55 protein-coding genes (2 of these 55 cut by a window edge) are annotated in these 56,348 nt (G+C 64.2%); 20 read left to right on the forward strand and 35 right to left on the reverse strand.

Annotated elements, in window-relative coordinates:
* The 4 genes from mrdA to NCT32_RS00310 form a co-directional block, all read right to left on the reverse strand.
* Nucleotides 1-1,656: the 5' portion of a penicillin-binding protein 2 gene (gene mrdA / locus NCT32_RS00295; protein ID WP_061116732.1), read on the reverse strand. Its footprint begins 627 nt before the window's first position; the window shows 1,656 of its 2,283 coding nt (coding positions 1-1,656); it begins with the start codon at nt 1,654-1,656; its stop codon lies beyond the left edge, outside the window.
* A gap of 82 nt (nt 1,657-1,738) precedes the next feature.
* Nucleotides 1,739-2,251, reverse strand: a complete 513-nt coding sequence (gene mreD / locus NCT32_RS00300) for a rod shape-determining protein MreD (protein ID WP_061116733.1) — start codon at nt 2,249-2,251, stop codon at nt 1,739-1,741.
* Nucleotides 2,248-3,381 carry a rod shape-determining protein MreC gene (mreC, locus tag NCT32_RS00305; RefSeq protein ID WP_061116734.1) on the reverse strand — a complete coding sequence of 378 codons (1,134 nt, stop codon included), beginning with the start codon at nt 3,379-3,381 and terminating at the stop codon, nt 2,248-2,250. Before mreC ends, mreD begins: the two co-directional genes overlap by 4 nt.
* A gap of 200 nt (nt 3,382-3,581) precedes the next feature.
* On the reverse strand, nt 3,582-4,625 hold the full coding sequence (locus NCT32_RS00310) for a rod shape-determining protein (RefSeq protein ID WP_004189550.1): 1,044 nt from the start codon (nt 4,623-4,625) through the stop codon (nt 3,582-3,584).
* 375 nt (nt 4,626-5,000) lie between these two features.
* Here NCT32_RS00310 and gatC point away from each other — a divergent pair, with 375 nt between their 5' ends.
* The 5 genes from gatC to NCT32_RS00335 all read left to right on the forward strand — a co-directional run bounded on the left by gatC (nt 5,001) and on the right by NCT32_RS00335 (nt 10,073).
* Nucleotides 5,001-5,300: an Asp-tRNA(Asn)/Glu-tRNA(Gln) amidotransferase subunit GatC gene (gene gatC, locus NCT32_RS00315; protein WP_061116735.1), complete on the forward strand. Its 300-nt coding sequence runs from the start codon at nt 5,001-5,003 to the stop codon at nt 5,298-5,300.
* 68 nt (nt 5,301-5,368) lie between these two features.
* Nucleotides 5,369-6,862 (forward strand): Asp-tRNA(Asn)/Glu-tRNA(Gln) amidotransferase subunit GatA, encoded by a 1,494-nt coding sequence (gene gatA / locus NCT32_RS00320; RefSeq protein WP_250476140.1) that lies wholly within the window; start codon nt 5,369-5,371, stop codon nt 6,860-6,862.
* 2 nt (nt 6,863-6,864) lie between these two features.
* Entirely contained in the window at nt 6,865-8,334 is a 1,470-nt protein-coding gene (gene gatB, locus NCT32_RS00325) for an Asp-tRNA(Asn)/Glu-tRNA(Gln) amidotransferase subunit GatB (RefSeq protein WP_250489832.1), read from the forward strand.
* A 90-nt stretch (nt 8,335-8,424) separates the two neighbouring features.
* Nucleotides 8,425-9,264: a polyphosphate kinase 2 family protein gene (locus NCT32_RS00330; protein WP_061116738.1), complete on the forward strand. Its 840-nt coding sequence runs from the start codon at nt 8,425-8,427 to the stop codon at nt 9,262-9,264.
* Nucleotides 9,265-9,287: 23 nt separating this feature from the next.
* Nucleotides 9,288-10,073, forward strand: coding sequence for an exodeoxyribonuclease III (locus NCT32_RS00335; RefSeq protein ID WP_250476143.1), 786 nt, complete (start codon nt 9,288-9,290; stop codon nt 10,071-10,073).
* On the opposite strand, the gene NCT32_RS00340 is transcribed toward NCT32_RS00335, so the two are convergent.
* Genes NCT32_RS00340 through NCT32_RS00355 form a run of 4 tightly spaced genes read right to left on the reverse strand, consistent with a single transcriptional unit; the run spans nt 10,074 to nt 14,067 of the window.
* A complete protein-coding gene (locus NCT32_RS00340) occupies nt 10,074-10,988 on the reverse strand; it encodes a M48 family metallopeptidase (protein ID WP_250476144.1) in 915 nt (304 codons plus the stop codon).
* Entirely contained in the window at nt 10,985-12,271 is a 1,287-nt protein-coding gene (locus NCT32_RS00345) for an AmpG family muropeptide MFS transporter (RefSeq protein ID WP_250476145.1), read from the reverse strand. Before NCT32_RS00345 ends, NCT32_RS00340 begins: the two co-directional genes overlap by 4 nt.
* 45 nt (nt 12,272-12,316) lie before the next feature.
* Nucleotides 12,317-12,925: a methionine biosynthesis protein MetW gene (metW, locus tag NCT32_RS00350; RefSeq protein ID WP_061116742.1), complete on the reverse strand. Its 609-nt coding sequence runs from the start codon at nt 12,923-12,925 to the stop codon at nt 12,317-12,319.
* Nucleotides 12,922-14,067: a homoserine O-acetyltransferase gene (locus tag NCT32_RS00355; RefSeq protein WP_061116743.1), complete on the reverse strand. Its 1,146-nt coding sequence runs from the start codon at nt 14,065-14,067 to the stop codon at nt 12,922-12,924. The genes metW and NCT32_RS00355 overlap by 4 nt, the downstream gene beginning before the upstream one ends.
* 292 nt (nt 14,068-14,359) lie before the next feature.
* On the opposite strand from NCT32_RS00355, the gene NCT32_RS00360 reads away from it, so the two are divergent.
* Together NCT32_RS00360 and NCT32_RS00365 are read left to right on the forward strand one after the other, a co-directional pair.
* The gene (locus NCT32_RS00360) at nt 14,360-14,641 is read left to right on the forward strand and encodes a type II toxin-antitoxin system Phd/YefM family antitoxin (RefSeq protein ID WP_061116744.1); all 282 of its coding nucleotides are present in this window, start codon (nt 14,360-14,362) and stop codon (nt 14,639-14,641) included.
* Nucleotides 14,638-14,958, forward strand: coding sequence for a type II toxin-antitoxin system RelE/ParE family toxin (locus tag NCT32_RS00365; RefSeq protein ID WP_250489833.1), 321 nt, complete (start codon nt 14,638-14,640; stop codon nt 14,956-14,958). The genes NCT32_RS00360 and NCT32_RS00365 overlap by 4 nt, the downstream gene beginning before the upstream one ends.
* A gap of 20 nt (nt 14,959-14,978) precedes the next feature.
* Here the strand turns inward: NCT32_RS00365 and NCT32_RS00370 are convergent, their stop codons facing one another.
* Nucleotides 14,979-15,725: a pyrimidine 5'-nucleotidase gene (locus NCT32_RS00370; protein WP_061116930.1), complete on the reverse strand. Its 747-nt coding sequence runs from the start codon at nt 15,723-15,725 to the stop codon at nt 14,979-14,981.
* 63 nt (nt 15,726-15,788) lie between these two features.
* Nucleotides 15,789-16,688, reverse strand: a complete 900-nt coding sequence (gene argB / locus NCT32_RS00375; protein ID WP_061116746.1) for an acetylglutamate kinase — start codon at nt 16,686-16,688, stop codon at nt 15,789-15,791.
* 144 nt (nt 16,689-16,832) lie between these two features.
* On the opposite strand from argB, the gene NCT32_RS00380 reads away from it, so the two are divergent.
* The 5 genes from NCT32_RS00380 (at nt 16,833) to NCT32_RS00400 (ending at nt 22,553) form a co-directional block, all read left to right on the forward strand.
* The gene (locus tag NCT32_RS00380; RefSeq protein WP_250476147.1) at nt 16,833-17,054 is read left to right on the forward strand and encodes a cysteine-rich CWC family protein; all 222 of its coding nucleotides are present in this window, start codon (nt 16,833-16,835) and stop codon (nt 17,052-17,054) included.
* Nucleotides 17,055-17,180: 126 nt separating this feature from the next.
* Nucleotides 17,181-18,479, forward strand: coding sequence for an ATP-binding protein (locus NCT32_RS00385; RefSeq protein ID WP_250476148.1), 1,299 nt, complete (start codon nt 17,181-17,183; stop codon nt 18,477-18,479).
* A gap of 42 nt (nt 18,480-18,521) precedes the next feature.
* A complete protein-coding gene (locus tag NCT32_RS00390; RefSeq protein WP_061116749.1) occupies nt 18,522-19,064 on the forward strand; it encodes a response regulator transcription factor in 543 nt (180 codons plus the stop codon).
* A gap of 466 nt (nt 19,065-19,530) precedes the next feature.
* Nucleotides 19,531-21,090 (forward strand): methyl-accepting chemotaxis protein, encoded by a 1,560-nt coding sequence (locus tag NCT32_RS00395; RefSeq protein WP_250476149.1) that lies wholly within the window; start codon nt 19,531-19,533, stop codon nt 21,088-21,090.
* Between the two features lie 161 nt (nt 21,091-21,251).
* Nucleotides 21,252-22,553 (forward strand): solute carrier family 23 protein, encoded by a 1,302-nt coding sequence (locus NCT32_RS00400; protein ID WP_250476150.1) that lies wholly within the window; start codon nt 21,252-21,254, stop codon nt 22,551-22,553.
* 73 nt (nt 22,554-22,626) lie between these two features.
* Here the strand turns inward: NCT32_RS00400 and NCT32_RS00405 are convergent, their stop codons facing one another.
* On the reverse strand, nt 22,627-24,276 hold the full coding sequence (locus NCT32_RS00405) for a Na+/H+ antiporter (RefSeq protein WP_250489834.1): 1,650 nt from the start codon (nt 24,274-24,276) through the stop codon (nt 22,627-22,629).
* 386 nt (nt 24,277-24,662) lie between these two features.
* Here NCT32_RS00405 and NCT32_RS00410 point away from each other — a divergent pair, with 386 nt between their 5' ends.
* Nucleotides 24,663-25,982 carry an EAL domain-containing protein gene (locus NCT32_RS00410; protein WP_061116932.1) on the forward strand — a complete coding sequence of 440 codons (1,320 nt, stop codon included), beginning with the start codon at nt 24,663-24,665 and terminating at the stop codon, nt 25,980-25,982.
* A 9-nt stretch (nt 25,983-25,991) separates the two neighbouring features.
* On the opposite strand, the gene NCT32_RS00415 is transcribed toward NCT32_RS00410, so the two are convergent.
* A complete protein-coding gene (locus NCT32_RS00415) occupies nt 25,992-29,558 on the reverse strand; it encodes an indolepyruvate ferredoxin oxidoreductase family protein (protein ID WP_250489835.1) in 3,567 nt (1,188 codons plus the stop codon).
* Nucleotides 29,559-29,805: 247 nt separating this feature from the next.
* Here NCT32_RS00415 and NCT32_RS00420 point away from each other — a divergent pair, with 247 nt between their 5' ends.
* The gene (locus NCT32_RS00420; protein WP_061116752.1) at nt 29,806-30,456 is read left to right on the forward strand and encodes a glutathione S-transferase family protein; all 651 of its coding nucleotides are present in this window, start codon (nt 29,806-29,808) and stop codon (nt 30,454-30,456) included.
* On the opposite strand, the gene NCT32_RS00425 is transcribed toward NCT32_RS00420, so the two are convergent.
* The 9 genes from NCT32_RS00425 to NCT32_RS00465 all read right to left on the reverse strand — a co-directional run bounded on the left by NCT32_RS00425 (nt 30,453) and on the right by NCT32_RS00465 (nt 38,217).
* Nucleotides 30,453-30,698: a hypothetical protein gene (locus tag NCT32_RS00425; RefSeq protein ID WP_035497396.1), complete on the reverse strand. Its 246-nt coding sequence runs from the start codon at nt 30,696-30,698 to the stop codon at nt 30,453-30,455. The genes NCT32_RS00420 and NCT32_RS00425 overlap by 4 nt on opposite strands.
* A 66-nt stretch (nt 30,699-30,764) precedes the next feature.
* Nucleotides 30,765-30,986 (reverse strand): hypothetical protein, encoded by a 222-nt coding sequence (locus NCT32_RS00430; protein WP_061116753.1) that lies wholly within the window; start codon nt 30,984-30,986, stop codon nt 30,765-30,767.
* 74 nt (nt 30,987-31,060) lie between these two features.
* A complete protein-coding gene (locus NCT32_RS00435) occupies nt 31,061-31,972 on the reverse strand; it encodes a carbohydrate kinase (RefSeq protein ID WP_061116754.1) in 912 nt (303 codons plus the stop codon).
* Nucleotides 31,973-31,977: 5 nt separating this feature from the next.
* Nucleotides 31,978-33,231, reverse strand: coding sequence for an AGE family epimerase/isomerase (locus tag NCT32_RS00440; protein WP_061116755.1), 1,254 nt, complete (start codon nt 33,229-33,231; stop codon nt 31,978-31,980).
* On the reverse strand, nt 33,228-34,247 hold the full coding sequence (locus tag NCT32_RS00445) for a LacI family DNA-binding transcriptional regulator (protein WP_061116756.1): 1,020 nt from the start codon (nt 34,245-34,247) through the stop codon (nt 33,228-33,230). Before NCT32_RS00445 ends, NCT32_RS00440 begins: the two co-directional genes overlap by 4 nt.
* Before the next feature lie 205 nt (nt 34,248-34,452).
* The gene (locus NCT32_RS00450) at nt 34,453-34,992 is read right to left on the reverse strand and encodes a class I SAM-dependent methyltransferase (protein ID WP_311768190.1); all 540 of its coding nucleotides are present in this window, start codon (nt 34,990-34,992) and stop codon (nt 34,453-34,455) included.
* Nucleotides 34,993-35,060: 68 nt separating this feature from the next.
* Nucleotides 35,061-35,852, reverse strand: coding sequence for a PIG-L deacetylase family protein (locus NCT32_RS00455; RefSeq protein WP_061116758.1), 792 nt, complete (start codon nt 35,850-35,852; stop codon nt 35,061-35,063).
* Nucleotides 35,840-36,874 carry an acyl-CoA dehydrogenase gene (locus NCT32_RS00460; RefSeq protein ID WP_250476154.1) on the reverse strand — a complete coding sequence of 345 codons (1,035 nt, stop codon included), beginning with the start codon at nt 36,872-36,874 and terminating at the stop codon, nt 35,840-35,842. Before NCT32_RS00460 ends, NCT32_RS00455 begins: the two co-directional genes overlap by 13 nt.
* A 323-nt stretch (nt 36,875-37,197) precedes the next feature.
* The gene (locus NCT32_RS00465) at nt 37,198-38,217 is read right to left on the reverse strand and encodes a bile acid:sodium symporter family protein (RefSeq protein ID WP_250476155.1); all 1,020 of its coding nucleotides are present in this window, start codon (nt 38,215-38,217) and stop codon (nt 37,198-37,200) included.
* 69 nt (nt 38,218-38,286) lie between these two features.
* On the opposite strand from NCT32_RS00465, the gene NCT32_RS00470 reads away from it, so the two are divergent.
* From NCT32_RS00470 to NCT32_RS00480, 3 genes are all read left to right on the forward strand, one after another.
* Nucleotides 38,287-38,511: a hypothetical protein gene (locus NCT32_RS00470; protein WP_250476156.1), complete on the forward strand. Its 225-nt coding sequence runs from the start codon at nt 38,287-38,289 to the stop codon at nt 38,509-38,511.
* 220 nt (nt 38,512-38,731) lie between these two features.
* Entirely contained in the window at nt 38,732-39,100 is a 369-nt protein-coding gene (locus tag NCT32_RS00475; protein ID WP_061116761.1) for a hypothetical protein, read from the forward strand.
* Nucleotides 39,101-39,605: 505 nt separating this feature from the next.
* Nucleotides 39,606-40,718, forward strand: a complete 1,113-nt coding sequence (locus NCT32_RS00480) for a porin (protein ID WP_061116762.1) — start codon at nt 39,606-39,608, stop codon at nt 40,716-40,718.
* Nucleotides 40,719-40,790: 72 nt separating this feature from the next.
* Here the strand turns inward: NCT32_RS00480 and NCT32_RS00485 are convergent, their stop codons facing one another.
* Nucleotides 40,791-41,753 (reverse strand): nitronate monooxygenase family protein, encoded by a 963-nt coding sequence (locus tag NCT32_RS00485; protein WP_061116763.1) that lies wholly within the window; start codon nt 41,751-41,753, stop codon nt 40,791-40,793.
* A gap of 245 nt (nt 41,754-41,998) precedes the next feature.
* Between NCT32_RS00485 and NCT32_RS00490 the strand changes: the two genes are divergently transcribed.
* The gene (locus NCT32_RS00490; RefSeq protein WP_250476157.1) at nt 41,999-42,889 is read left to right on the forward strand and encodes an alpha/beta fold hydrolase; all 891 of its coding nucleotides are present in this window, start codon (nt 41,999-42,001) and stop codon (nt 42,887-42,889) included.
* A 177-nt stretch (nt 42,890-43,066) separates the two neighbouring features.
* On the opposite strand, the gene NCT32_RS00495 is transcribed toward NCT32_RS00490, so the two are convergent.
* From NCT32_RS00495 to NCT32_RS00555, 13 genes are all read right to left on the reverse strand, one after another.
* On the reverse strand, nt 43,067-43,978 hold the full coding sequence (locus NCT32_RS00495; protein WP_250476158.1) for an MBL fold metallo-hydrolase: 912 nt from the start codon (nt 43,976-43,978) through the stop codon (nt 43,067-43,069).
* On the reverse strand, nt 43,975-44,532 hold the full coding sequence (locus tag NCT32_RS00500) for a DUF1289 domain-containing protein (protein ID WP_250476186.1): 558 nt from the start codon (nt 44,530-44,532) through the stop codon (nt 43,975-43,977). Before NCT32_RS00500 ends, NCT32_RS00495 begins: the two co-directional genes overlap by 4 nt.
* 35 nt (nt 44,533-44,567) lie before the next feature.
* On the reverse strand, nt 44,568-45,065 hold the full coding sequence (locus tag NCT32_RS00505) for a YbaK/EbsC family protein (protein WP_086960813.1): 498 nt from the start codon (nt 45,063-45,065) through the stop codon (nt 44,568-44,570).
* 16 nt (nt 45,066-45,081) lie between these two features.
* Nucleotides 45,082-46,005, reverse strand: coding sequence for a hydroxymethylglutaryl-CoA lyase (locus NCT32_RS00510; protein ID WP_250489837.1), 924 nt, complete (start codon nt 46,003-46,005; stop codon nt 45,082-45,084).
* 27 nt (nt 46,006-46,032) lie between these two features.
* Nucleotides 46,033-46,974: a glyoxylate/hydroxypyruvate reductase A gene (locus tag NCT32_RS00515; protein ID WP_250476159.1), complete on the reverse strand. Its 942-nt coding sequence runs from the start codon at nt 46,972-46,974 to the stop codon at nt 46,033-46,035.
* A complete protein-coding gene (bioB, locus tag NCT32_RS00520) occupies nt 46,971-48,011 on the reverse strand; it encodes a biotin synthase BioB (RefSeq protein ID WP_250476160.1) in 1,041 nt (346 codons plus the stop codon). Before bioB ends, NCT32_RS00515 begins: the two co-directional genes overlap by 4 nt.
* Before the next feature lie 4 nt (nt 48,012-48,015).
* Nucleotides 48,016-48,717 carry a dethiobiotin synthase gene (gene bioD / locus NCT32_RS00525; protein ID WP_250476161.1) on the reverse strand — a complete coding sequence of 234 codons (702 nt, stop codon included), beginning with the start codon at nt 48,715-48,717 and terminating at the stop codon, nt 48,016-48,018.
* On the reverse strand, nt 48,714-49,904 hold the full coding sequence (gene bioF / locus NCT32_RS00530; protein ID WP_250476162.1) for an 8-amino-7-oxononanoate synthase: 1,191 nt from the start codon (nt 49,902-49,904) through the stop codon (nt 48,714-48,716). Before bioF ends, bioD begins: the two co-directional genes overlap by 4 nt.
* Complete coding sequence (locus NCT32_RS00535; RefSeq protein ID WP_250476163.1) at nt 49,901-51,208, reverse strand: adenosylmethionine--8-amino-7-oxononanoate transaminase; 1,308 nt, start codon at nt 51,206-51,208, stop codon at nt 49,901-49,903. The genes bioF and NCT32_RS00535 overlap by 4 nt, the downstream gene beginning before the upstream one ends.
* 298 nt (nt 51,209-51,506) lie before the next feature.
* The gene (locus NCT32_RS00540) at nt 51,507-52,763 is read right to left on the reverse strand and encodes a dienelactone hydrolase family protein (RefSeq protein WP_250489838.1); all 1,257 of its coding nucleotides are present in this window, start codon (nt 52,761-52,763) and stop codon (nt 51,507-51,509) included.
* Nucleotides 52,764-53,088: 325 nt separating this feature from the next.
* Nucleotides 53,089-53,508 (reverse strand): YchJ family protein, encoded by a 420-nt coding sequence (locus NCT32_RS00545; RefSeq protein ID WP_250476165.1) that lies wholly within the window; start codon nt 53,506-53,508, stop codon nt 53,089-53,091.
* Complete coding sequence (locus NCT32_RS37445) at nt 53,505-54,113, reverse strand: glutathione S-transferase family protein (RefSeq protein WP_250476166.1); 609 nt, start codon at nt 54,111-54,113, stop codon at nt 53,505-53,507. The genes NCT32_RS00545 and NCT32_RS37445 overlap by 4 nt, the downstream gene beginning before the upstream one ends.
* Before the next feature lie 13 nt (nt 54,114-54,126).
* Nucleotides 54,127-54,804, reverse strand: a complete 678-nt coding sequence (locus NCT32_RS00555) for an SDR family oxidoreductase (RefSeq protein ID WP_061116775.1) — start codon at nt 54,802-54,804, stop codon at nt 54,127-54,129.
* A gap of 18 nt (nt 54,805-54,822) precedes the next feature.
* Between NCT32_RS00555 and ubiM the strand changes: the two genes are divergently transcribed.
* A complete protein-coding gene (ubiM, locus tag NCT32_RS00560; protein WP_250489839.1) occupies nt 54,823-56,124 on the forward strand; it encodes a 5-demethoxyubiquinol-8 5-hydroxylase UbiM in 1,302 nt (433 codons plus the stop codon).
* 102 nt (nt 56,125-56,226) lie between these two features.
* Nucleotides 56,227-56,348, forward strand: partial view of a hypothetical protein gene (locus tag NCT32_RS00565; protein WP_250476168.1) — the 5' portion only. Its footprint extends 121 nt past the window's final position; 122 of the gene's 243 nt are visible here — the first part of the coding sequence; its start codon is at nt 56,227-56,229; its stop codon lies off the right edge, out of view.

The raw sequence follows: 56,348 nt of genomic DNA on the forward strand, positions 1-56,348 counted from the left end.
GTACGGCGCGCCCGCGAACACCTTCGCCGCCGTGCCGCTGGTGACGACGCCTTCCATCGCCCGCTTGATGAAATCCACGTCCTTCTGCTGCACGGCGATCTTGTCGCTCGGATCGCGTACGACGGCGCGCGTCGCCTTCGAGATCGGATTTTCGATATCGCGCACGAGGTGCGGCTTCATCACGACGCCGTTGTTCGCGAGCGTCGCGGTAGCGTGCGCGAGTTGCAGGATCGTGAACGAGTTATAGCCCTGGCCGATGCCCAGGCTGATCGTTTCGCCTTCGTACCAGCGCTGCTGCTCGGGCTTGCGGTACGCCTTGCGCTTCCATTCCGTCGACGGCAGGATGCCGCGCGCCTCGCCCGCGATATCGATGCCGGTGATCTGCCCGAAACCCCACGGCTTCATGAAGCCGGCCATCGCGTTCACGCCGAGATCGCGCGCGAGCATGTAGAAGTACGTGTCGTTCGATACGACGATCGCGCGGTTCATGTCCACCCAGCCCTGGCCCGAGCGCACGTCGTTGCGGAACGTGTGGCCGCCGAACGTGAAGTAGCCCGGATCCTGGAAGCCCCAGCCCGGCGTGCGCTTGTGCAGCGTCAGCGCGGCGAGCGCCATGAACGGCTTGTAGGTCGAGCCGGGCGGATACGTGCCGTGCAGCGGACGATTCAGCAGCGGGTGGTCCGACGAATTGTTGAGCGCGTCCCACGTCTGCTGATCGATGCCGTCGACGAACGAATTCGGATCGAAGCTCGGCGCGGACACGAACGCGAGCACGTCGCCGGTGGAAGGCTCGATCGCGACGAGCGCGCCGCGCTTGCCCGCGAACGCCTGCTCGGCGACCTGCTGCAAGCCGATATCCAGCGAGAGTTGAAGGTTGTTGCCCGGCGTCGCCTGCGTGCGCGACATGGTGCGCACCGGGCGCCCGCCCGCCGTGACTTCCACTTCCTCGAAACCCGTCAGTCCGTGCAACTCGGTTTCGTAACTCTGCTCGACCCCGATCTTGCCGACGTAATCGGTGCCCTTGTAGTTGTTGGCGTCGACGCGCGGATCGTAATGATCCGAGCTTTGGTCGTTGGCGTCGCTCGCGTCGTCGATGCGCTCCTGATCGCGCTGCGAAATCCGTCCGATATACCCGATCACGTGCGCGGCAGTCGTGCCCAGCGGATATTGGCGGAACAGTCGCGCGCGCACCTCGACGCCCGGGAAGCGATAGCGCTGCGCGGTGAACTTCGCGACTTCCTCGTCGGTGAGACGCGTGCGGATCGGCAGGCTTTCGAAATTCTTCGAGTCTTCGAGCAGCTTCTTGAAACGGCGACGGTCGCGTGCGTCGATCGGAATGACTTGCGAGAGCTCGTCGATGGTTTCGTCGAGCGTGCCGTTGATCTTCGAACGCGTGATTTCCAGCGTGTACGCGGAGTAGTTCTTCGCCAGCACGACGCCGTTGCGGTCGGTGATGATGCCGCGGTTCGGCACGATCGGCGCAACGGAAATGCGGTTCTCGTTCGCCTGCAACGAGTATTTGCTGAAATGCCAGACCTGCAGATAGAGAAAGCGCAGCCCGATCAGACCGAAGCAGACGAACACGAACAGTCCCGCCGCCGCGACGCGCAGGCGGAACTTCGACAACTGTTGCTCGGTGTTCTTTATTTCGGTCATGCAGCTTTCGCGGTGTACTCGCGATTCAAGTGTAGTTCGCGCGCGGCGGTTTATTCGATGACCCGGCGCCGCGCGGCAAGACTCAGATTGGACGCGTGTCGTCCGGGTCGGCGGCGCGGCGCTGCGGCATCAGCAAGAGAAAGCTCGCGATCGGCCAGAGCAGCGCCTCGACGAATCCGTTGACCGGATAACTCCAGCCGGGGAACGCCGCGCCCGTCATCAGGCGGATGATGAAGGGCACGAGATGCGCGCCGACGAGGAGCGGCGCGACGACGAACATCTGCACGGGCAGCGTCATCCACAACACGCGGCGGTGAATGGTGATCGCGCCGTACGAAAGAAGCGTGTAAGCCAGCGCGTGTTCGCCGAGCAGATTCGCGTTGTGCACATCCATCAGAATGCCGAGCATGAACGCGATGCCCATGCCGACCTTGCGCGGCTGATGCACATTCCAGAACAGCAGTACGAGCGCCACGAAATCCGGCACGCCGATGAGCCGTCCCCACGGCATCAGGTTCAGCAGAAACGCAGCAGCCAGACTGAACGTGATGAAGTACGGATTGACTGGCTGGAGGATGTATTGCGGGCGGTTCATCGCGCGGCTCCCGAGGATGCGGGTTTCGGCGCATGCGCCTTCTTCGACGGCTTCGCCGCCGCGCCCGATGCCGCCTTGGGCGAGGCCGCTTTCGCCGGCGCAGCCTCAGCGGGCTTTGCGGGTGCAGCCGCCGCAGCCGCGGAGCCCGGCGCCGGAGCGGACGCGCCTGCCGCGGCCGAAGCGCCGCTCGCGCCCGCTGCCGCCGCAGCCTTCGGCGCGGCCTTCTTCTTGCCCTTGTTTTCCTTCGCTTCCTTCGCAGCCGCAGCCGCTTCGACTTCGATCGGATTCGGCGGCACGTTGACGTTGTAATGCAGCACGAGTAACTGACGCGCGCCACGCACTGCCGCGATCGGCACGCACACGACGCGCGCGAACGCCGTGTCGGCCTGCTTGTCGACGCGTAGCACCTTCGCGACCGGCAGTCCCGGCGGATAGATGCCGTCGAGACCGCTCGTGACGAGTTCATCGCCGGCTTGCACGTCGGCGCTGATCGGCACGAAGCGCAGATCGAGCGTGTCGCCCTTGGGCGTCCCGTAGATCACGCTGCGCAAGCCGGTGCGCGCGATCTGAACGGGCACGGCCTGATCCTTGTCGGTGAGCAGCGTGACTTCCGATTGCAGCGGAAACACGCGCGTCACCTGGCCGATCACACCGTCTTCGGTGACGACCGGCGCGCCGTCCTGGATATTTTGCTGCGAACCTTTGCCGATCACGACTTTCTGCGTAAACGGATCGCGCGTGTCGTACTGAATTTCGGCGGGCGTTTCGTCGGTGGTGGCGCGCGATTGGAGATTGAGCAGCGCGCGCAGATGCGCGTTTTCGATGGCGAGCTGCGCCGCATCGCCGGCCTTCACGGACAATTCCAGATTCTTGTTGGCGAGCTTCGCGTTTTCGCTGCGCAGCGTCGCGCTCGTCACGGCGAGATCGGCCGCGCCCATGAAGATGTCGCGCGGCACCAGCGCTGCGCGCTGCAACGGATAGAGCCCCGCGCCGAGCATTCCGCGAACGATTTCCAGCGTGCTGTAGCGAGCATCCGAAATGAGCAGGGCGATCGCGAGCACCACGAAGAAAATCAGGCGCGCGAGCGCGGAGGGGCCTTGCTTGAAAAGGGGCGGCGGACTGTATTCCATGGTCGGCGCCGAGGGCGTGAACGGATGGATCGATGCTGCAGGTTTTTTCGCCGATGGCGAAGCCTGCCCTACGCAGTTTCGACAACGGCCCGGACAGATGCCGGGCCGTGCGCCCGCCGCGTTATGCGGGTGCGTTTAGCTGTCGCGTCGAAGACCATTCAGCCTCAAGGGAAGAAGAGCGATAGCCTTCAGCAGGGAGATCACTCGTACGAGAAGATGCTGCCGAGCTTGTCCATGCGCTCGAGCGCCATGCCCGAGCCACGCACCACGCAAGTCAGCGGATCTTCGGCGACGAGCACCGGGAGGCCGGTTTCTTCGGCGAGCAGGCGGTCGAGGTCGCGCAGGAGCGCGCCACCGCCCGTCAGCATCATGCCGCGCTCGGCGATGTCCGCGCCGAGTTCCGGCGGCGTCTGTTCCAGCGCGATCTTCACCGACGACACGATCTGATTCAGCGGGTCCGTCAGTGCTTCAAGAATTTCGTTGCTCGAAATGGTGAAGCTGCGCGGAATGCCTTCGGACAGATTGCGGCCCTTGACTTCCATTTCCTTCACTTCGGAGCCCGGGAACGCTGAACCGATTTCCTTCTTGATGGCCTCGGCGGTTTGCTCGCCGATCAGCATGCCGTAATTGCGGCGGATGTAGTTGACGATGGCCTCGTCGAACTTGTCGCCGCCCACACGTACCGAGCCCTTGTACACGATGCCGCCCAGCGAGATGACGCCGACTTCCGTCGTGCCGCCGCCGATGTCGACGACCATCGAGCCCGTCGCTTCCGAGACCGGCAGGCCGGCGCCGATTGCAGCGGCCATGGGCTCTTCGATCAGATAGACCTGCGACGCGCCCGCGCCGTGTGCGGCTTCCTTGATCGCGCGGCGCTCGACCTGCGTGGAGCCGCACGGGACGCAAATGATGATGCGCGGCGACGGCGAGAACATGCGGGATTCGTGAGCGGTCTTGATGAACTGCTTGATCATCTGCTCGGTGACGGTGAAGTCGGCGATCACGCCGTCCTTCATCGGGCGGATGGCCTCGATGTTGCCCGGCACTTTGCCGAGCATCTGCTTGGCTTCCTTGCCGACCGCCTGAATGGTCTTCTTGCCGTTGGGGCCGCCTTCCTGGCGAATCGAAACGACCGAAGGCTCGTCGAGGACGATGCCTTTGCCGCGCATGTAGATCAGCGTGTTGGCGGTGCCGAGGTCAATCGCCAGGTCGTTGGAGAAATAGCTGCGCAAAAAACCGAACATTCAAAAATCCTGTCTCGCTGGGTGGCCGTTCGTCGCGAGGAGCGCCGGGGACGGCAGCGGAAAAAATAACGGTTTGCCCGGACGGCGAACGCTCGCCGCGAAGTGCAAATCCGGGAAGAAATCTACCGCAGAATGGAACGCCGTACGCAAACGTTTCTCACAATTCAATGATTCAGGGAGAAAGCCGCTGACAAGCCGATCCAGGGGTGAGTCGAACGTGTAATGATACCTTATAATTTGCGGGTATCTATAGGAAAAGGATGGCACTTTTTGCCATCGCCAGGCCTGCTTCCGAGGGCTCCTTTCAATATCGTAACTGGCTGTCGCAGCGCAGGTTTTCGAATTGAGGCTGCCCACGCTTTCTCCGGTGATTCCATGTCTTTGACCCTGACCGACGTAAAACGCATCGCGCACCTCGCGCGGCTCGAATTGCCCGACCACGAAGCCGAACCCACGCTCGCGCGTCTCAACGATTTTTTCGGCCTTGTCGAGCAGATGCAGGCCGTCGATACGACCGGCATCGAACCGCTCGCGCATCCGATCGAGCAGATCGAGGAAGTCGCGCTGCGTCTGCGTGACGACGCTGTCTCAGAGCGCGTCGAGCGCGAAGAGTTCCAGCGTTGCGCGCCTGCCGTGCAGGACGGGCTCTATCTCGTGCCGAAGGTGATCGAATAAGGCGCTTCGTGCGCCCACCAAGTGACATTGCGCGCGGATCGAATGCCCGCGCTCATCAGGGAACTGCAATGCATCAAAAAAGCTTGACCGAACTGCGCGCGGCGCTCGACTCGAAGGAAGTCTCCGCGGTCGAACTGGCGCAGTCGTATCTGCAACGCATCGAGGGCGCGAAGGCGCTGAACGCGTTCATCGGCGTCGATCCCGAGCTCACGCTCGAGCAGGCGAAAGCCGCCGACGCGCTCATCGCCCAAGGCAATGCCGGCGCGCTCACGGGCCTGCCGATCGCGCACAAGGACGCGTTCGTCACGCGCGGCTGGGCCTCGACGGCCGGCTCGCACATGCTCGAAAACTACGCGAGCCCGTTCGATGCGACCGTCGTCGATCGCCTGAAGCACGCCGGCATGGTGTGCCTCGGCAAGACCAACATGGACGAGTTCGCGATGGGCTCGTCCAACGAGAATTCGTACTTCGGCGCGGTGAAGAATCCGTGGGATCCGAAGGCGGTGCCGGGCGGCTCGTCGGGTGGCTCGGCCGCGGCCGTGGCCGCGCGTCTCGCGCCCGCCGCGACCGGCACCGACACCGGCGGCTCGATCCGCCAGCCCGCGTCGTTCACCGGCATCACGGGCATCAAGCCGACCTACGGCCGCGTGTCGCGTTACGGGATGATCGCGTTCGCATCGTCGCTGGATCAGGGCGGCCCGATGGCGCAAACCGCGCACGACTGCGCGCTGCTGCTCAACGCGATGGGCGGCTTCGACGAGCGCGACTCGACCAGCCTGCAGCGTGAGAACGAAGACTACACGCGCTATCTCGGCAAGACGTGGAACGGCGGGGACGCGGCCAAGCCGCTCGCCGGCCTGCGCATCGGCATGCCGAAGGAGTACTTCGGCGCCGGGCTAGCCGAGGACGTCCGCGCCGCCATCGACGCGGCATTGAAGCAATACGAAGCGCTCGGCGCGACGCTCGTCGAAGTGTCGCTGCCGCAGACCGAGCTCTCGATTCCCGTGTACTACATCATCGCGCCGGCGGAGGCTTCGTCGAACCTGTCGCGTTTCGACGGCGTGCGCTACGGACATCGTGCGGCGCAGTACAAGGATCTGCTCGACATGTACAAGAAGTCGCGCGCGGAAGGCTTCGGGCCGGAAGTGAAGCGCCGGATTCTCGTCGGGACGTATGTGCTGTCGCACGGGTATTACGACGCGTACTACCTGCAGGCGCAGAAGATCCGCCGCATCATCGCGCGGGACTTTCAGGAAGCGTTCAAACAGTGCGACGTCATCATGGGGCCGGTCGCGCCGTCCGTCGCGTGGAATCTGGGCGAGAAGGCCGACGATCCCGTGCAGATGTATCTCGCGGATATCTACACGCTTTCCGTGAGCCTCGCGGGTCTGCCCGGCATGAGCGTGCCGTGCGGCTTCGGCGCGGGCGCGAACGCGGATCGCCCGGTCGGTCTGCAGATCATCGGCAACTATTTCAACGAAGCCCGGATGCTCCAGGTCGCCGACGCGTTCCAGCGTGCGACCGACTGGCACCGCAAGGCACCATCGGCATCGGGAGTGTGAACATGCAGTGGGAAGTCGTCATCGGTCTGGAAACGCACGCGCAGCTTTCCACCGTCTCCAAGATTTTCTCGGGCGCGCCGACGCAATTCGGCGCGAGCCCGAACTCGCAGGCGAGTCCTGTCGATCTCGCGCTGCCCGGCGTGCTGCCCGTGATGAACAAGGGCGCCGTGGAGCGCGCGATCCGCTTCGGCCTGTCGATCGGCGCGCACATCGCACCGCGCAGCATCTTCGCGCGCAAGAACTACTTCTATCCGGATCTTCCGAAGGGCTATCAGATCAGCCAGTACGAGATTCCGGTCGTGCAGGGCGGTCAGATCACGATCCAGGTTCCGGCCAACGAGAAGGCGGGCAAGGAAGCGTATTCGAAGACCATCAACCTGACGCGCGCGCACCTCGAAGAGGACGCGGGCAAGTCGCTGCACGAAGACTTCGCGGGCATGACGGGCATCGACCTGAACCGCGCGGGCACGCCGCTGCTCGAGATCGTCACGGAGCCGGAAATGCGCAGCGCGGCGGAAGCCGTTGCGTATGCGAAGGCGCTGCATGGCCTCGTCGTGTGGCTCGGCATTTGTGACGGCAACATGCAGGAAGGCTCGTTCCGTTGCGACGCGAACGTTTCGGTGCGGCCGGTCGGCCAGAAGGAATTCGGCACGCGCGCGGAGATCAAGAACCTGAACTCGTTCCGTTTTCTCGAAGAAGCGATCCAGTACGAAGTGCGCCGTCAGATCGAGCTGATCGAAGACGGCGGCACGGTGGTCCAGGAAACGCGTCTCTACGATCCGGACAAACGCGAAACGCGTTCGATGCGCAGCAAGGAAGACGCGCACGATTACCGCTATTTCCCGGATCCGGACCTGATGCCGCTCGTGATCGAATCGTCGTGGATCGAGCGCGTGAAGGGCGAAATGCCGGAGCTTCCGGCGGACATGCACAAGCGTTTCGTCGATACCTACGGCCTCACGCCGTATGACGCGGGCGTGCTGACGTCGTCGAAAGCGATGGCGTCGTACTTCGAGGCGCTCGTGCAGAAAGCGGGTTCGGCACAAGCGAAGATCGCCGCGAACTGGATGATGGGCGACGTCTCCGCGCAACTGAACCGCGAATCGCTCGACATCAGCGAATCGCCGGTTTCGAGCGCGCAACTCGCGCTGATTCTTCAACGCATCGCCGACGGCACCATCTCCAACAAGATCGCGAAGGAGATCTTCCAGACGATCTGGGACGAGAAGGCGACGGACGACGCGGCAGCGGATCGCATCATCGAGGCGAAGGGCCTGAAGCAGATTTCCGACACCGGCGCGCTCGAAGCAATCATCGACGAAGTGCTCGCGGCGAACCAGAAATCGGTCGAAGAATTCCGCGCGGGCAAGGAGAAGGCGTTCAACGCGCTGATCGGCCAGGCGATGAAGGCGACCAAAGGCAAGGCGAATCCGCAGCAGGTCAACGAACTGCTGAAGAAAAAGTTATCCTGATCGCTCCGTCCCGCACGGGATGAATGGGCTGCTGCCGGTCGAGCCCGGCAGCAGCCCGTTTTTCATTGGCGAACCAAGAACCAAAGAGACATGGCAAAGAAACCCGGACTCGACGACTTTCGCGTGCCTTTCTTCGACGCTGGCAAAAAGCTGAAGGCGTTCGACCTGAGCGCGATCGATCCGTCCGCGAAGCCGTTTTCCAGCGGCTCGAAAGATGAAGATCGCGAACGCCTCACGGCGATCGGCGTGCAACTCGACGACCTTCAGGAGAAACTCCACGCGCAGCGCCGCCAGCGCGTGCTGCTGGTGCTGCAAGGCATGGACACGAGCGGCAAGGACGGCACCGTGCGCGCGGTGTTTCACGATGTCGATCCGCTCGGCCTGCGCATCGTGCCTTTTCGCGCGCCGTCGGAGCGCGAGGCCGCGCACGACTTCCTTTGGCGCGTGCACGCGCAGGCGCCGCAGGCCGGCGAGTTCGCGATCTTCAATCGCAGCCACTATGAAGACGTGCTCGTGCCGCGCGTGCTGAAGCAGATCGACGCCGACGAATGCGAGCGGCGCTTTCGCCATATTCGCAACTTCGAGTCGCTGCTCGCGGATAGCGGCACGACCATCGTCAAATGTTTCCTGCATATCTCGAAGGATGAGCAGCGCGAGCGCCTGCAGGCGCGCATCGACGATCCGACGAAACACTGGAAGTTCGACGTCTCCGATCTCGACGCGCGCAAGGAGTGGGACGACTATCAGGCGGCGTATGCGGACCTGCTCGGCGCGACGTCGACCGACTATGCGCCGTGGTACATCATTCCGGGCAATTCGAAGACGCATCGCAACGTGATGGTCGCCGAACTGCTGTTGCGCACGCTGCAGGACATGAAACTCGAATTTCCGCCGGCGAAGGAATCGCTCAAGGGCGTGAAGGTCGAATAAAAACGAACTCAAAAAGGAAGCGTATGTTTCGCGTGATTACCGCCAATCTGAACGGCATCCGTTCGGCCGCCAAGAAAGGATTCTTCGACTGGTTCGGCGAGCAGAAATCCGACGTCGTGTGCGTGCAGGAAATCAAGTGCTCGCAAGACGACCTGACGCCGGAATTCCTCGCGCCGCACGGTTTTCAGGGCTATTTCCAGCATGCCGTGAAGAAGGGCTACAGCGGCGCGGGCCTCTATACGCGTCACGAGCCGGATGACGTGATCATCGGTTTCGGCTCGGAAGAGTTCGATCCGGAAGGGCGCTACGTGGAAGCGCGTTTCGGCAAGCTCTCGGTGGTATCGGTGTACGTGCCGTCCGGGTCGAGCGGCGACGAGCGCCAGCAGGCCAAATACCGCTTCATGGACGAGTTCATGCCGCATCTCGACGCGCTGTCGAAAGAGCGCGAAGTGATTCTGTGCGGCGATGTGAACATCGTGCACAAGGAAATCGACATCAAGAACTGGAAGAGCAACCAGAAGAACTCCGGCTGTCTGCCGGAAGAGCGCGCGTGGCTCACGAAGCTCTTCGACGACGTGGGTTATGTCGATGTATTCCGCACGCTGGATCAGCGCCCCGAGCAGTACACGTGGTGGAGCAATCGCGGCCAGGCGTATGCGAAGAACGTGGGGTGGCGTATCGACTATCAGATCGCGACGAAGGAAGTCGCCGCGACCGCGAAGAAGACGTCGATTTTCAGGGACATCAAGTTCAGCGACCATGCGCCGCTGACGATCGACTACGACTGGAAGCTCGGCAAGAAGAATTGACTAGCGCCCGCTCTTCTTGAACCGCCCCATGCCCGCGTAATTCGGCAACTGGTCGATGGTCTTGCCGAGCGCCTTTGCATAGAGCGGCATCATGTCCGGCATGCGCTTGAGCAGGTCCTGCCTGCGATCCGGGCCATACGGATGCATCCAGATGAAGCCGACATCCGCGCGCCGTGTTCCCGAATCGATCTTGTTCCACAACGTGACCGCCGCGCGCGGATCGTAGCCCGCGCGCGAGGCGATCTCGCTGCCGATCACATCGGCTTCGGTTTCATCGGCGGGGGAATAGCGCATGGTCAGTAATTCATCGCCGAAATCGGGCTGTTGCGGCGGATAGTTCGAGAAGCCGAACAACTGGGGCGGCGCGCCGGCGGAGAGTTGCGCCGCCTGCTGCCGGCCGAGCCGCTCGCGCGCATGCTCGCGCAACGCGTGCGCGATCTCATGGCCGATCATCATGCCGATCTCGTTATCGTTCAGACGCAGCTTCTCGATGAGACCGCTATACACGACGATTTTCCCGCCCGGCAGGCACACCATGCGCTCTTCGGGCGACTTGATGACGTTGATCTCCCACTTCCAGTTCTTCGCGCGATCGTTCCACTTGAGCGCGAACGGAATCTCGTGATTCGCGATCTCGCGCACGCGCTTCACGAGCGGGTTGCTATCGGGAAGCAATGTCTTTGCGCGACCCGCATCGAGTATGACTTGCGCGTATTCCTCGGCGGACTGCGCTTCGAGCGTTGCGGGCGGGATCAGGTTGCGAAAGAGCGCCGTATCGCCGAAGCGGATCTGGTTGTTCGGTGCGGTGTAGGGCGGCGGCGTCTTCTGTTCGTCCTGAGCGTGCGCGGACAAGGGCGCGAGCGACGCCGATGCCAATGCGCAAACCAAGGCGCGAAGCTTGAAAGAAACCGTCATCGTCGAGTTCTCCAGGGCGCGATCTTGGGCAACAGTAACATGCCCGGAATGGACAACGCGACGCAGATCATGAAGTACGGAAACCATCCGGTTTCATTCACGATGAAGCCGCTGCCCGCCGCGGCGAACGTGCGCGGCACCGCCGCGAGGCTCGTGAAGAGCGCGAACTGCGTCGCGGTGTAACGCGGGTCCGTCGTGCTCGCGATGTACGCGGTGAAGGTGGCGAGCGTGAGACCCGTCGCGAAGGTTTCAAAGCCGTAGAGCACGGCGAGCGCCGCGGGCGACGGCCCGATCTTCGCGAGCCAGGCGAAGCCTAACGTCGCGACGATCTGCAGCGCGCCGAAAATCCACAGCCCGCGCGCGATGCCGATCTTCACCAGCGCGATCCCGCCGAGCAATCCGCCCGCGATGCTCGCCCAGAATGCGACCGCTTTCGCGATCACGCCGATCTGCGCGAGTGAGAAACCCACGTCGATGAAGAACTTTGTGGCGAGTGCCGTCGCCATCGTGTCGCCGAGCTTGTAGAGGAAGATGAAGCTCAGCACGAGCAGCGCCGCGCGCCAGCCGTCGCGCGTGACGAACTCGTGAAACGGCTCGACGATCGCCTCGCGCAGATTCTTCGGCGGCGCGCCGTGAATCTCCGGCTCCCTGACGACGAGCGTCGTGATGAGACCCGGCAGCATGAACGCGGCGGTGATCAGAAACACGGTCTTCCACGGGAAGACCGTGGCGAGAATCAGCGACAGCGAGCCCGGCACGAGCCCCGCGACCTTGTACGCATTGACGTGAACCGCATTGCCGAGTCCTTGCTCGGTGTCGGCGAGCAATTCGCGGCGGTATGCATCGATGACGATATCCTGACTCGCGCTGAAGAACGCGACGAGCGCGGCAACCGACGCGACGGCCCATAGACTTCGTTCAGGTGAGAAGAATCCGAACGAGCCGATCGCCACCATCACGAGCACTTGCGTGACGAACATCCAGCCGCGCCGTCTGCCGGGACTCCAGCCCGGAAAGCGCGGGATGTAACGGTCCATCAGCGGCGACCAGACGAACTTCCACGTGTATGGCAGTCCGATCAGCGCGAACAGGCCGATCTCCTTGACGTTGATGTGCGCGGTCGTCAGCCACGCCTGCAGCAGGCTGTAGAGCGTGAAGAGCGGCAATCCGGACGTGAAGCCGAGAAAGACGCAAATGAGGATGCGCTTGTTGAGAAACGTGCGCCATCCGGGATGTTCTTCGTGAGCAGTTAGAGCGGGCGCCTCGTGTGGCGTATCGGGCATGTCGTATAGCGGGCAGTTGTCGATGCGCGACGGCGCCGGTCATCGTTACCGGCGCTTCACGCGATAGACCGCAAGACTACCACGCCAGTTCGCGCCCCAACGGACCGGCTGGCCGTCGTGCAGCACCACGCGGTCGAGAATTTCGATGCCCACCTCCGGCGCGAGCGCCTCGAAGTCCTTGATCGTGAGCACACGCACGTTCGGCGTGTTGTGCCACTGATAGGGCAGCGACTTCGACACGGGCATGCGCCCCTGAATCACCGACAGCCGATGTTGCCAGTATCCGAAATTCGGAAACGACACGATGCACTGGCGCCCGACGCGCACCGTCTCGCGCAGGATCGCGGCGGTCTGATGAATCGTCTGCAGCGTCTGCGAAAGGACCGCGAAATCGAAGCTGTCGTCCTCGAAGAGACGCAAACCGTCTTCGAGATTCTGCTGAATCACGTTCACGCCTTTTTGCGCGCACGCGAGCACGCCGGCATCGTTGATCTCGATGCCGTAGCCCTTCACTTCGAGTTCTTCGCCGAGCAGCGATAGCAGCGACCCGTCGCCGCAGCCGAGATCGAGCACCGTCGAGCGCGGTTCGACCCAGCGGGCGATCGCCCGAAAATCGGAGCGCAGCGCGAGCGAATCGAGGGTGTGCTGGTTCATGCGCCGATCTCCGTGGCAATGCGTTCGTAATAGGCGCGCATCAGGTTGTGATAACGCGCGTCGTCGAGCAGGAAGGCGTCGTGGCCGTGCGGCGCATCGATTTCCGCGTAGCTCACGGTGCGCTTGTTGTCGAGCAGCGCTTTCACGATTTCGCGTGAGCGCGCGGGCGCGAAACGCCAGTCCGTCGTGAAGCTGGTAATGAGATATTTCGCGCTGGTATTGCCGAGCGCTTTCGTGAGATCGCCGTCGAAGGCTTTGGCGGGATCGAAATAATCGAGCGCGCGCGTGATCAGCAGATACGTGTTCGCGTCGAAGTATTCGGCGAACTTGTCGGCCTGATAGCGCAGATACGACTCGACTTCGAATTCGACATCGAAGTTGAAGTTGTACGCATCGAGCGCGCCCTCGGCACGGCGCAGCGCGCGGCCGAATTTCACGGCCATGTCGTCGTCCGACAGATACGTGATGTGGCCGATCATGCGCGCGACGCGCAAGCCGCGACGCGGCTTCACGCCGTGCGCGTAATAGTCGCCGCCGTGGAAATCGGGATCGGAGAGAATCGCGGAACGCGCGGTTTCATTGAACGCGATGTTCTGCGCGGAAAGCTTCGGCGTCGATGCCACGACGATGCAATGCGCGAGCCGCTCCGGATACATCATGCTCCACGCGAGCGCCTGCATGCCGCCGAGGCTGCCGCCCATCACGGCCGCGAAGCGCTCGATGCCGAAGCGGTCCGCGAGACGCGCCTGCGCGTTCACCCAGTCTTCCACCGTGACGACGGGAAAGCTCGCGCCGTACGGCTTTGCCGTCGTGCGATCGATGCTCATCGGTCCAGTGGAACCGAAGCACGAGCCGAGATTGTTCACGCCGATCACGAAGAAGCGGTTCGTGTCGAGCGGCTTGCCGGGACCGACCATGTTGTCCCACCAGCCGACGTCCTTCGGATTATCCGCGTGGATGCCCGCGACATGATGCGACGCGTTCAACGCGTGGCACACGAGCACGGCATTCGAGCGCGCGGCGTTGAGCTCGCCGTACGTTTCGACGACGAGTTCGTAGTCGCCCAGCATCGAGCCGTTCTGCATCTTGAGCGGCTCGGTGAAGCGCAGTGTTTGGGGCGTGACGATGCCGATCGATTCCATTCATTCCGCCTTTGAACAAGCGGCTAAACGGTGTCGGCGAAGCGCGGAAAAAAGTGATGGCGCGGCTGACGACCTCTTTAGCCGCATTTATAGTGAACGCCCGTGAATCATCACTGAGGTTCGCGCGCCCGCAATCGAGTCAGCAAATCGGCGCGTCGTTGATGTTCGAGAAAATCTCGTTAGCGATGGAGTATAGCGGAAATCGTCATTAAGCCGCCATTTGCTCCGTCTTGGATGGGGCCCGCGTTTCCGTCTATATTGTCTAATCGTCTCGTCTTGCCAGGAAACGGAAATGAAACCGAGCCGGGTCAGACCGCTGAGTCACCTGAAGAGCCGCGCGGCCGAGTTGATCCGCAATATCGTCGAGAGCCGCGAGCCGATGCTCATCACGCAGAACGGCGAGGGCAGGGTGGTCGTGCAGGACGTGCAGTCATACGAGGATCTGCATCAGACGCTTGCCTTGCTGAAGATTCTGGCGATGGGGCAGAAGACCATTGAAGCCGGCCAGTGCATGAGCGCGGGCGATGTGTTCGCCGAGATCGAGCGCCTCGACCGCGAAGAAGGCGTCAAGTGAAGACCGTCTTCCTCGATCCCGTGCGCCAGGATTTGCAGGACTTCCGGCGCTACGTCATCAACAAGTTCGGCGGCACCGCGTGGTCCGCAACGCGCAACAAGATCGCCGATACCATCGTCGAAATCGAAGCCGCGCCGCGCAACGGCTCGACGCCGCCGGAGCTCGTCGACTTTCGCATGTCGGGGTACTACGAAGTCGCGAGCGGCACGAACCGCATCATCTACAAGGTCGATGGCGACACCATCTACGTGCATCTCGTCGTCGACGCGCGCTCGGACGTCGAAGACATTCTCGCGCGGCGGCTGTTTCGGATGTAGCTGCAATGGACGCGATCGGATCAGAGCGCGCGGCCGCGCATGCCGAGGGTGAGCGCGCGCAACGACCGCACCGTGCGATCCACATAATGCGGCCTGCCCGCGCCCGGCAGGCGTACTGACATTCCGCCGCTCGACGTCTTCGCAACCGGCAGATGCCCGACGATCCACACCGTGCGAATGCCCAGCCGCCGATAGCGCTTCAGATGCCCGCGCGTATCCTCGACGAGAATCGCGTCTTCGAGACGCACGTGCGCGCGGCGCATCGCACGGCGCAGCATCGGCGCGTCAGGCTTCGCGCGCCAGTGCTGACCTTCGCGCATGTCCTCGATCGCGATCACGCGCTCGAACAGCTTCGCGATGCCGAGTTCCGCCAGCACGGTGCGCGCGTAGAGCGTCGGTGCGTTGGTAAGCACGATCTTGCGTCCGGGCAGCGCACGCAGTATCCGCGTGAGGCCGCGCTCGGCGCGCAGCATCGACGGCAGATCGGGGAAGGTGTGAACCTCGCGCAGGAAATCGGCCGGATCGACGTCGTGATGCCTGACGAGCCCGAGCAGCGTCGCGCCGTAACGCACCGTATAACCGACGCGCAGGCGGTTCGCCTCGTCGACGTCGACGTTCAGGCGATCCATGATGTATTGCGTCATCCCACGATTGATCGCCGGGAAAATTTCATGCGATGCGTGATGCAGCGTGTTGTCGAGATCGAAGAGCCAGACGGGACCACGCGTTTTCACGCGGCGTCGGCGGGACGGGCGATGCGGACTCATATCAGCGTTGCACCAAAAGAAACGCCCGCGCATTGGCGGGCGTGGAAAGCGAAATGACGATGCTCAATGCGAGCGGATCATCGTGCCGAATGGCTGCTCGGTCAGAATTTCGAGCAGCACCGAATGCTCGATGCGGCCATCGATGATGTGCACCGAGCGCACGCCGCTCTTCGCCGCATCCAGCGCGGAAGAAATTTTCGGCAACATGCCGCCGGAGATGGTGCCGTCCGCGAAGAGGGCGTCGATCTCGCGCGCGGACAGGTCGGTCAGCAGATTGCCTTCCTTGTCCATCACGCCGGGAATGTTCGTCATCATGACGAGCTTTTCCGCATTCAGCACGACGGCGAGCTTGCCCGCGACGAGATCCGCGTTGATGTTGTACGAGAGGCCGTCCTCGCCGAAGCCGATGGGCGAAATGACCGGAATGAACGCGTCGTCCTGCAGCGCCTTCACGACCGCCGGGTTGATCGCCTCGACTTCGCCGACCTGGCCGATGTCGATGAACTGGCCCGGATTATCGCGGTCCGGCATCAGCAGCTTGCGCGCGTGGATCAGGCCGCCGTCCTTGCCCGTCAGACCGACCGCCTGTCCGCCGAAGTGGTTGATCAGCGTGACGATGTCCTGTTGCACCTCGCCGCCGAGCACCCATTCGACGACTTCCATGGTTTCTTCGTCGGTGACGCGCATGCCCTGGATGAAGGTGCCTTGCTTGCCGATCTTTTTCAGCGCCTGGTCGATCTGCGGGCCGCCGCCGTGCACGATCACCGGATTGATGCCGACGAGCTTCAGCAAAATGACGTCGCGCGCGAAGCCTTGCTTCAGGCGCTCTTCGGTCATGGCATTGCCGCCGTATTTGATCACGACCGTCTTGCCGTGATACTGACGGATATAGGGCAGCGCCTCGGCCAGAATTTCAGCCTTCAGGGTAGGCGCGATTTGCGTGAGGTCGGGTTGCTCGGACATGGCGGCAGATGAGGCGAGGAGCGTTTAAACACGCCGAATTGTACAGGACCGACGCATTGCGGCAGGACGAATTGCCGCGCCGGCGCGACGTTTTCCGGCGGACGGGCCGACGTGCGATCATCGTTCGAACGGATTGATGACAAGATGATGAACGAATCCCCTGAAACGAACGGGCGGCCAGCGCCGGGCGCGCTGGTTTGCGCCCGCTGCGGCGCGTCGTTTCGCTGCGGCATGCGCGCGGGCGATCCGGCCTGCTGGTGCGCGTCGCTCGCCGCGTTGCCGCTCGACTGTCTGCGGCCGGGCATGAGCTGCCTGTGTCCGGCGTGTCTCGCGGCGCAAGTCGATCGTGCCGCACCGCTGGACTAGCAGATCGAGCGCCGTGGCTGCCTCCCGCGGCAAGGTGCGACAAATCGCGCCAGATGCGGCTGCGGGCCCGACGCAAGCGGGATAATGTCGCGGGAAGCGTAACCACGTTGTCAAGCACTCAAGCAGATGCATCGCATAACCAATACCGGCCGCGTCAATCTCGGACACCTCTTCTGGCTTCGCTCGCTCGCGATCATCGGCCAGCTGACGACCATCGCCGTCGTGCAGATCTTCTTCGGCGCGAAGCTCCCGCTGCCCGCGATGCTGCTCGTCGTCGCGCTGGAGATGATCTTCAACGGCCTCACGTGGCTGCGCGTCGCGCGGGCGCGGCCGGAGACGAATCTCGAACTGTTCGGCCAGATGCTGGTTGACCTCGGCGCGCTCTCGGCGCTCCTGTTTCTCTCCGGCGGCGCGACCAATCCGTTCGTCACGCTTTATCTGCCATCGCTCGCGATAGCCGCCGCCGTGCTGCCGTGGACAATGATGGCTTGCCTCGCGCTCTTCGCCGTCGCCTGTTACGCGCTGCTCAGCTACAACTACGTGCCGCTCAACATCGAGAATCCGGCCAATCTCTTCGATTATTTCCGCACCGGCCTGTGGGTCAACTTCATGGTGAGCGTCGGGCTGATCGGCTGGTTCGTCGCGCGCATGTCGCGGGCGCTGCGCGTGCGCGACGCCGCGCTCGCCGAAGCCCAGCAACGTCATCTTCGCGATGAGCGCGCGGTCGCGCTCGGCGTGCAGGCCGCGACCGTGGCGCACGAAATGGGCACGCCGCTTTCGACCATCGCGATGCTGGCCGAGGAACTGCGCGACTCCGCCGCGCACGACAGGAACCTCGCACCCTACGCGGCGGATTTCGAACTGCTCGAGCAGCAGATGGCGCTCTGCACGTCCGCGCTCGCACGCCTGCGCAGCCGCGCGACGGGGCCGTCGAGCCGCCAGGGGCTGGACGAATGGCTATCGAGCTTCATCGAGCAATGGCGTTTGCGGCATCCGCAGGTGAAATTCGCGCAGATCGGCCGGACCCCCGTGGATGCGTCTATCGACGACGCGGTAGCCGTCGGCCAGATCCTCACGATCCTGCTCGATAACGCCGCGCGCGCGAGCAGCGAATCGGTGACGCTGCAGACGTCGGTCGAAACGGTAGACGACATGGACTACGTGCGCTTCGACGTGTGCGATCGCGGCCCGGGCATTCCGCCCGCGCTGCGCGGCACGCTCGGCGCGGGCCCGGTCGACAGTACCCAGGGCGGGCACGGCGTCGGGCTTTATCTGGCGTTCGCGGCGGCGGCGCGGCTCTCTGGATCGATCGAACTGATCGACGGCAAGCCGCGCGGCACGTGCGCGGTGTTGCGCCTGCCCAATCGCGGCGCGGTCGCGGCGCCGGCGCAGGCGGCAGGAACTGAACGAAGCGGCGCGGCCTGAACTCGAACCCAGGCGCGCCCGAGGGGCATTACGGAGAAAAATATGAGCGATACCAACTTTCTGATCATCGACGACGACGAAGTCTTTTCCGGCATTCTCGCCCGCGGCCTCACGCGGCGTGGTTTCACGCCGCATCAGGCCCACGACGCCGACGAAGCGCTGAAGCTCGCCAACCAGCACAAGTTCGGGCAGATCACGGTCGATCTCCATCTGGGCAGCGATTCCGGGCTGCGGCTCGTCGCGCCGCTGCGCGATCTGCAGCCGGATGCGCGCATTCTCGTGCTGACCGGCTACGCGAGCATCGCGACGGCCGTGCAGGCGGTGAAGGACGGCGCGGACAACTATCTCGCCAAGCCGGCGAACGTCGAGTCAATTCTTTCCGCGCTCCACGAGCAGGCGAGCGAGCAGACGGCCGAGGAAGCGATCGAGAACCCGACGCTGCTTTCCGTCGCGCGGCTCGAATGGGAGCATATCCAGCGCGCCCTCGCCGAGAACAACGGCAATATTTCGGCGACGGCACGCGCGCTCAACATGCATCGACGCACGCTGCAACGCAAGCTGGCGAAGAAGCCGGTGCGGCAATAAGCGAGACGACGCCCGGGCAAAACTCGGGCGGCAATTGAATATCGGCCGGAAATGGCGATGCGCGATGCGTTCAGACACGCATCGCGATAAAAGCGACCGCGCAAAAAAAAGAACCGCCCAAGCCGGGTGCCAAGGGCGGTAATCGGAGAGTTGCAACGACATGCATGTACATGGAACACGCATGCAGAAAGTGTACGTTGCGGCGCTGTACCCTTGAATAAGATAACTCCGAATTAAGAATTCGCTTAATTTGTCTGCTTTTACGCAGCAAATAGCGAATTTCTTTCAATCACCCTTCTTCGGGGTCTTCGTCGATGTTTCCGGCGCTCATTCTCAGGCCGTTATCCCCTTCATACGCGCTCAAGAAAATCGAAACGAGCGCCGTAAAGCCACTCTGTGCGCAAACCGGGATTTGCGCCGCGCCGTCCGCGGGCGTCGTCCGCGGGGCGTGACAGAGGAGACATCGATGAAATGGTTTGACCGCCTGTCCGTGCTCAGCAAGCTCTTGCTGTCTTTCGCGGTCGTGATCCTGTTCTGCGCATGCGTGGGCGTCACCGGCGTGGTTTCGCTCGCAAAGATGAACGGCCTGATCGAGGAAATCGGCGAGCGTCACATGGACGGCCTCTATTGGGTCGAGGAAGTCAACAAGCACAAGCTCAACACGGATCTCGCCGCCGCCAACCTCACGTTCGCCGACGATGCCGGCAAGGCAAAGCTGAAGGAAGGCATGTCGGCTTCGCTCGACAGCATGCACCGCGCGTTCGAACTCATGCGCCCGACGATGCACTCCGCCGACGGCATCGCGCTCTACGACGCGGCGAGCAAGTCCGTCGCCGCGTGGGAAGACATCGTCCTGATGCAGATGGGCAAAAAGCCGATGCCGATCGACGTCGACCAGATGGGCCTCATCGCGCGCGCGATCGCGGCGAGCGAGAAGGCGCGCGCTTCGCTGGAGCGTCTCGCCGACTTCAAGCGCAAGCGCGCGACCGACGCGCGCCGCGACGCGGCATCGGAATACGCAACGATGCGCGTCGTCATGCTCGCGCTCGTGTTCGGCGCGATGGTCGCGGGGGCGCTGCTCGCGGTGCTGATCGGACGGCGTCTTTCCGCGCAGCTCGGCGGCGAGCCGGCATACGCGGCGGATATCGCCGACCGCATCGCGCGCGGCGACCTGACCACGCGCGTCGCCACGCGCCCCGGCGACGACACCAGCATGCTCGCGAGCCTCGGCAACATGAGCACGAAGCTCGCGGATATCGTGGGCGAGATTCGCCATTCGAGCGATTCGATCCTGTACGCATCGCGCGAGATCGCGCAGGGCAACACCGATCTGTCGCAGCGCACCGAGGAGCAGGCGGCTTCGCTGGAGGAAACCGCGTCGAGCATGGAACAGCTCACGCAGACCGTGCGCCAGAACGCGAGCAACGCGGACGCGGCGAGCGGCATCGCGCGCGGCGCGTCGGACGTGTCCGCGCGGGGCAGCGAGCTCGTCGGCGAGGTCGTCGATAACATGCGCGAACTGGCGTCGGGCTCCAAGCGGATGACGGACATCATCGCGGTGATCGAGGGCATCGCCTTCCAGACGAATATCCTCGCGCTGAACGCCGCGGTGGAAGCGGCGCGCGCCGGCGAGGAAGGGCGCGGCTTCGCGGTGGTCGCGGGCGAAGTGCGCTCGCTCGCGCAGCGCAGCGCGACGTCGGCGAAGGAAATCAAGGAGCTGATCGAGGCGTCGACGGCGCGCGTGGACAGCGGCGCGGCGCTGGCCGAGCGCGCCGGCGCGACGATGGCCGAAGTCACGCAGGCCGTGCAGCGCGTGACGGACATCATGGCGCAGATTTCGTCGGCCTCGCACGAGCAGAGCGCGGGCATCGAGCAGGTGAACCGCGCCGTCGCGCAGATGGATGAGGTGACGCAGCAAAACGCGGCGCTCGTCGAGCAGGCCGCCGCCGCCGCGGGCGCGATGGCCGATCAGGCGGAGCAACTGAAGAGCGCGGTCGCGGTTTTCGAACTGGAGCGCGGCGCCTGACCCGCGAAACGAGCGCGGCACGTCGCGGGCAAGCGACGGCCAAACGGTCGTAATATCGGCTCGCTTGCCACCCGAGAGCCCGCTCCGTACACTCGCGCCTGTTTTTCAAGACCAAGCGCGCCGCACGGACGGCGCCTCACCGCCGAGAAGGAGCCCCGCCGATGTCCGATTCCTATTTCCCGCGCTGGCCGCTCCAGCCGGATGCTCAGGAGGGGCGCATCGTCGCGCCCGACGAGCGCCTCGCCTGGCCGCAGATGATCGCGATGGGCATTCAGCACGTCGTCGCGATGTTCGGCTCGACCGTGCTCGCGCCGCTCCTGATGGGCTTCGATCCCAATCTGTGCATCTTCATGTCGGGCATCGGCACGCTGCTGTTCTTCGTGCTGGTCGGCGGTCGCGTGCCGAGTTATCTAGGTTCGAGCTTCGCGTTCATCGGGCTGGTGATCGCGGTGACGGGCTACGGCGGTCACGGCCCGAACATGAACATTCCGGTCGCGCTCGGCGGGATCATCGCGTGCGGCGTGGCTTACACGATCATCGGTCTGATTGTCGCGGCGATCGGCACGAAGTGGATCGAAACGCTGATGCCGCCGGTCGTCACGGGCGCGATCGTCTGCGTGATCGGGCTGAATCTCGCGCCGATCGCCGTGAAAGGCGTGATGGGCAGCAGCTTCGAATCGTGGATGGCGCTCGTCACCGTGCTGTGCGTGGGCGGCGTCGCGGTGTTCGCGCGCGGCATGGCGCAGCGCCTGCTGATCCTGATCGGCCTGGCGATCGCATACCTCATCTATGCCGTGCTGACCAACGGCATGAGCATGGGCAAGCCGATCGACTTTTCGATCGTCGCGAACGCCGCGTGGTTCGGCATGCCGCACTTCACGGCGCCCGTGTTCGAAGCCCCGGCGATGACGCTGATCGCGCCGGTTGCGATCATCCTCGTCGCGGAGAACCTCGGGCACATCAAGGCTGTCGGCGCGATGACGGGCAAGAGCCTCGACAAGTACATCGGTCGCGCGTTCATCGGCGACGGGCTGGCGACGATCGCCTCCGGTTTCGCCGGCGGCACCGGCGTGACGACTTACGCGGAGAATATCGGCGTGATGGCCGTCACGAAGATTTATTCGACGCTCGTGTTCGTGATTGCGGCGCTGTTCGCCATCGTGCTCGGGTTCTCGCCGAAGTTCGGCGCGCTGATTGCGACGATTCCGGGACCGGTTCTGGGCGGCGTGTCCATTGTCGTGTTCGGGTTGATCGCGGTGACCGGCGCGCGCATCTGGGTCGTCAACAAGGTCAATTTCTCGGATAACCGCAATCTGATCGTCGCGGCTGTCACGCTCGTGCTCGGCACGGGGGACTTCACGCTGAAGCTCGGCGGGTTCGCGCTTGGCGGCATCGGGACGGCGACCTTCGGTGCGATTATTTTCTATGCGCTGTTGCGGCGGCGCGGCTCGGGCGTGGTTTGATTTCTTTTTCCCTGGGTTAATCGGGTGGAGCTGCTCGCTTAAGGCTAAAGCACAAGCGAACCGCCCATCCACCTCACCCCGCAGTCCCCCGCTTGCGGTTGACGATCGCCGTCTCCGACAAATCGACCTCGCGCATCAGCTTGTTCAGCGTTTCATCGTTGATGTGCTGCAGCGACCGCAGCCGCAACAACTCCGCCCGCTCGGCCCTCAGCGCCGCCATCTTCAGCCGCGTCTCCACCTGCTCGCTCTTCCTCGCCGCCACGCGCGGCGCTTCTTCATCGCCGAGCGATTCCAGCCGCCTGCGATACATGCTCATGACGCGGGCGGTCGAATCGGCGCAGCGCGCGGACGCGGTTTCGTCCATCTGCTCGATGAGCTCGTCGTGCGTGTCGTCGATCGCGCGGATCGCCGCCTGCGCCGCGCGGCGGCGCGCCATGCGTTCCTCCACCGCGTGCGGATTCTTCTCGCGCTCGATGCCGCGCAGCATCAGCGGCAAGCCCACGACAGCGATGAGCAGCGACACCAGAATCACCGCCGATGCGATGAAGATCGCCAGATCGCGCCCCTCGAGCGTGACCGGCAGCGACAGCACGCCCGCGAGCGTCACGGCGCCGCGCACGCCGCCGATCGTCGTTAGCGCGAGCGTGCGAAAACCGGGCGCGGCGCTGTCGATGCCACGCTTCGCCGTCTTGCGCGCCGCGACCCAACGCAGCGAATACACCCAGACGAAGCGCAGCGAGTAAAGCGCGACCAGCGTCGCGAGCACATAGCCGATCAGCAGGCCCACTTGCGCGTCGCTATCGTGATGCGCCTCGATCAGCGCCTGCCCGAGAATGTGCGGAAACTGCAGCCCGAGCAGGATGAACACCATGCCGTTGAACACGAATTCGATCATCGTCCAGGTGCTCGTCATGCGCACGCGCACCGCGCTCGGAATGCCTTCGCGCAGGCTCTGGATGTTCATGACCATGCCGGCCGACACCGCCGCCAGAATGCCCGAGCAGCCCACATGCTCGGCCATGACGTACGACGCGAATGGAATCAGGATCGTAAGGATCACGCCCGCGGCCGGGTCGTCGTCCTCGGAGAATTTCAGCAGACGCGACGGAATCTCGGTGAGCGCCCAGCTGATCGCCGCGCCGATCGCGATCCCGCCCGCCGCGATGATGAAAAAGCTGATCGTCGCGTCACGCAGCGAAAACACGCCCGTCAGCGCGGCCGCGATCGCGAACTTCAGCGCGACGAGGCCCGACGCGTCGTTCATCAGCGCCTCGCCTTCGAGGATATGCATGAGGTTCGCCGGAATGCGGTTGCGTCCGGCGATGCCCGTCAGCGCGACGGCATCGGTCGGCGAGAGCACGGCGGCAAGCGCGAACGCGACGGGCAGCGGCATCGTCGGAATCATCGCGTGCAGGAAGTAGCCGAGCGCGCCCACGGTGATGAACACGAGTCCGAGCGCGAGCATCAGGATCGCGCGCCGCTGCATGTAGAGCTCGCGCTTCGGAATGCGCCAGCCGTCCGCGAACAGCAGCGGCGGAATGAAGAGCAGCATGAAGAGCTCGGGATCGAACGTGACGTGCAGCGCGAAGCCCGGCCACGCAAGGCACGCGCCGATCGCGATCTGGATGAGCGGCAACGGCAGCTTGACCGGAAGCAGGCTCAGGCCGAACCCCGATAGGGCCACGACCAGCAGAAGAATGAGGACGGTAAAAACGATTTCCATGTGTGCGCTACTGCACGACGCGTGCGAGCGGCCGGCGCACGCGGCGTCTAGCATTGACTTGATGAGCCGAAAGTTTAGCCCTTGCACGCGCTGCGGGCAGCGGCGGCGGCTTTTCGGTTTTCGCACCGTGAAGGTGCGCGTGCACGTCGAACCGCCTGCTGGCGGTGCACGAAGCTGGCAAACGATCGACGAATCGCGCCGCGCCGTGCGCATGGAGCTTGCTTTAACGAAAGCCACGGGACACACAGACTCCCGACGAGATCATCGAGGGCGGTTCTTATGAAAACGGTATGGGACGGATCCGGCGCGGGTCCGCTGGCACGGATGACGCAAGGCAGGCGCAGGTCGATCGCGCATCGCCGGAACATGGAGGCGAGGGTATCGGCATGGTGATCGCAAACCCCGAGAAAGCGACGGTTTCCGCACGCAGCTTCGAGCTCGGCGTGACTTCGGGCTTCGACCGCTATTCGGTCGAGCACGGCGAGTTGACGTTATCGAGCGTCTTTCAGCCGGTGTTCAGCCTGTCGCACATGCGCGCGGTCGGGTACGAGGGCTTGTTGCGCGCGCACGATGCGCTCGACCGGCCGGTGTCGCCGCTCGACGTGTTCGGGCAGGCATCGCGCGTCGGCGAAGCATTGCTCATCGACCGGCTCGCGCAGGCGCTGCATCTCGAGAACTTCAAAATGCTCGGCGCACAGACCGAATGGCTCTTTCTCAACGTGCATCCCGGCGCGCTGACCGAGCCGTATCACGCGGCGGCGCTGCTCGCGAATCTCAAGCGCCTCAATATCGAACCGCGCCGCGTCGTGCTCGAAGTGCTCGAGCACAGTGCGGAGGATATCGAGCGGCTCGCGCTCGCGGTGCAGCAGTTCCGCGATCACGGCTTTCTCATCGCGCTCGACGACTTCGGCGCGGGGCACACCAACATCGAGCGAATCTGGCAGCTCGATCCGGACATCGTCAAGCTCGATCGCGTGATGCTCTCGCACGCCGGCCACAACGTGCATGCGCCGCTATCGGCGCGCTCGCTCAAGCAGCGGCGGAACATGGAGGCGGTTTTGTCGGGCATCGTGTCGCTGCTGCATGAAGCCGGCAAGCTCGTGCTGATCGAAGGCGTCGAGACCGAGCACGAAGCGCAACTCGCGCTCGCGAGCGGCGCGGACTTCGTGCAGGGGTTCTTCTTCGCGCGGCCGCATCCCGGGCTCGCGGACAGCGCGCATGCGCAGACGGTCATCGGTGAGCTGACCGAGCGCTACCGCTTGCAGACCGAAGCGCGCGAGCGGCGCGTCGCGACGCGGCTTCAGCCGTATATCCGCGCGTTCGAGCGCGCCGCCGAGCGGCTCGCGGCGGGCGAGCCGCTCGAAGAAGTGTGCTGGAACTTCCTCGCGCTCGACAACGCCGCGCGCTGCTTCCTGCTCGACCAGAACGGCAGGCAGGCGGGCCGCAACGTCGTGCTGCGCGCGGACCGCGCCGCGCACGAGGCGCGCTTCCTGCCGCTCAGCGACGCGCAGGGCGCGAACTGGTTGCGCCGCCCGTACTTCCGGGCGGCGCTCGGCGATCCCGAGCGCGTGCATGTGACCAAGCCGTATCTGTCGATCAACGAGGCGATGCCGTGCGTCACGCTGTCGGTGGAGACGCGCTCGCAAGGCAAGCGCTGCGTGTTGTGCGGCGACATCGACTGGTTGCCCGACGACGACGTCGAATGATCCTTCGTCTTACTTTGCGACCACGACCGGAATGCCTTTGAGCGATGCCACGCCTTTCATCGTGTCGATGGCGGCGCGCACGGCATCGCCCGTCGCCGCTTCGATGCCGAGGCGCCCCGCGATGCCACGTTCGCCGCGCTTGACCGTCGCGACGTTCGCGAGCTTCACGTGACCGTAGCCGCGCACGCGCTCGAAAAGGGCGGCGAGCGCTTCGATGTCGCCCGCGCTGGCGGCGTCGAGTTTGTCAAGGGCGCGCGTCATCGTGATTTCGAAGTCGTCGGCGAGCTGGCGTTCCATGCGGCGTTCGAGCGTCCTGCCGAAGACATCGAATGCCGTGCCGCGCAGCGCGCGCATTTTCGCGAGTCCGCCGAACACGGGCCACATCCATTGGCCGAACACTTTCTTCTTCGGCGCACCATGCGTTAGCGCCGGCGGCGCGAGATTGAACTTCACGGTATAGCTCTCACCCGCCGTGCCTTCGAATTGCGCGCCGAGCGCGGCGCGGAACGCCGGGTCCGCATGCAGGCGCGCGACCTCGTATTCGTCCTTCACCGCGAGCAGCTTGTAGAACGAGATCGCGATGGCGCGCGCGATGGCTTCATTGCCCGCCGCCTTGTTCACCAGGTTGCGATAACGCTCGACATACTTCGAACCGCCGTAAGCCAGCAGACGTTCCTCGCGATCGCGGATCAGCTCGGGCAACGACATTTGATCCATCACGACGCGCCTGGCCAGCACTTGCGCGGTCAGCGCTTCGAGCGCGGCCATGTCCGCCGCCGCGAGACGGCCGATCGAGAACGCCAGCTTGTTCGCCGCGACCGCGACATTGTTCAGCTCGATCGCGCGCATCAGCGCCACGAGCGACAGCGGCACGAGCCCGAGCTGCCACGCGAAGCCGAGCATCAGAATGTTCGCGCCGATCGTATCGCCGAGAAAACGTTGCGCGAGCGCCTGCGCATCGCAGCTGCGCATCGCGTCGTGCGCGCCGGGACCCGCGGCGTGACGCATCTTGTCGAGCAGCGCATCCGCGTGAAGATTCGCTTCGGGGTTCTGCACGAAGGTCGCGTTCGGAATCGCGTGCGTGTTCACGACGATTTTCGTGCGATCGTGCCGCACCGTCTGCAATGCTTCCGGGCTCGCGCCGACGACCATGTCGCAGGCGAGCAGCAAGTCCGCCTGTTGCGTGTCGATGCGAACCTGGTTCAGCAGCGCGTCCGTCGCGGCGAAGCGCACGAACGAGAGCACCGAGCCGCCTTTTTGCGCGAAGCCCATGAAATCGAGCACCGACGCGCTCTTGCCTTCCAGATGCGCCGCCATGCTGATGAGCGCGCCGACCGTCACCACGCCCGTGCCGCCTACGCCCGTCACGAGAATGTCGTAGGGCGCGTGGTCGAGATGGGCGGGCGGTTGCGGCAGCGCATCGACGCGGCGCGCGAGTTCGGCCGGGTCGAACGCGTGGCCTTCGGCCTTCTTCAACTTCGCGCCCTCGACGGTGACGAAGCTCGGGCAGAAGCCGTTCACGCACGAATAGTCCTTGTTGCACGACGACTGATCGATGCGGCGCTTGCGTCCCAGTTCAGTTTCGACCGGCTCGACGGACAGGCAATTCGACTGCACGCCGCAATCGCCGCAGCCTTCGCACACGGCTTCGTTGATGAAGAGGCGCTTGTCCGGATCGGGAAACTCGCCCTTCTTGCGGCGGCGGCGCTTTTCGGCGGCGCAGGTTTGATCGTAGATGAGCACGGTGACGCCCGGCGTGTCGCGCAGGCGGCGCTGCACGTCGTCCAGTTCGCCACGGTGATGGAACGTCGTGCCGCGCGGAAACTGATCTTCGTGACCTTGGTATTTCTCCGGCTCGTCGCTCACGACGACCAGCAGCGCGATGCCTTCCGCTTCCACTTGCCGCGCGATCTGCGGCACCGAAATGCTGCCGTCGACCGGCTGGCCGCCCGTCATCGCGACGGCGTCGTTATAAAGAATCTTGTACGTGATGTTCGTCTTCGCGGCCACGGCCTGGCGAATCGCGAGGATGCCCGAATGGAAATAGGTGCCGTCGCCGAGGTTCTGGAAGACGTGCGGCGTTTTCGTGAACATCGAATGCGACGCCCAGTCGACGCCTTCGCCGCCCATCTGGATCAGACCGGTGGTGTCGCGCTCCATCCACGAGGCCATGAAGTGACAGCCGATGCCCGCCTGCGCGACCGATCCTTCCGGCACCTTCGTCGACGTGTTGTGCGGGCAGCCCGAGCAGAAGTACGGCGTGCGCTTGACGGAATCGGCGACGTTCGAAAGGATCTGCGGCGCGACGAGATCGACGACCTTGTCGCGGCGATCGAGCGCGGGCTTGTGACGCGCGAGCCATTCGGCAAACACCGGCAGGACGCGCGACGGGCGCAATTCGCCGAGCGCGGAAAGAAGCTGCGCGCCGTCGCGCGCGTTCTTGCCGATCACGATCGGCCGGGCGCCTTCGGCACGGTTGTACAGATGATCCTTGATCTGCTGCTCGATGACCGGCCCTTTCTCCTCGATCACGAGCACTTCGCTCAAACCTTCGACGAACGTCTCCAGCCGCGTCGTTTCGAGCGGGTACGACAGCCCGACCTTGTAGATGCGCACGCCGGCGGCGTCGAGATCGTCGATGGTCAGGTCGAGGCGGCGCAGCGCTTCCATCAGATCGAGATGCGCCTTGCCGCATGTCACGATGCCGACGTTTGCGCGCGGGCTCGGCGCGATCCACTTGTCGATGCTGTTCGCTCGCGCGAAGTGGCGCACGGCGTCGATTTTGGCGGACAAGCGCGCTTCGATCGTCAGGCTCGGCAGATCGGGCCAGCGGTTGTGCAGGCCGCCCGGCGGCGGCGTGAAATCGTCGGGCGTTTTCCAGTCGGTGCGGATCGCGTCGAGATCGACGGTCGAGCCGGATTCGACCGTCTCCGAAATTGCCTTGAAGCCGATCCACGCGCCCGAGAACCGCGACAACGCCCAGCCGTAGAGGCCGAATTCCAGCATGTCCGCGACGTTCGACGGATTCACCACCGGCATGTGCCACGAGATCATCGTCTGGTCGCTCTGATGCGGCATCGACGACGACACGCAGCCGTGGTCATCGCCCGCCACGACCAGCACGCCACCGTGCGGCGACGAGCCGTACGCGTTGCCGTGCTTGAGCGCGTCGCCCGCGCGATCGACGCCCGGGCCTTTGCCGTACCACATCGCGAACACGCCATCCACCGTGCGTTCCGCGTCCGATTCCACGCGCTGCGTGCCGAGCACGGCGGTGCCGCCGAGTTCCTCATTGATCGCGGGGAGAAAGCGCACGTCGTGCGACGCGAGCAGTTTCTTCGCCTTCCACAACTGCTGATCGACCATGCCGAGCGGCGAGCCGCGATAGCCGCTGACGAAACCGGCGGTGTTCAGATTCGCGGCGCGATCGAGTTCGCGCTGCATCAGGACGAGGCGCACGAGCGCCTGCGTGCCGGTGAGGAAAATTCGGCCCTTGGTGGCGCTCAGGTTGTCGCTGAGTTGATAGTCCGACAGTGCGGGAGGAACAAATGCATCGGCTGGGACACGCGCGTTCATGAAATCTCCGGAGGCTTTTTTTGAGATGCGGGGCAATGCGACATTCTTTGCCGACAAATGCGAAATGTTTTTGCGCACTCGCCCCGATTCCGCACGCATGGAGAGACATCGACCTTATTTTTGAGATGAGCGGGAGGAATTTTCCCGATCCGGCGCGCGTAGGCGTAAACCCGATGCCGTCGGGCGCGCGATTCGCGTGGATTTGGGACTACCCTGAACGCATCGACAGACGACGAAAAAGACGCCGATGAAGCTCTTCTACTGGCCGAAAACGCGCGCCTTCCGCGCGCTGTGGATGCTCGAAGAAATGCGCGTGCCGTATCAGCTCGAGTTCGTGAACATCCGCGCGGGTGCGCAGCACGACCCGAACTTCTGCCGCGTCAATCCGATGTCGAAGCTGCCCGCGCTGGAAGACGGCAGCGTGCGCGTGGCCGAATCGGGCGCGGTGCTGCTTTATCTTGCGGATCGGTATCCCGAAACCGCGCTCGGCGTGCCGTTGCACGATCCTTCGCGCGGCCGTTTTCTGCAATGGATGTTCTTCACCGGCTCGTGTCTCGAACCCGCGATGGCCGAGCGCGTAACCGGCGCGCAGAGCAACAGTGTGAGTTTCGGCTGGGGCGATCTTGGGCGCGTCGAGCACGCGATCGAGAACGCGCTGGAAGAAGGGCCGTGGCTCCTGGGCGACCAGTTCACCGCCGCCGATATCCTTGCGGCGAGCACGCTGCAGATCGGATTCATCGCGAAGCTGATCGAGCCGCAAGGTGTGCTTTTCGATTACGTCGAGCGTTCGCTCGCGCGCGAAGGCTACGAACGCGCATCAGCGATCGACCGGCGCGAGGCCGGGCGGCTCGCGCTGAATGCGCACGTGGGTCTCGCGCAGCCGCCGGACGAGAATTAGGGAAATGCGCGTGGCTTCGGAATGCCCGCGCCGGCTTCGATATCGGACACCGCGCGCTGATGCGCAAGTTCGACGGCTTCGGCCTTGTCGGCTAGACCGTCATCGCCGCCGACGGTCGTCCACGGCTGAACGGCCTTGTCGTGATGACGGATCTCGTATTCCGCGTCCCAGCGCGAGCCCTGCAGCTCGACCGCCCTGACGTGAATGGCGTAGACGCCGTATAGGAAGATCTGCTCCGGCATATGTCCTCCGATGCAGCCCGGGAGGCGCCGCGAAGCCGAGCGCCCCGCGCCGCCCTGGCCGCCTGGCTACAGCTCGATTTCCCCAAGGATGCGGTGCGCGAGCGCGCGCGCTTCGTCGAGCGCTTCTTCTTCGTTACCCGATACGGCTTCCACTTCGTAGAGCGTCGCATCGTTATCCTCGCCGTCGTCGCGGGCGAGCGAGACGAGGCCCTGGAACTTGCCGCCGTCGATGGCGCGCACGCCGATCGTCGCGGTATAGATGCCTTTCGTGTAGGTGGTGTCTTCCATGATGGATTCGCCTCCAGGCAAGGACGAACCCATGCTAGCACGCTGATATGTAACGCGTGCGACGCGCTTTCAGATCATTTCAACAGGTCTTCGACCTCTTCCAGCGAAGGCGAATGCGCGCCCGAATGACGGCACGCCGCCGCGCCCGCTGCGAGCGCGAACTTCAGATGATCGGGCCAGTCGCCGTGGCGCGCCATGAGGCTGTAGAGCAATCCGCCGATGGACGCATCGCCCGCGCCGACCGTGTCCGCCACTTCGACGCTCGGCGGACGCGCGCTGTATTGCTGATCGCCGGCATAGAGCGTCGCTTGGCCCGAGCCGCGCGTGACGAGCACGGTGGCTTGCGGATTCATCGAGCGGATTTTCGCGAGCGCGTCCGCTTCGGGCATGCCTTTGAAGAGCATGTGCAAATCCTCGTCCGACACCTTGATGAGATCGGCGAGGCTTGCCATGTTGCGCAGGATCGGCTCGTAGCCGTGCTCCATCAGATTGCGATAGTTCGGGTCGAAGCTGATCTTCACGCCGTGGTCGCGCAATTGCCGCGCGAGCGCGGCGAGCGTCGCGCCGAGCGGCTGGCGCACGAGGCTGATGCAGCCGAAATGCGCCCACTTCACGCGCTCCATCCATCCTTGCGGCAGCCGCGACGGGTCGAACGCCAGATCCGCGCCGTTCTCGCCCATGAAGTAGTAGGTCGGCGGCTGCGTCTTGTGGACGATCGCGAGCAGCGGCGGACGCTCGACGCGCTGCATGAAGCGCATGTCGAGCCCCGATGAGACGCTCGCTTCCCACAGGTCGTCGGAGAAATTGTCGGTGCCGAGCGAGCCCGCGCAGGCCGTCGGCAGCCCGAGCCGCGCAACCGCACGCGCGACGTTCCAGCCCGCGCCGCCGGGACGCGAAAGCCAGCTCGACACGTCGGTGCGGATCATGTCGGTGAGGATGTCGCCCGCCGAGACGAATTGGGGGAAGGTGGTTTGCTCGCTAGCCATGCTTGTCACCGTTGAGTCGAGGTCGGGCCGAGCGCGTTCAGCACTTCGTAACACGCGCCCATGGTGTGATAGTCGGTCTTGCCGGCGGGACTTTTCTCGTCGCCGTACTTGCGGTTGTCGCACGTGAGAATGCGATACCACGCGCCGTATTCGTGATCGACGAAATGCGTCCAGCTGTAGCGCCACAGTTCGTCGTAGCAGTCCCAGAAACGCTCGCGGCCCGTGCGCGCGCCGAGCAGCGCCGCCGCCGCGAAGCTTTCCGCCTGCACCCAGAAGTACTTGTCGTGGTCGCAGATGGTGTCGTCCGGGCCGAAGCCGTAGTAGAGGCCGCCGTGACGGCTGTCCCACGCGCGGTTGAATCCGCCATCGAACAGCTCGATGGCGCGCGGTGCGAGCCACGGCAGCGCGCGATGCCGCTCGAGAATCAGCAACAGCTTGGCCCACTCGGTCTGATGACCCGGCTGGAAGCCCCACGGACGGAAGATGTTCGAACTGTCCGATTCGTTGTAGTGCCAATCCACGGACCAGTCGCGGTGAAAGTGCTCCCACACGAGCCCATGCGACAGTCGCGCCTGCCGCAGCGTGATATTTCCCGCGATCTTTTCCGCGCGATCCAGATAGATGACGTGGCCCGTTGCCTCGTATGCCGCGAGCAGCGCCTCGGTTGCGTGCATGTTCGCGTTCTGCCCGCGATAGTCCGAAAGCTGCCAGTCAGGCGTGGCTTCGTCGGCGTAGAGGCCGGCGTCGGCGTCCCAGAAACGCTGCTCCATGAGCGCGAAGGTTTCGTCGATCATCGGCTTTGCTTCGTCGATGCCCGCCATCGCGGCGTGCGCGCAGGCGAGCAGCACGAACGCCATGCCGTAGCAATGACGCGTGCCGTCGAGCGTGCGTTTGTGCCCGTCGCGCCACTCGATTTCCCAGTCGTAGCCTTCGTTGACGGCGTCCCAGTGGGCGTCGCGCAGGAATGTGAAAGCGTGACGCGCGTCGTCTTGAAAACGCGCGTCGCCGAAATGGCGGTACGCCATCGCGTAGTTGAAGACGAAGCGCGTGCTGCTGACGAGATGGCGCGTCGTGCGATCGTAGACGCTGCCGTCGTCCTTGAAGAAATGAAAGAAGCCGCCGGACGGGTCGCGTGCGTTCGGCGCATAGAACGCGAGCGTGTCGCGCACGTGGGAGAGCAGGAAGTCGCGGCTGCGGAAGTCGATCGCGCGTTCGGCTGGCGCGCTTTCCGCGATGGCAGGTGAGGCGGTCATGTTCATGGCGTGCTGATGTCCTGTTTCATGCCCGAACTCGCGCGAGGAACGAAATTGACGGCGACGAGCGTGTCGGCCTGGCTCGGCGGGCTCGATTGATCTTCCAGCAGCAACTCGACGCCGCGGCGCCCGAGCGCTTCCTTGTCGACGGTCACGGTCGAGAGCGGCGGCGTGCTTTGCGCGGCGGCCGGAATGTCGTCGAAACCGACAAACGCGACGTCATCCGGCACGCGCAACCCGTGCGCGAGGCAGACGCGCATCGCGGCGAGGGCCGCTGCATCGTTATAGGCGAAAACCGCGTCGGGGAGGGGACTGGATTGCGCGCGGGCGTCGGCGATCAGGCGCTCCATCGCGTCGGCGGCGGCGAGGTCGGCGGGCAGGCCCGGCTGGGTCACGATTTCGAGCGTCGGATCGAAAAGCTGGCCGGCGTCGAAATATGCCTTGCGATAGCCGAGCGCGCGCTGCGCGATGCTGTAATGCGCAAGCGATCCGCCGATGAACACGATGCGCCGCCGACCTTGCGCGAACAGATGCTGCATCGCGAGCGATGCGCCTTTCACGTTGTCGATGTTGACGGAACGAAAGCCCGGCGCGCGCAGGTCGATGAGCACGGTAGGCCGCGCGAGCGAATGCAGATGCGCGAGCAGTTCCGGCTCGACGAAGCCCGCCACCGCGATGGCGTCGGGCGCATGCAGGCGCATCTGCTGCGCCAGGTCATGCGTCGGACCGGCGGTCAGCACGGACGGCACGAGCCGCCGCTCGCGACACGCTTCCTCGAAGCCGTTCAGGACGTGCGAGAAAAAAGGGCTGACGGCGAAATTGTTGTGCTGCCGATGCAGCAGGAACGTCACGCGACGAATGCGCGTGCGCAACTGTGCCGAGTCATAGCCGAGTTGCTGCGCTACTTCGACGACGCGCACGCGCGTCGCTTCGGATAAACCCGGTTGATTCTTGAGCGCGCGCGACACTGTCCCGATCGAGACGCTTGCCGCACGCGCGACATCGCGAATGGTGGTGGCCATCGTGGTGTTCTCTGTCTCCGCCTGTTTGCGGCTGGTGTTCGGTCGGCGCTATGTTTACCGCTTCTGGCCGATGCGCGTGTTTCACGGCGATTGTATAGTAAAAAAGCCGGGAAAATCGCGCAAACGAGATAGGAGAAAACCAGTAGACCCTTGTTGTATATGACTTTCCTCGCGGTTTTTTTTGTTTAGTAAAAACCAGAAAACACTACGCCGACGCTTCCCGGTCGTGAACTGAGCGCTTGTCAGGCGTCCAGACGTCGAGAACCAGATCGTCGTCCCAATAGTGGCTCAGCAGCGGAAGACTCATACGGCCGCGCAACTTCGCGTGCACTTCATCGCCGTTCTGCGCCCAGCCTTCGATCGGCCGGCGCCAGTGACATGCGACCACGGCGCCATCTCGCGACAGCGTCTGGTGTATGTGCTCGACGATATGCCATAGCTGCGGCTCGTCAAGGTAATAACCGATCTCGCTGATCACGACGAGATCGAGCGGGCCGCTCGGCCAGGCATCGGGCAAAAGCATCTGCTGGACTGTTACGTTGTGACACTGCGCGACGCGTTCCCGCGTGAGCGCGACGGCATCCTCGGCGATGTCCGTTGCGATCAGCTCGTCGCAGCGCGGCGCGAGCAGTGCGGTCAGCTCGCCGTTGCCGCAGCCGGGCTCGAATGCGCGGGCGTACCGCTCATGGGGAAGCGAGGCGAGCATGAGTGCCCGCTTACGCCGCTCATACCAGCGATGCCTGATCTACCAGGGATCGTCATTCTGTCGATACAGGTTATCGAAGTACTGCTTAGTATTGTCGTTGATGTTGTTCATATGAGTACGACTTCGAAAGGCCGGGTGAGCCGGGCCAGCACATGCTCGGGCAGCACTGGCGCCTGACCGGTTGTGGCATCGGGATCGAGCTGGCTCCGAAAAGCCTGCACGGCCCGAAGCTTCCGGGCATGCGTGGCGCCGTCCAGAACGATGCGGCGAGCACGGCTCCATGGCACGCGCGTATCGTCCGGCGACGCCCAGTGCCAGGTCCAGAGCGGCACTTCCACGCAGGGCAGGTCGAGCGCTTGTGCCGCGGAATGAACGGCGCGCCCGGCTGCCTCGTGGTCGGGGTGACCATCATAGCGCCAAGTGGTGAAAACGATATCGCCGGGTTGAAGAAGTTCGGATAGGGCTCCTGACAAACTGGCTTCTATGCGGGCAGGCGCGCCGTCCTGAAGCCCGAGCCTGACCACCTGAACCTGACGCAGATGCAGCCGCTGGAGCGCGGCTCTCGTTTCCTGCGGACGTACACGCGCAAGGCGTTCCGGCGGCCATTCGGTGGAATCCGGGTGACTTGCGGTGCCGTCCGTGACGGCGACGATGAGTATCTGCCGGCTTATTTCCGAGAGACGAGCGAGCAGTCCGCCGGTGCCGAGCACTTCGTCGTCGGGGTGTGGCGCAACTACGACAGCCCGGCCGCCGAACGGCACCAGTTCGGCGGGCTGGACTTCGGGCAGCGCATTCAGACGCGTCCATCCCTGCCATGTTGCCTCAGGCGTGCCTTCGCCGGATATCGCTCGGTCGGCGGGATTTTCGTCTGTCGGCGCTCGCGGGGTCACAGTTGCCATGAAGTCCGTTCCTCTTCTATGACACGCTCGGCGAGCGATGCTTCGTCGCGCTCGGCGTGGCTTTGTCGAATGAATACCGGTAGATCGGCCATGAGTTGCGCGAAGTGCGCGTCGCGGCACAGCGGGGCGGCGCCCAACGCACGGCCGGCGCGTGCCGCGACGCGCGCCGCCGCGGATTCAGCGGCGATGCGTGCCCGCATCGCAGGCGCCATCGCGTCGGCGTGCGGGGCGCGGTCGATGAGCGCGGCCGTCTCGCGCAGCAGCGCGGCGGTGGCGCACAGCGTCGTATCGATGACGCCGAGATGCGCGAGCTTGTGTGGCCCCGCGCGATGCTGCGCGTCGCGCGCCACGAATGAGGCGATGCCGGCCGCCGCGCCGAACCAGCACGCGGCGATTCCTGCGCCGCCGTGCCAGAAGCCGGGACGCTCGACATACGCACGCGGGGAGCCGACGCGAAGCGCGGGCACCCGCTCGAAGCACACGTCAACACTCGCGCTCGCCTGCATGCCTACCGCTTGCCAGCCGGCTCCGGTGATCCGCACGCCGTCGTGTCGCAGGTCGACCGTGGCGAGCACGGGTTCGTCTCTTTCATTCCAGGCCGTCACGAGCGCATGGGTGACCGCCGCCGCCCCGGAACACCAGGACTTCGTGCCCTGCAGGAGCACGGTCTGCGCATCCGGGTCGCCCAGCGCCGATAGCCGCGCGCTCGGCGGCTCGGCCGCCCATACCGCCCACGCGCTGGCCGCGTCCGGTTGCGCCGCCCCCAGTTCAGCGAGGATCGCGAGCGCGTCGGTATGGCCTTCGTACAGCTTGACCAGCGACAGGTCGAACGCGGCGACCGCGCCGAGCGCGCGCCAGCGTTCGAGCGTATTGCCGTGGCCCGGCAAAGGCAGGCGATCCAGACCGGCCCCGATCAACGCACGCAGTGCACGGCCTGCGTCTTCCGCGCTGCCGCGCTGAAATGGCATTTCGTCGAGAAAGGCGCGCAAGGCGGACGCCGTGTGATGTTCGACGTGGTTCATCGTTCCTTCCGCGGTGGATGCATGATGCGTGGTGTGCACATGCTTGTCTCGTATCCGTTTCTGCACGGTGTTAAGCAAGAGTGTGGCAAGGCACATGCCCGGGCGCCATTCAGCCGAAAGGCATAGGCCGAATCGTCGGACACCGGGCAACGCAGATTCGCAACTCGATGCGGAAGGTCAGTCTTTTCGGCCTATGCCATCCGGCCGAATCGACTTCGGCGCGCGGGCGGGCTCAAATGACGCAAAGGCCGCACGAGGCGGCCTATGTGAAAGAAGGAGGAACGATGGTGAGGGGAACGACGCCGCCTGTGGTCGGGCGTGAATCAGCGACGCGCTGGCGCGGCGACGGCCTTGTTCTCGCGCACCGGCTCGGGCGCCGTCTTGCGCGCTCCCCAGCGCTGCGCGAGCACCGCGCACACCATGAGCTGGATCTGATGGAAGAGCATGAGCGGCAGCACCACCGCGCCAACCGCGTGCGACGCGAAAATCACCTTCGCCATCGGAATGCCGGAGGCGAGGCTTTTCTTCGAGCCGCAGAAGATGATCGTGATCTGATCGGCGCGGGAAAAGCCGAGGCGCTTCGCCGTGAACGCCGTGAGGAGGAGCGCGGCCGCCAGCAGCAGGATGTTGACGGCGAGCAGGCCCGCGAGCGTCGACAGCGAGATCGAATGCCAGATGCCTTCGTTCACGGCCTCGCTGAACGCCACGTAGACGACGAGCAGGATCGAGCCTTGGTCCACGAACTTGAGCATCGCGCGGTGCCTGTCGATCCATTTGCCGATGGCCGGCCGCAGCAATTGCCCGGCGACGAACGGCACGAGCAGCTGCAGCGTGATGTTGCCGACGGTATGCCACGGCGACCCGGTCGTCGCGCCGTGATTGCTCACGACGAGTCCGACGAGCGCCGGCGTGATGAAAATGCCGAGCAGGCTCGACGCGGATGCACTGCACACAGCCGCCGGCACGTTGCCCTTCGCCATCGAAGTGAAGGCAATCGACGATTGCACCGTGGACGGCAGCGTACAAAGAAAGAGGATGCCCGTGTAGAGCGCGGGCGTGACGAGCGGTGTGAGCACCGGCTTGAGCACGAGGCCGAGCAGCGGAAAGAGCGCGAAGGTGCTGAGCAGCACGACGAGATGCAGCCGCCAGTGCGTCGCGCCCGCAATGATCGCCTCGCGAGAAAGTTTTGCACCGTGCAGGAAGAACAACAAGCCGATGGCGATATCGGTGATCCAGTTGAACGCGACCGCAGCGCTGCCCCGACAAGGCAGGAAGCTGGCGATGATGACAGTGCCGACGAGCGCCAGCGTGAAATTGTCCGGAAGAAGTTTGGGCCGTGCCATCAGAGATTCTCGTACCTGGGAACGCCGGGCGCGCTGCCGCGCGTAGCCATCGTCAAGTCAGGAAAAACCATGATTTTCGCTCGCGCGCGATTAAATTGGCAAATTCATTTACTGGATCGATTGATTACCGATGCGCATGAAAACGGTAAAAATTGTGCGCGGGCCGAAAGTGTTCTACAGCAACATTCGGGCCGCGCGTGCGTCAATTTCACGGCTTTTCAATCGTTTGGTCAGCATGATTTTCGTCACATCTTTGGGCATCCGAAACGGTCGGCCAACGCGAAAAAACTCTGACGTAACATGGTGTTACAACCATCGAGCAGGCCTAACACTTTTTGGCTCGACTGCCGCGACCGGTCCAAATAAATTGTTGGATACACCGGTTGGCGGGTTTTTGCATCGTCTCGATGCAGGCGCCTGAAACCTCCGACTACAGCCGGTTGTCCGCCTGATCGAAATCTCGTGTTTTCGACCCACGGACAGGAATATCGGTCGGACGCAAGGCAGTTTCGACATGACGCTCACTGGCTTTCGCAAGACTACCCGGCTTTTCGCATCCGCTGCGCTCGGCGCGCTGGCGGTGGCGGGTTCGCTCGCGCTCGCGGGGCCGCGCGTCGAGTGGCTGTCCTCGGCGGTGTTCAGCGATTCCGCCCCGAGCAGGCAATCGCTGCACTTCACGCCGGTCGCCGCCAAAGACGGTTTGACGCCCGTGAGCGCCGAAGTGCGCCCCGGTCCGCGCGCCGATCAGGCGGTGCCCATCCGCGGCGCGGGTTCCATTCGCGCCGACATCACGCGCTACAACGAAGAGCGCAGCCTGCCGCGCCCGCCCGGGCGTCCGGCGGACGATGGCCGCGCGCCGGCCAACGCGAATTACCGCAACTGATTCTCCCTTCCCGTCGGCAATAGCTGTCGTTCCGTGCGTTTACCGTGCAGAACGAAAAACTATTGGCACGTCTAGTTCCGCTGCCGCGATGACGTAATCTCGCCACAGTTACGCAGCGATTTTCTTTAAGACGTTCCGCTCTTTTTTCCGCGCACGGACAATGCGCCCTGCGCGGAGAAATGTCGTATTTCCAATATTTCGAATGGCTTTCGGCGCTTCGACAGGCGCGCCGCTGCTCGCTTCGCAAAGCATTGAGCCACATGGAATCCTGCGCGCGCGTTCGACTCGATTCGCTTCGCGGGATGCGCAGTCGATCGGCATTATCCGAACCGCTATACCCGCAATAACCAAAAACATTTTTGACCGGAAAAATGGTCCGTAAAGATGGTGCCGCTCCACACGCGATGCCACTCTCGCCCACATGAACCGTCAACCGGTCAAACGAGGCGAGGCAACGCTCCTCGCCCGCCAAGCTTTTAATTTTCGACAAAAGACAGGAGAGTTCATGAAGTCAACCGTCAACCGTGCGCCGAAGACTACGGTGAAAGCAACGGTCAAGGCCACCGCGGTCGCCGCAGCGATGCTCGGCCTCTTTGCCGCGGGCGCGGCACACGCGCAATCGAGCGTTTCGCTGTACGGGCAGGTCGACGAATGGGTCGGCGCTACAAAATTCCCGGGCGGCGATCGCGCGTGGAACGTCAGCGGCGGCGGCATGTCGACGTCGTACTGGGGCTTGAAGGGCGCCGAGGATCTGGGCGGCGGCTACAAGGCCATCTTCACGTTGGAAAGCTTCTTCCGCGCACAGAATGGCCAGTACGGGCGCTTCCAGGGCGACACCTTCTTCGCGCGCAACTCGTACGTCGGCATACAAGGTCCGATCGGCACGTTCACCGCAGGCCGCCTGACGACGCAACTCTTCGTCTCGACGATTCTCTTCAACCCGTTCGTCGATTCGTACGTCTTCTCGCCGATGGTCTATCACGTGTTCCTCGGCGCAGGCACGTTCCCGACGTATCGGACGGATCAGGGCGTGGTCGGCGATTCGGGCTGGAACAACTCGGTGCAGTACACGTCGCCTGACTTCAACGGTCTGTCCGGCAGCGTGATGTACAGCTTCGGCAACACCGCCGGCGACGGCCGCTCGAAGAAGTACAGCGCGCAGTTCCTGTACTTCCACGGCCCGTTCGCGGCCACGGGCGTCTATCAGTACGTGAACTTCAACAACGTACCCGGCGACCTGACGACGATCGACGGCTTCGCGACGCCCGGCTACAAGAGCCAGAGCGTCGGGCAACTGGGTGCGTCGTTCGACATGAAGTACGTGAAATTCTTCGCGCAGTACATGTACACGAAGAACGACTTCGACGGCCCCGGCACGTTCCACGTCAACACCGGACAGGGCGGCGTGACCGTGCCGGTCGGCCCGGGCACGGTGATGGCGTCGTACGCGTACTCGCGCAGCAACGGCGGCCTCGACCAGACGCACAAGAGCTGGGCGGTCGGCTACGACTACCCGCTGTCGAAGCGCACCGACGTCTACGCGGCGTACCTGAACGACAAGTACACGAGCATGTCGTCGGGCGATACGTTCGGCGTCGGCATCCGCGCGAAGTTCTAAACAGCGCACACGCCCAAACGAAAACACCGCGCTTCATGCGCGGTGTTTTTTTTTGCGGCTATCGGAAAAGGATCAGCCGATCGCGAGGCGCGTCTTCGCGTCGTCGTACTCGCGCTTCAGGCGCTGGACCAACTCGGCCACGCTCGGCACGTCCTCCATCAGCCCGACGCCTTGCCCCGCGCCCCAGATCTCCTTCCATGCCTTCGCCTTGCTCGTGCCTTCGGCGAAGTTCATCGCTTCCTTGTTGGACTCCGGCAAAGCGTCTGGGTCGAGCCCCGCTTTGACGATGCTCTCGCGGATGTAGTTGCCGTGCACGCCGGTGAAGAGGTTCGTGTAGATGATGTCGGCGGCTTTCGCATCGACGATTGCGCGCTTGTAGGCCTCCAGCGCGTGCGCTTCTTTCGTCGCGATGAAGCGCGTGCCCATGTAGGCGAGGTCCGCGCCCATCGCCTGCGCGGCGAGAATCGAGCCGCCGTTGGCGATTGCGCCCGACAGCACGATCGGACCGTCGAAGATGCGCCGCACTTCGCCGACGAGCGCGAACGGTGACGTCGTGCCCGCATGGCCGCCCGCGCCCGCCGCGACGAGAATGAGGCCATCGACGCCCGCTTCGAGCGCTTTCTGCGCGTGTCTCAGATTGATGACATCGTGCAGCACGATGCCGCCATACGAGTGAACGGCGTCGATCATTTCCCTGACCGGCGCACGCAGGCTCGTGATGAAGATCGGCACCTTGTGCTCGACGCACACGCGCACATCCTGCTCGAGCCGCGCATTCGACTGATGAACGATCTGGTTCACCGCGATCGGTCCGATGACCGCTTCCGGATTCGCCGCCCTGTGCTCCGCGAGCGCGGCCTGAATCTGGGTGAGCCATTCGTCGAGCAATTCGGCGGGGCGAGCGTTCAGCGCCGGAAACGAGCCGACGATCCCCGCCTTGCATTGCGCAAGCACGAGTTCCGGATAACTGACGATGAACATCGGCGAGCCGACGACGGGCAATGTGAGGTGCTGCAAGATGGCGGGCAGGGCCATGGCACGAATCTCCTGAATGTGTCCGGGCAGCATTGAAGCCATTCTACGAACTGGCGCTCGTTTTCGGGAAAGCGCGCGCGCCCGGATAGCGAACGATCGTTCGATTATAAGCACGGCATCGTCGGCGAAACATCCGCCATTTCCCGAAGAAGTCTTCGGTTTCCGCGTTCGCACGCCCTCCGGCGCGTGAGCAATGGCGCCCCCGCGCCTACAATGACCCGCAATGCCACGAACAAGAAAACACCATGTCTTTCGGAGACTACGAGCCGTTTCGCGTCGATGCGGGGGACGTCGAAATCGTCGGGATGAAAGGCGGTGACGGACCGCCGCTGCTCCTCATGCACGGTCATCCGCAAACGCACGAAATCTGGCACAAGTGCGCCGGCGAGCTTGCCAAACACTTCAGCGTGATCGCCACGGATCTGCGCGGCTACGGCGCGTCGGGGAAGCCGAAAAGCGACGCGCGTCACACGCCGTATTCGAAGCGCGCGATGGCCGCCGATCAGGTCGCGGTGATGCGTCACTTCGGCTTCGAACGCTTTCTCGTCTGCGCGCATGATCGCGGCGCGCGTGTCGCGCATCGCATGGCGATGGACTTTCCGGATGCCGTCGATCGTCTGATGCTGCTCGATATCGCGCCGACGCTCGCGATGTACGAGGCGACCGACCGCGCCTTCGCGACCGCATACTTCCACTGGTTCCTGCTGATTCAACCGTCGCCGTTGCCCGAGTTGCTGATCGGCGGCAATCCGAACGCCTATATCGATCGCGTGATGGGCAATCGGCACGCGGGACTCGCGCCGTTCGCGCCGCACGCGTTGCAGGCGTATCGCGACGCGCTCGCATCGCCCGGCGCGATCTTCGCGATGTGCGAGGACTACCGCGCATCGGCGAGCATCGATCTGGACCACGATCGCGCCGATCTCGAACGCGGCCTGAAGGTCGCGTGTCCGCTGCGCGTGCTGTGGGGAGAAGAAGGCGTGATCGAGCGATGCTTCGATGCGCTCGATGAATGGCGGCGCGTCGCACGCGACGTGAGCGGCCGCGCGCTGCCGTGCGGGCACTACATTCCCGAGGAACAGCCCGACATGCTGCTCGCGGAAATGCTCGCCTTCTTCGAGGCCGATGCCCCCTGAAACCCGCGCCGGCATTGGGTCTTACGCCGATTCAGGTGATCGTTAAAGTTTTGTAGGGAAAGCACCGATGCACGTGAAACAGCGTCGCGCTACGATACGCTGGACGTTGATCACGTCCCTATGATTCTGCCGCTTGCCGTAGCTGACAAGCGGCTTTCTTTTGGGCGTCCGGTTTGATCAGGCCGCCGACAGCATCGCGCCGCTCACGTTCACCGAGCCGCCGCGCGCCAATTCCCCGACAATCGTCTCGATGAGCCTCCGACGCTCGCCCGGCCGCGCGAGCGCATCGGCGGCGGCGCGCATCGCGCGGGCTTGCCCGGTCATTGCGAGCAAGGCGTCGAAGGACATCGCGCGCACTTCCATCAGCTTGAACACGATCAGCACCTTGAGCGCGTTCTTCGCGTTGCGTGTGGGATCGGCTTGCAGATAGTCGAGCCGCGATGCAGCCACATCGAGCGCGCGCGCGACATCGGTGAATGGCGCGCCGTGCCCGGGAATCACGAGATCGACGTCGAGCGTCGAGATCAGTTCGAGCACCGCGCGCTCTTCCGCGAAACCGCTGTCGCCTTCCAACTCGGGAAAGATCACGCCGAAGCCGTTTTCCCATAACGCGTCGGCGCTGATCAGTACGCGCATCTGCGGACAATGCAGCATCAAGGAATGCGGATCGTGGCCCGGCGCGCCGAGCACGTTCCATTCGAAGCCGCCGAGCGCGAGCGTCGTGCCGTGTTCGATCGTTCCCGTGAAGTCGAAGCGTTCGCAGCGCTGGCCGGTTGCGCGAAACGTGAGCGCTTCTTCATCCCACGTGCGCACGGCGTGCGCCTCGCTCGCGGGAATCAGCGTGCGGCACGCATGGTTTTTCTGAAGCAGCGCGTTGCCGCCGCAATGATCCGAATGCAGATGCGTGTTGACGATCAGATCGAGCGTGCGCGCGCCGAGCTTCTGCTTGACGAGCGCGAGCGTCTGCGGCGCGTGCGACGCATAGCCGGTATCGACGATCGCGGTGCCTTCATCGCTCGCGAACAGCACATTGTTCGAGGACAGCCAGCCGCGCTCGAACACCGTCATGGATTCCGGAAGCGCCTTCACGCGCGCGGCTCCTTCGGCATCACGAGGATGGTGGCCGTCCCCTTCATCACCGTCTCGCCGTGCTGATTGCGCGCGCCGCCTTCGAGCTTCACGAGGTCGCCGCCGAGGCTCGCTTTCCACTTCGCTTCGGTGACGCGCCAGAACATCGTGAGCACGTCGTTCGCCTTCGCGGCGCGCGTCAGCTTGATCCCGAACTCGAGGCCGAGCGGCTGCGCGTCGCGCGAGAAATGCGCGGCGAGCATCGCCATCAGATGCGCGGTCGGCTGCGTGCCGGAGGCGATCAGCGAACCGAAGCGGCTCGCGCGCGCGTAGGCGTCGTCGTGATGCAGCGGGTTGAGATCGTTGACGAGCGTCGCGAAATGTTTGATCGAATCGGGCGGCAGCGCGAGCGTCGCTTCGAACGATTCGCCGATCGTCACGACGCGCGCGCCATGGCGGCGGCTCTCGACGCGCGCGAGCACCGCGCGCTTTTCATGATCGTCGCTGGAGGCCCACGCCGCGATTTCGCCGATGGTGCGAAGGCAGCCGTCGCAGAAGCCGGTCTCCGGGTTCATGCGGCAGACGTCGACGCACGGCGACGCCAGGCCGGTCATGACTCGGCCGTCTCGCGCAAGGCGACATCGACGACCGGCGCGCCCGTCAACTCGATCAACTCTTGCGGCGACAGATTGAACACCGCATGCGGATGCCCCGCCGCGGCCCAGAGACTGTCGAGCGCGAGCAGGTCTTCGTCGATCAGCGTGACCGGCTCGACCGCGTGGCCGATGGGGCACACACCGCCGATCGCATAGCCGGTCTTCTCGCGCACGAACTTCGCATCCGCGCGCGCCAGTGCGCCGACGCGCGCCGCGACCTTCGCCTCGTCCACGCGATTCGCGCCGCTCGCGATCACGAGCACGGGCGCATCGTCCTCGCGGCGCCGAAAGAGAATCGACTTGGCGATCTGCGCGACCGCGCAGCCCAGGCCGGCGGCGGCCTCGGCGGAAGTCTTTCCGGTTTCCGGCAGCATCACGACGTCGTGCGGATGGCCGCGTTCCTTCAGCAAGAGCGCGACGCGCCGCGCGGAATCGGGTAATTGATCGATCATCGTGGTCCTTTGTCGTTCAGGCGCAGGCGGCGACGCCATCGCGCTTTTTCGTGAAGAGCGCACGGCCGGCGCGCGACGAACTGGGCTTGGCGATAGCGCGCGAAATGAAATCGCCGATATCGACGAGCTGATCCAGATCGACGCCCGTCTCGATGCCGAGCCCGTTCATCAGATAGACGACGTCTTCCGTCGCGACATTCCCGGTCGCGCCCTTGGCATACGGACAGCCGCCGAGCCCCGCGACCGATGCGTGGAAAATCTCGATGCCTTCGAGCAGCGCCGCATAGATGTTGCCAATGGCCTGTCCGTACGTGTCGTGAAAGTGCCCGGAGAGCCGCTCGCGCGGAAACACCTTCTGCGCCGCCGCGAGCACTTCGCGGGTGCGCTTGGGCGTGCCGACGCCGATCGTATCGGCGATGTCGATTTCATCGCAGCCGAGCGCCTTCATGCGCTCGACGACATCCACGACCGACTCGATGCTCACTTCGCCCTGATACGGGCAGCCGAGCGCGCACGAGATGCTGCCGCGCAGGCGCATGCCCGCGTCCTTCGCGGCTTTCGCGACCGGCTCGAAACGCGCGATGCTCTCCGCGATGCTGCAGTTGATGTTCTTCTGCGAGAACGCCTCGCTCGCCGCGCCGAAGATCACGATCTCATCGGCCTTCGATTCGAGCGCGCCTTCGAAGCCGCGCATGTTCGGCGTCAGCACGGAGTAGATCGTGCCCGGACGGCGCTCGATGCCAGCCATCAGGGCGGCGGCGTCGGCCATCTGCGGCACCCATTTGGGCGACACGAACGACGTCGATTCCACATTGACGATGCCCGCGCGCGCGAGCCGGTTCACGAGCTCCATCTTGGTTTGCGTGGGCACGAACTCCTTTTCGTTCTGCAGGCCGTCGCGCGGCCCGACTTCGACGATTTTCACCTTGGCCGGAATCATGGCTGTCTCCTTTTATGTGCGATGCGTTCAGTACCCGCGCTTGAAATCGACGATGCCGCTGATCGGTTCGCCGCGCGCGAGCGCTTTGATCTTGCCGGCGATCTGCACGATGCTTTCTTCGCGCAGCGTTTCCGCCGAAATGTGCGGCGTGACCGACACGCGCGGGTGGGTCCAGAACGGATGATCCTGCGGCAGCGGTTCCGTGTGGAAGACATCGAGCGTGGCGGCGGCGATCTGGCCGCTGTCGAGCGCGGCGAGCAGATCGGCGTCGACGAGATGCGGGCCGCGCGCGACGTTCACGAGATACGCGCCGCGCGCGAGCCTGCCGAACGCGCGCGCGTTCAGAATGCCTTCGGTGTCGGGCGTATGCGGCAACAGGTTGATGAGCACCTTCACGCCGTCCAGAAAAGCATCGAACTGATCGGGGCCTGCGTGAACCTGCACGCCTTCGATCATCTTCGGCGACCGGCTGTAGCCCCGCACCGGCACGCCGAGCTTCAGCAGTCCCTTCGCGACTTCAGCGCCCAGCACGCCGAGCCCGAGCACGCCGACGGTGAACGACTCGCGCGCGTGCTGCGGCAGCTTTTCCCAGCGGCGTTCGCGTTGCAGCGCGTCGTATTCGTCGAAACGGCGCAGATAGCGCAGCACGCAGTAGGTCGCATATTCGACCATCTGCCGGGCCATGCCGGTATCTTCGAGACGCACGAGCTTCGCGTTCGGCGGCAACGTGCCGGGTTCCTTGCGCTCGACATCGAGAATGGCGTCGACGCCCGCGCCGAGATTGAACACGGCCTTCAGATCCGGACGATTCGCGAAGAGTTCGCGCGGCGCCCGCCAGACGATCGCGTAATCGGCGGGCGCGGTGTCCCCCGGTTCCCACACGCGCAGGTCCGCATCCGGCAACTCGCGTCTCAGGCCGCCGAGCCACGCGTCGAGATCGGCGCCCTTTTCGTAGAAGATGATTTTCATGCGTGGCCGTGTCCGCACGAGCGCCCGGTGCTTTCGACGCCGACGTTCTGCGCAGACTCCGCGCGCATGCCGAGACGCTCGATCAGCTTGCGGTCCGCTTCGGCTTGCGGGTTGCTCGTCGTCAGAAGCTGGTCGCCGTAGAAAATCGAATTCGCGCCGGCGGCGAAGCACAGCGCCTGCAGCGCTTCGTCCATCTGCTCGCGACCGGCGGAGAGACGCACCATCGCCTTCGGCATCGTGATGCGCGCGACCGCGATCGTGCGCACGAACTCGAACGGATCGAGTGCGTCGACGCCCGTGAGCGGCGTGCCCGGGACCTGCACGAGATTGTTGATCGGCACCGATTCGGGATACGGCTCCATGTTCGCGAGCTGCGAGATCAGCCCCGCACGCTCGCGCCGCGACTCGCCCATGCCGACGATCCCGCCGCAGCAGACATTGATGCCCGCGTCGCGCACGTGCTCCAGCGTGTCGAGACGATCCTGATACGTGCGCGTCGAGATGATCTGACCGTAAAACTCCGGCGACGTATCGAGATTGTGGTTGTAGTAATCGAGACCGGCTTCGCGCAGCCCCTGCGCCTGATGCGCTTCGAGCATGCCGAGCGTCACGCAGGTTTCGAGGCCCATCGCCTTGACGCCGCGGATCATGTCCTTGATCGGCTCCAGATGACGATCCTTCGGATTGCGCCACGCCGCGCCCATGCAAAAGCGCGTCGCGCCGTTGGACTTCGCGACTTCGGCCGCCTTCAGCACTTCGTCGACGTCCATCAGCTTGTCGGCCTTGAGGCCGGTGTCGTGATGCACCGATTGCGGACAGTACGCGCAGTCTTCCTCGCAGCCGCCCGTCTTGATCGAGAGCAGCGTGGAAAGCTGCACCGCGTTCGGATCGAAATTTTCGCGATGCACGGTCTGCGCGCGATAGAGCAGATCGTTGAACGGCAAGTCGTACAGCGCGACGACATCGGCGACGCGCCAGCGCTGCATCGGCTGCGGCGTGGTCGTGGAAGTGGTCTCTGCGGCGGTTTGCTGTGTCATGGGGTCAATCCTTTCGATGAAGCTGGTCTGTCAGAAGGCCGATGTCGAGCGAATCGGCGGCGCGCCGTGCGTCGTTCGGCGCGAGATGCGGGATCACGCCGATGAGCGGCGCTTCGATGCGTTGCTTGAGCGTTGCGATATTTTCGTCCGGATACAGCATGTTCGGGTCGACGCGATTCGCGACCCAGCCCGCGAGCGTCAGTCCGCGCGAGGCGATGGCTTCCGCGGTCAAGAGCGCGTGGCTGATGCAGCCGAGCCGCATGCCGACCACGAGCACCACCGGCAGATTCAGCGCGACGGCGAGATCGGCGGTGTCGTGCGTATCGTCGAGCGGCACGCGAAACCCGCCGACGCCTTCCACCACGACGATATCCGCTTTCGTCGCGGCATGGCGATGCGCGTCGACGATGCGCCCGATATCGAGCGCGATGCCTTCACGCGCGGCGGCGATGTGCGGCGCGATCGGCTCGCGCATCATGAACGGCGTGCGGATGTCGTTGGGCAGTGCGACGCTCGCGGCGGCGTCGAGCTGATCGGCGTCTTCGTTGTGCAGCACGCCGTCGCGCTCGCTGGCGCCCGACGCGATCGGCTTCATCGCGGCGGCGTGCAGGCCGGCGCGCGCGAAGCCGTGCAGCAGCGCCGCGGAGACGAAGGTCTTGCCGATTTCCGTATCGGTTCCGGCGACGAATAGCGATAAGGCGGTCATAGCGTGTTCAAAGCGTGATCGAGGCGCGCGAGATCGTCCTCGCTGTGCGCGGCGGAAAGCGAAATGCGCAGCCGCGAGGTGCCGGCGGGAACCGTCGGCGGGCGAATCGCGGGCACCCAGAGGCCGTGCTTGTCGAGCGCGGCGGCGATTTCCAGCGTTTCGTCGTTGCCGCCGATCACGAGCGGCTGCACGGCGGTATGCGAATCGACGGGCATCCAGCGCGTGCGTTTCAGCATCGCGCGGGTCGTCTCGATGAGCGATGCGAGATGCGCGCGCCGCTGATCGCCCTCGTCGCTGCCGATGATCCTCACGCTCGCCGACACCGCATGCGCGACAGCGGGCGGCGACGCCGTCGTGAAGATATACGGACGCGCCCGCTGCACGAGCCATTCGGCGACGGTTTCATCCGCCGCGACGAACGCGCCCGCGACGCCCGCCGCCTTGCCGAGCGTGCCCACATAGACGAGATGCGGCGAGCGCAGCGCGTAATGCGCCAACGCGCCGCGTCCTTGCGGGCCGAGCACGCCGAAACCGTGCGCATCGTCGACGACGAGCCACGCGCCGTATTTCTCCGCGAGTTCGACGAGACGCGCGAGCGGCGCGATGTCGCCGTCCATGCTGAACACCGTATCGGTGACGATGAGCTTCGTCGCGGCGCAGTCACCTGAGGCGTCGAGCATCGCGTCGAGTGCGTCCATGTCGGCGTGCGGGTAGATCTGCGTTTCCGCGCGCGACAGGCGCACGCCGTCGATGAGCGACGCGTGGTTCAGTGCATCGGAGAACACGAGCGTGCCGCGCCCGGCGAGCGCGGTCACCACGGCGAGGTTCGCCATGTAGCCGGTGCTGAAGAAGAGCGCGCGCGGGTTGTCGACGAAACCGCCCGAGAACGCGGCGAGATCGTCTTCGAGTTGCGCGTGTGCGCGCGAATGGCCGCCGAGCAGATGCGAGCCGCCGCTGCCGGCGCCGAACAGCGACGCGCCCTGCCCGAGCGCCGCGCGGATCGCTTCGTGCGCGGCGAGGCCGAGATAATCGTTGCTCGCGAAGCCGACCATCTCGCGGCCATCGACCGTCATGTGCGCGGAGCACGCGCTGTCGATCGTCTTGCGGCGGCGTCGCAGGCCGCGCGCGTCGATATCGGCGAGGCCTTGCTTCAGCGTTTCATACAGCGCTTGCGAAGTGTTCGTCATGTTGCGTCTCCGCCAAGCGTCGCGTCGAGCGTGTCGCGCGTGCGTTGCGCGAGGAGCAGGAGTTCGTCGTCGGAGAGGATGTACGGCGGCATCAGATAGACCGTCGTGCCGATCGGACGCATCAGCAGTTCGCGCTGCAACGCGTTGGCGAAAAAGCGCCGCGAGAAAGTCTTGTCGTCGATATCGACATCGAACGCGAAGATCGTGCCGCGCTGGCGCAGATTGCGCACGCGCTCATGTTCGAGCAGCGGCTGCAACGCTTCGTGCAGCAACGCGGACTTGCGCCGGTTCTCCGCGAGCACGTTCGCGCGCTCGAAGAGATCGAGCGTCGCCAGCGCGGCGCGGCACGCGAGCGGGTTGCCCGTGTACGAATGCGAATGCAGAAAGGCGCGGGTGATGTCGTCGTCGTAAAAGGCGGCGTAGATATCGTCACGCGTGAGGACAATCGAAAGCGGCAGGTAGCCGCCGCTGATGCCCTTCGACAGGCAAATGAAATCCGGCCAGATTCCGGCCTGCTCGCACGCGAAAAACGTACCGGTGCGCCCGCAGCCGACCGCAATTTCATCGGCGATCAGATGCACGCCGAATTCGTCGCAAAGTGCGCGCAACTGCGTGAGATACGACGCGTCATACATGGCCATGCCAGCCGCGCATTGCACGAGCGGCTCGACGATGACCGCCGCGAGTGCCGACGCGCGTTGCTCGAACAGCGCGCGCATTGCGCCGATGGCTTCATCGACGCCCACCGCGGCCGGCGACGCGACCACATGCGCATGACGAATCAGCGGATCGTAAGCGTCCTTGAAAATGGCGACATCGGTGACGCCGAGCGCGCCGATCGTTTCACCGTGATAGCTGTTCGCAAGGCACGCGAACTCGCGCTTCCCGCCCCGTCCGCGATTGCGCCAGAAGTGAAAGCTCATCTTCAGCGCGATCTCGACCGCCGAGGCGCCGTCCGACGCAAAAAAGGCATGTCCGAGCGTGCGGCCGGTCAGCGCACAAAGACGCTCGGCCAGTTCGACCGCCGGTGCGTGCGTGCAGCCGGCGAGCATCGCGTGTTCGAGCGTGTCGAGCTGATCTTTCAGCGCGCGGTTGATGTCGTCGTTCGCGTGGCCGAAGAGATTCACCCACCACGAGCTGATCGCATCAAGATAGCGGTTGCCTTGCGGATCGTAGAGCCACGCGCCCTTGCCGCGCGCGATCGGCACGAGCGGCACGCGCTCATGATGTTTCATCTGGGTGCACGGATGCCACACGGCTGCAAGCGAGCGGGCAACCCAGTCCTGATTGGCTTCTGTGTTCAAAAACGGCTCCCAGGCCCGCGCGCGCGGTGCGGGCCGGATACGTCGGGCAGGCGCCTGGACGCCTGCGTTGCGGGGAAACTGCGCGAGTCAATTATCCCTAAAAGATGCGCAGGCTTCCGTATTCGGAAGGTTTTTTTGGGCATGCGCGCGTGCCCAACGGAAATGCGAAAACGCGCTATCGCACGCAACTTCGTTCAATTCGAAGCGTTGTCGGCGGATTGGCGCGGAAGATGCGTGTTCGATAAAGGCGAACGCCGGTGCGAAGACCGGCGTTCGGAGGAATCGGGAAAGGGCGCGGTCAGCGCGATGCGGTCTGCGTCTCGGCCGCCTGATCGTTCCAGACGACGCGATTGTTCACCGCGTAGAGCCTGCAAGGATCGGCGCTCTGCTTCTGGCAGCTCGCAATGGCGACGGCCATCGGATCGTCGCCGCCTTCGGCCCACGACCACGCGCCGGAATCCGACACGGCGAACGCGCGGCTCGAATACTGCGAGAGGAAGTTGCGATAGCCGGCGCGGCCGTTTTCATCGACGTACGGAACGGCCTGCACCGAATCGAGATCCGCGAAGTGGGTCGCGTTCGGCATGTTCGGCTCGGAAACCTGGTACTGCACGGCGGTCGGCATGCCGATCTGCGCGAGGAAGGACCTCACGCGCGGCCACCAGATCTGCACGCCGTCGCGATCGCCGACGAGCCGATGCGCATCGTTCTTGTAGGTGCCGAAATCGACCATGTTCGCGCGCGCACCGTGCGACGTGAAGGCGGTGAACATCTGCGTGGAAAGATCGCCCTGCCAGACCGAGTCGTTGTCGCCATAGAGCCACAACGACGGCAGGCGCACGTTCTGGCCGTAATCGCCGAACGCGCTGACGAGGTTTTTCTGCCAGCCCGTGCATTCGTCCTGACGCAGGCCGCCCGAGAAGTTGATGAGGCCGCGCACGCCGGGCGCCGCGACGGCATCGCGCGCGCCGTAGGCGATCGTCGTCAGGCCGCCGTGCGACGTGCCCGCGACGACGATATGTGTCTTGTCGACATACGCCTGCTCGCTCATGTACGCGACGGTCGCCGCGACATCCTGTGCCTGGGCGAAGCCGTTCGCCTCGACGTCGCAGCCGTGGCCGGCATAATCGCCGCCCGAGCCCGCGAAACCACGGCGATTCGGCACGACCACGACATAGCCGTGGCGCACGAATTCACGCGCGAGCGCGACCGGCCGATTGCGCGGCTGAGCGTGCGAGTCGCCGGGAAGCTTGCCGTGGTTGAAGACGATCATCGGGAATGGGCCGGCGCCGTCCGGCTTGAATACCGTGGTTTCGAGCGCGATGTCCGCTTCGGGAATTTCGATGACGGCTTCGTTCAGCCCATTCGAGACGGCGGGCAGGCCGGCATCGAGCGAATCGGGAATGCGGGAAAGCGGCTGGCCGAATGCGGGCGCCTGGAGACCTTCGGATTGACGCACGCCGCCGATCGGTTCGGCGCGCACGGCGGACGTGACGAGTGACGTCGCGAGCGCGCACACCATGCCGCATCCGACCAACCAGGTTCTGATCGCCATCCGTGAACTCCGACTGCGCTTCCAATAAGGCGTTGATCCGGCGCGGCCCAACGCTTTTTGAAGTCACAAACCTATCGCGCTGCTCGTGAAGAGCAGTATCGGCTGCGGGTTCCGGGAGTCATGCCCGAAAAAGGCATGACAATTGGCTTCAAAACGGGGCTTCGCTGCGAGCGTCCGGGCACGGAGATGACTGCGCCCTGACGAACACAGATTAACCGTTCAAAATTGCACTGCACAATAAGTGGTACCCCGTAACTGTTTAATCTGAAAGGAAATTCTTAGGAAATTAATACCGTACGCCACTGCATATTTCTTAAAGACATATTTACTTTTCTTTTATCTGTCCATCGACGTAAATCCAGTTTCCATCGATGTTGCGCGTGAAGCGGCTCGCCTCGTGCAACCGGTGCGCGCGCCCGCCTGTCTTGTAGCGCGCAACGAACTCCACTTCCTCGTGATCGGCATCGATTCGTGTGTGGCGCATGATCTGCAGGCCGAGCCAGCGCGTGCCTGCGTCGGCTGCGTCGAGGTCGGGTGGGCACGTGGATTCGGCCCATGTCGCACGAAGATAGGCCGTGTCGCCGAGCACGTAGGCGGTGTAGCGCGAACGCATCAGTTCCATCGCGCTGGCGGGCTTTTCGCTGCCCTCGATGAACCGCCCGCAGCACGCTTCGTAACGCGGCGCGCGTGCATTGGGGCGCTGATCGGGCGCGGCGCCGCCGCAGGGACAGTCCACCGGCTTCATTGATCGACGCCCGGCATCTCGACATGCCGCGGCTGGCTGCGCACGCGTTCGAGCCACGCGCGGATCGCCGGGTAGCGCGACAGGTCGATATTCGCTTCACCGGCGACGTGCGTGTACGCATAGAGCGCGATATCGGCGACGCTGTACCGCTCGCCGACGAAATACGTGCGGGTGGCGAGATGCTGCTCCATCACGTCGAGCGCGCGATAGGAACCGGCGATCTTCTCGGGCAGGCGGGCATCGCCGGGATTCTTCTGAAACTGCAGGATGAAGCGCGCCACGGCCACATACGGCTCATGACTGTACTGCTCGAAGAACATCCATTGCAGCGCTTGCGCGCGCTCGAGGCGATCGGTCGGCATGAGGGGAGTGCCGTCGGCGAGATAGCAGAGGATCGCGTCGGATTCGGATAGCGTCGTGTGTTCGTCGATGACGAGCACCGGCACCTTGCCGTTCGGATTGAGCCGTTTGAATTCGTCGGTGCGGGTCGCCCCGTGCATCATGTCGACTTCATGCCACGCGTAAGGCAGGCCGAGCTGTTCGAGGATGAGGCGAACCTTGTAGCAGTTGCCCGATGCGGAAACGCCGTGTACTTGATAGGTCACATTCCCTCCAGTTTCACCATTCGAGCTTCGTGCCGTCGTATTGCACGAAGGTCCCGTTGAACGCGTCGCGCATCGCGCCCGCTTCGGCGATCACCGCGCGCATGCCCGACACGCTGTGCGCGACGTCGATCGCCGCCGACGGTCCGCCCATTTCCGTGCGCACCCAGCCCGGATGCAGCGCGACGCACGCCGAATGACGCGATTCCAGCGACGCCACTTTCAGCGCCGAATTGAGCGCCGCCTTGCTCGCCCGATACAGCCAGCCGGTCGTGCCGCTCGCCCCGCCGATGCTGCCCATCTTGCTCGACACGACCGCGAGCACGCCGTTCGCGGCATCGGTGAGCGGCAGAAGCACGGGAATCAGTTGCATCGGGCCGCGGACGTTCGTGTGCATGACCTGATCGAAATCGTCGGCGCCGATGGTTTCGACGCCTTCGGTGCGCGGACCGTACACGCCCGCAACCACGATCGCCACGTCCAGCTTTTCCTCGTCCAGTTGCCACGCGAGCGCGGCGATCTGCTCGGGCTGCGTGACGTCGAGCGGGAAGGTTTGCGCGCCCATCGCGTCGAGCGCGGAGAGCGAGGCCTTGTCGCGTGCCGTGGCGAGCACGCGCCAGCCATCGCGACAATATTCGCGCGCGAATTCGTGGCCGAGGCCGCGCGACGCGCCGACGATCAATACCGTTTTCATGACCGATACGTTCCTTGTTTGGACGACCTTGCGACTATAGCGCGCGACTCGGCGTCGCGGATCGTTCGCCGGCCTTTCGGCTATCGTTGTGCGCTTTCAGAAAAGCAAGACGGAAAGATGAGGCATACCGATATCGTGATCGTCGGCGCGGGGCCGGCGGGTTTGTGTCTGGCGAATGCGTTGAGCGGCGCGGATTTGTCGATCGTGCTCGTCGAGCAGCAGAGCGACGACGCGCTGCGCGAGCCCGCGTTCGACGGACGCGAGATCGCGTTGACGCAGAAATCCGTCACGTTTCTGAAGACGCTCGGCGTGTGGGCACGTATCGGCGCGCACGCGAAATCGCAGCTTGCGGACGCGCGCATCTTCAACGGGTCGTCGCCGTTCTCGCTGAAGATCGGTCACGCGCTTGCGGGGCATGCCGAGCTCGGCTGGCTCGTGTCGAATCATCTGATCCGGCGCGCGGCGTTCGATGCGGTCGGGCATCGTCGCGCGTCGGGCGCGGACATCCGCATCATCGCGTCCGAGCGCGTGATCGATATCGATACCGATGCTTCCGGCGCGCGCGTGCGGCTCGAAAGCGGCGAGACGATCGAGGCGCAGCTCGTCGTCGCGGCGGACAGCCGTTTCTCCGCCACGCGCCGCATGCTGGGCATCGCCGCCGACATGCACGATTTCGGCAAGTCCATGCTGGTTTGCTGCATGACGCACGACGCGCCGCACGATCACGCGGCGTGGGAATGGTTCGGCCATCGGCAGACGCTCGCGCTGCTGCCGATGAATCCTGATCCGGAAACAGGCGCGCATCGGTCGTCGGTCGTGGTGACACTCGACGCGCGTGACACAGAGCGACTGAACGCGCTCGATGCCGATGCGTTCAATCGCGAAATCGAGCGACGCTTCGAGCGAAGGCTCGGGACGATGGCGTTGCGCACGACGCGGCATGTCTATCCGCTGGTGTCGGTTTATCCGAAGCGTTTCGTGGCGAAGCGTTTCGCGACGGTCGGCGATGCGGCGGTCGGCATGCATCCGGTCACGGCACATGGGTTCAATTTCGGGCTGGCGGGCATCGAGATGCTTTCACGCGGCATTGGCGATGCGCGCGCGGCGGGGCTCGATATCGCCGGCGATGCGCTGCTCGCGCGATATGAGCAGAAGCATCGGCAGGAGACGCGGCCGCTTTATCTGATCACGCGGTTCATCACGGAGATCTATACGCGCGATTCGTTGCCCGCGCGGGTCGCGCGTGACGCGATGTTGCGCATCGGCGAAAGATTGACGCCGTTCAAGCGCGCCGTGGCGATGTCTTTGGCGGGGCGATGAAGGGTCGTTGCAGTAAATTCCTATATCGTTTGGATGACTAGGGATGCTTATTAAATCGGAGTACAGTCTCGCTACTCGCAACGCTCAGACGAGGAGCAGACCATGTTCAAAATCATTCAAGGAACCTTACCGTCGAATATCGACGAGAGCGAGCTTCGGGAGCTTCAGGCGTATACCGCCCGACGCATGAAGATCGAGGCGCAAGTGCGAAGGCAGATGGGGGA

The organism is Caballeronia sp. INML2 (assembly GCF_023631365.1).
Lineage (GTDB): Bacteria > Pseudomonadota > Gammaproteobacteria > Burkholderiales > Burkholderiaceae > Caballeronia > Caballeronia turbans.

Coding starts and splice junctions, on each gene's coding strand:
- NCT32_RS00330 (WP_061116738.1), top strand. CDS start 8,425: ATGGCAAAGAAACCCGGACTCGACGACTTTCGCGTGCCTTTCTTCGAC.
- NCT32_RS00335 (WP_250476143.1), top strand. CDS start 9,288: ATGTTTCGCGTGATTACCGCCAATCTGAACGGCATCCGTTCGGCCGCC.
- NCT32_RS00435 (WP_061116754.1), bottom strand. CDS start 31,972: ATGGCTAGCGAGCAAACCACCTTCCCCCAATTCGTCTCGGCGGGCGAC.
- NCT32_RS00480 (WP_061116762.1), top strand. CDS start 39,606: ATGAAGTCAACCGTCAACCGTGCGCCGAAGACTACGGTGAAAGCAACG.
- NCT32_RS00430 (WP_061116753.1), bottom strand. CDS start 30,986: ATGGAAGACACCACCTACACGAAAGGCATCTATACCGCGACGATCGGC.
- NCT32_RS00405 (WP_250489834.1), bottom strand. CDS start 24,276: ATGGAAATCGTTTTTACCGTCCTCATTCTTCTGCTGGTCGTGGCCCTA.
- NCT32_RS00505 (WP_086960813.1), bottom strand. CDS start 45,065: ATGATCGATCAATTACCCGATTCCGCGCGGCGCGTCGCGCTCTTGCTG.
- NCT32_RS00510 (WP_250489837.1), bottom strand. CDS start 46,005: ATGATTCCGGCCAAGGTGAAAATCGTCGAAGTCGGGCCGCGCGACGGC.
- NCT32_RS00415 (WP_250489835.1), bottom strand. CDS start 29,558: ATGAACGCGCGTGTCCCAGCCGATGCATTTGTTCCTCCCGCACTGTCG.
- NCT32_RS00370 (WP_061116930.1), bottom strand. CDS start 15,725: ATGAGTCCGCATCGCCCGTCCCGCCGACGCCGCGTGAAAACGCGTGGT.
- NCT32_RS00385 (WP_250476148.1), top strand. CDS start 17,181: ATGCATCGCATAACCAATACCGGCCGCGTCAATCTCGGACACCTCTTC.
- NCT32_RS00410 (WP_061116932.1), top strand. CDS start 24,663: ATGGTGATCGCAAACCCCGAGAAAGCGACGGTTTCCGCACGCAGCTTC.
- gatA (WP_250476140.1), top strand. CDS start 5,369: ATGCATCAAAAAAGCTTGACCGAACTGCGCGCGGCGCTCGACTCGAAG.
- NCT32_RS00340 (WP_250476144.1), bottom strand. CDS start 10,988: ATGACGGTTTCTTTCAAGCTTCGCGCCTTGGTTTGCGCATTGGCATCG.
- bioD (WP_250476161.1), bottom strand. CDS start 48,717: ATGACCGCCTTATCGCTATTCGTCGCCGGAACCGATACGGAAATCGGC.
- NCT32_RS00345 (WP_250476145.1), bottom strand. CDS start 12,271: ATGCCCGATACGCCACACGAGGCGCCCGCTCTAACTGCTCACGAAGAA.
- NCT32_RS00545 (WP_250476165.1), bottom strand. CDS start 53,508: ATGAAGCCGGTGGACTGTCCCTGCGGCGGCGCCGCGCCCGATCAGCGC.
- NCT32_RS00355 (WP_061116743.1), bottom strand. CDS start 14,067: ATGGAATCGATCGGCATCGTCACGCCCCAAACACTGCGCTTCACCGAG.
- mreC (WP_061116734.1), bottom strand. CDS start 3,381: ATGGAATACAGTCCGCCGCCCCTTTTCAAGCAAGGCCCCTCCGCGCTC.
- NCT32_RS00500 (WP_250476186.1), bottom strand. CDS start 44,532: ATGAACCCGGAGACCGGCTTCTGCGACGGCTGCCTTCGCACCATCGGC.
- bioF (WP_250476162.1), bottom strand. CDS start 49,904: ATGACGAACACTTCGCAAGCGCTGTATGAAACGCTGAAGCAAGGCCTC.
- NCT32_RS00460 (WP_250476154.1), bottom strand. CDS start 36,874: ATGAACCACGTCGAACATCACACGGCGTCCGCCTTGCGCGCCTTTCTC.
- NCT32_RS00310 (WP_004189550.1), bottom strand. CDS start 4,625: ATGTTCGGTTTTTTGCGCAGCTATTTCTCCAACGACCTGGCGATTGAC.
- NCT32_RS00440 (WP_061116755.1), bottom strand. CDS start 33,231: ATGAACATGACCGCCTCACCTGCCATCGCGGAAAGCGCGCCAGCCGAA.
- gatB (WP_250489832.1), top strand. CDS start 6,865: ATGCAGTGGGAAGTCGTCATCGGTCTGGAAACGCACGCGCAGCTTTCC.
- NCT32_RS00540 (WP_250489838.1), bottom strand. CDS start 52,763: ATGGCGATCAGAACCTGGTTGGTCGGATGCGGCATGGTGTGCGCGCTC.
- NCT32_RS00455 (WP_061116758.1), bottom strand. CDS start 35,852: ATGGCAACTGTGACCCCGCGAGCGCCGACAGACGAAAATCCCGCCGAC.
- NCT32_RS00515 (WP_250476159.1), bottom strand. CDS start 46,974: ATGAAAATCATCTTCTACGAAAAGGGCGCCGATCTCGACGCGTGGCTC.
- NCT32_RS00380 (WP_250476147.1), top strand. CDS start 16,833: ATGATGAACGAATCCCCTGAAACGAACGGGCGGCCAGCGCCGGGCGCG.
- NCT32_RS00400 (WP_250476150.1), top strand. CDS start 21,252: ATGTCCGATTCCTATTTCCCGCGCTGGCCGCTCCAGCCGGATGCTCAG.
- bioB (WP_250476160.1), bottom strand. CDS start 48,011: ATGACACAGCAAACCGCCGCAGAGACCACTTCCACGACCACGCCGCAG.
- NCT32_RS00360 (WP_061116744.1), top strand. CDS start 14,360: ATGAAACCGAGCCGGGTCAGACCGCTGAGTCACCTGAAGAGCCGCGCG.
- gatC (WP_061116735.1), top strand. CDS start 5,001: ATGTCTTTGACCCTGACCGACGTAAAACGCATCGCGCACCTCGCGCGG.
- NCT32_RS00470 (WP_250476156.1), top strand. CDS start 38,287: ATGATTTTCGCTCGCGCGCGATTAAATTGGCAAATTCATTTACTGGAT.
- NCT32_RS00445 (WP_061116756.1), bottom strand. CDS start 34,247: ATGGCCACCACCATTCGCGATGTCGCGCGTGCGGCAAGCGTCTCGATC.
- NCT32_RS00425 (WP_035497396.1), bottom strand. CDS start 30,698: ATGCCGGAGCAGATCTTCCTATACGGCGTCTACGCCATTCACGTCAGG.
- NCT32_RS00395 (WP_250476149.1), top strand. CDS start 19,531: ATGAAATGGTTTGACCGCCTGTCCGTGCTCAGCAAGCTCTTGCTGTCT.
- NCT32_RS00490 (WP_250476157.1), top strand. CDS start 41,999: ATGTCTTTCGGAGACTACGAGCCGTTTCGCGTCGATGCGGGGGACGTC.
- NCT32_RS00555 (WP_061116775.1), bottom strand. CDS start 54,804: ATGAAAACGGTATTGATCGTCGGCGCGTCGCGCGGCCTCGGCCACGAA.
- mreD (WP_061116733.1), bottom strand. CDS start 2,251: ATGAACCGCCCGCAATACATCCTCCAGCCAGTCAATCCGTACTTCATC.
- metW (WP_061116742.1), bottom strand. CDS start 12,925: ATGAACCAGCACACCCTCGATTCGCTCGCGCTGCGCTCCGATTTTCGG.
- NCT32_RS00420 (WP_061116752.1), top strand. CDS start 29,806: ATGAAGCTCTTCTACTGGCCGAAAACGCGCGCCTTCCGCGCGCTGTGG.
- NCT32_RS00485 (WP_061116763.1), bottom strand. CDS start 41,753: ATGGCCCTGCCCGCCATCTTGCAGCACCTCACATTGCCCGTCGTCGGC.
- NCT32_RS00475 (WP_061116761.1), top strand. CDS start 38,732: ATGACGCTCACTGGCTTTCGCAAGACTACCCGGCTTTTCGCATCCGCT.
- NCT32_RS00390 (WP_061116749.1), top strand. CDS start 18,522: ATGAGCGATACCAACTTTCTGATCATCGACGACGACGAAGTCTTTTCC.
- argB (WP_061116746.1), bottom strand. CDS start 16,688: ATGTCCGAGCAACCCGACCTCACGCAAATCGCGCCTACCCTGAAGGCT.
- NCT32_RS00465 (WP_250476155.1), bottom strand. CDS start 38,217: ATGGCACGGCCCAAACTTCTTCCGGACAATTTCACGCTGGCGCTCGTC.